Origin of the sequence: Bdellovibrio sp. HCB2-146, assembly GCF_047345725.1 — a bacterium.
Taxonomy (GTDB): Bacteria; Bdellovibrionota; Bdellovibrionia; order Bdellovibrionales; family Bdellovibrionaceae; genus Bdellovibrio.
This window is the reverse complement of record NZ_JBLEQP010000001.1, coordinates 113,806-170,197: the sequence shown is the minus strand read 5'-3', so window position 1 is coordinate 170,197 and position 56,392 is coordinate 113,806. Positions and strand designations below refer to the sequence as shown.

The following is a 56,392-nucleotide window of genomic DNA, read 5'->3' as shown; positions in this document are numbered from 1 at the left end:
GGTTAGCGACTGATGAAAAGTGGCAGGTTATTTCAATCCGAAGAGTTTTTTTGATTTGATGAGATCGCGCACTTTCGGAGGAACCAAGGTCTCCCAGCGGGGATCTTGGTTTTCTAAAAGCTTCATCACATCGGCTGAGTGCAGATAATCATCTGTTTCATCACAGCCCGATACATCCACGATTTGTTTGTTCTCTGTGAAGTAAGAATAAATATGTCTTAAATGCGGAGCAGGGAAGAAGCTCTTCGTTGTCAGACAGAGCTGCGAAGTTTTATGCGGGTAAATATAGAGCTTTGTTTTTTGCTCTAAGAGTTTACCCATACCTTCAAGCAGACCGCCTTCAAGATTTCTATAATGCTCTTCAGAGAAAAGCTTTTCCAAATGGCTGGCACCGACAACCAACGCCATGAAATTTGGATTATACCGGCGAAGGAAGCGTTTCAAACCATAGAACAAGAAGAAATTCGAAATCAAAACGTGGAAACCTAAAGTCGTCAAAGTTTCAACACGGTCGAGGAAGTCTTTCTCATTCACGTGTCCATCTGTTTGCAGATTGTGCATCGTGAGTTCCATGATCGGAAGGACCTGAAGATTTTTGCCCTCACAGTGCATAATATCGGCTTTGATTTGATCCAGACCTTTTGTCAAAACATCAAGGTGTGTGATCGTCACCGGACGGAAAGTCCCGCGTTGAATTAGCAACGATTTGCCATAAACAGCGTCGGAGATATTCAAGATCTCATTGTTCGGAGAGAAGAGAATCGCTTCAGCCAGTCCTCTGCGAACCAACTCCAAATTCATCAAACGCACATCGAAATGTTTGACAGCGGGACCGTCAAATTTGATCACGTCGATGACGATTTGGCCGTCTTTCAAATTTTCTACCAGTTTTGAGATAAAATTCTCATCATCGTGCAATTCATAAAATGCACATGACAAAAGATTGACCCCCAACATGCCAAGAGCTTCTTGCTGTTGCAGGCGATGACGATCGAGCATACGCACATGCAGGATAATGTCATTGGAAGGCCCACCGGGTTCTGTTTGGAAGCGAACTCCCATCCAGCCATGGGATTGTTTATTGCTGCCACTGGAAGCTGTCGCGACGGTGTTTGCAAATGCAAAGAAGCGAGACTGTGCTCCACGGTGTTTGCCGAGGCGATCAATTAAAAGTTCATACTCGTGACCGAGCATTTTTTTAAGTCGAGATTCACAAACATAACGACCGTGCTCTTCTTTGCCATAGATGTCGTCACTTACGATCATGTCGTACGCAGAGATAGTTTTTGCAATCGTTTGCGAAGCTTTCCCAGCTTGGAAAAAATGACGAGCGACTTCTTGGCCTGCGCCGATTTCAGCGAAAGCGCCATAACGTGAAAGATCTTTGTTAATACGAAGAGCTTTTCCGAGAGTGTTTTCCACGAGATCAGCCATGGTGGTTTCCTCCCGCTTTATCAGCTTTTACCCAGCCAGTGATGGCAAGGCTCATTGCTTTTTCAATTGGAATATCCACAGGTGTGATGCGATTGCGTGGCACTAGCAATGTAAACCCACCCAGGCCGTAACTCATTGGAATATACACAGACACGCTATCAGTGGCATGCGCATGAGTTTCAATACCTGGAACATCACTAAAACTTTCACGAGTCACCAGTCCCATGGCGCGAACACCAGTTTCGCCCATATCGACGAGAACCACTTTTTGCAAACCACTTGGACCGCCGCCCTTAGAGAACAAATTCATCAGGTCGCGAAGAGGACTGTAAACGGCTTTGATCAGAGGAATTTGTGTGATCTTTTGTTCCAGCTTTTGAAAGATACCGACCGTGATCAAGTTGTTCAGCAAAAGACCTAGCAAGAAGATCAAAAGGACTGTGAGAAGGAAGCCTAAACCGGGAATGTAAATCGGCAAAATCTCGCGCAGGGTATCACCGAGGAAGCTGTCCACGATCGCAATGCCGGCATAAACGATATAGATCGTCAGAGCAACGGGAAGGAAGGTCACTAAACCTTGCAAGAAAATTTTCTGTAGCTGTTTCATACTGGCTGTCCTATCTCAGGATTCTTATCGGATTTAATAAATACCAGGCGAGGCCTGCTTCATCAAGAGATGACACTCTCCCAAAATGAGACACTTTTTACCCTCAACCTCGCTAGACTTCTGACCGAAAAGAAGAAGGTCTAATTTAAAGGAGAGCAAGTGAGAAGCATTCAAAGCCTTCTGATCATTTCATTATTGGTAATGATGAGCTCCGCTCATGCGCAAACTCCGAATGCCGTTCCCGGCGAATACATCGTAAAATTCAAAATGTCGTCTGCTGCTCCTGGTATTGCTCAACAAAAGCTATCTGGAAAGGTCAATTTAAAGGCTTCCTTTGCGGCTCTGGGGATGTACCACGTTTCAATGAAGGCGGGGGCCGATGCTCAAGCGGGTTATGAAAGCCTTAAGAATGACCCTGAAGTTGAGTATATGGAGCCCAACTATATCTTTTATAAAGAAGAAATTGATCCGGACTCAGTTACGGTTGAGTCTTTGAACGACATGGTGGCTTCCGGGACTGTGAACGCAGCTGCTGGAACTTACACTCAATCTTCAGCGCCGACTCAGGTGGCTGCAGCTTGGTCTGAGCAAAGTTCAATTGCTCAAGCGGGTAAAGTTGTCGTCGCAGTAATCGACACAGGTCTTTATAAAAGTCATCGCGTATTTTTGCCAACTGCTTCCGGAGGCACGGGCGCTCTTTGGATCAATACCAGAGAAGCAGGTGGTCAACCGGGCGTTGATGATGATGGCAACGGTTATGTCGACGACATCAATGGTTGGAATTTCATCAATAATACAGCCGACTTTAATGACGACGATAAAAACGGTCACGGAACTCACGTGGCGGGTATCGTGGTCGGCACAAGTTTGAATATTTACGCGAACCCATTAGATGAATCCAAAATCCAAATCATGCCTTTGAAATTCCTGGGCGCGAACGGTTCGGGTTCGACTTCGAATGCGATCAAGGCGATCTACTATGCCGTTTACAACGGTGCACGCGTGATCAACAACTCTTGGGGTGGCCCTACTTACAGCCGTGCTCTGCATGATGCGATGACATTTGCCTACAACTATCGAGTGTTTGTAGCATCGGCGGCAGGTAACTACGCAAGCGACAATGACGACACGCCGATGTATCCATCGAACTACGATGTCCCAAGCAATATCTCGATTGCATCGAGTTCAAGTTCAGATCGCCTATCAGGATTTTCAAACTACGGATTTAACACAGTTCACTTAGCGGCTCCGGGCGAGTGGATTAATAGTACATTGCCAGGTGGTGCGAGCACATATGGAAGTATGTCAGGGACATCGATGGCCACTCCATTTGTGTCGGGTATGGCGGCCTTAGCTATCCGTGAAGAGCCGACACTTTCAGGTTATCAAGTTAAAGAATTAATCATGAGTTCTGCGAATCAAGTTTCAGCTCTGTCGCCGTATATGGTGTCAGGCGCTCGTATTAATTCGCTGACTCTGATTCAAGCAGCTAAAAATGCGCAGCCTGGTTCTTATCAACCAGCGTATAAGCCTGATTACACTCGTTCGGTTGCGAGTGCCGAGAGCGCTCCAGCGGGCGGCGGCTGCGGTTTAGTATCAACAGCTGTATTAACTGGCCCTGGTTCGGGTGGTATTCCACCAACAGCTGGGGTGGTTGCGGGATTGTTGTTAATTCCACTGGTGATGTGGCGAGTATTAAGACCTCGCGATCCAAAACAACGTCGTAAGTTCGAACGCTTTAAAATGAGTTCAGAAATCCGCGTCATGGTCGGTGACCGTGAACTGGTGGGTTCTGTGAATACAATCTCGTTGGGCGGTTTGAGCTTCAACGCAGACGCGGCCTTGGACAAAGGTGGTATCGTCACAATGCAAATCCAAAGCCCGGACGGCAAAGAAGTCGTGCAGGTGCAGGGTCATGTCGTCTGGAACGAGAAGAACGCATGCTATGGTGTTCAGTTCGACAATGCCCGCGAGGGAGTCCTGGCTATGATCCAAGATTGGACGGCTGGGTTGATGAAGACTTAGTTGTTTGAAGTTTATAAGTTAGATTTCTTGAGCGGGAAGGGAGACCTTCCCGTTTTTAATTTGTGAGCATGGGATTTATTGAGCTTGCCATTGCAGTTGCTATTGCTGTGCGCAAGCGGGGCGCCGGTTTGTTCGTATGGGATTGGTGTTTTTCTTGTACTCAGCTGTTCTCTGGTTTGAGGAGCAAGGTCCGTCCATGAGAGGGCCTTTCTGCCTGCCATCGTGGCAGTCAGAAGTGAGTAGAGGAGAAAGATTTATATTTTTTTTCGATCTATTCCAAATTTCTTAAACCGTACTTCGCTCTGCTGCTCATGGATAAGCAGCAGAAAGGCCACTCACGGACGGTAAGCCGCCGAACACAGAGAACAGCTGTACATAAAAAATCTTCGCAAACATTTGCACCGTACTCCCAATTCAGATGTCATAATCCATTAATCCATTAATCCATTAATCCATTAATCCATTAATCCATTAATCCATTAATCCATTAATCCATTAATCCATTAATCCATTAATCCATTAATCCATTTGATCGATTGATTGATTGATTGATTGATTGATTGATTGATGCACATTCAGCAAGTACAAAACACCGGCGCTCCGCTTGCGCTAAGTATCATGAAAAAAATTGTAACGATAATTTCTTTGACGAGTTTTTTCACTCTCTCACTTGACCGGTGTTCAATGAATTCCATTCTAGCTTTTTGAAAATCGATTTTCTTTTTGATCGTCGAATGGCGACCGCTTTAGAGAGTAAATAAGCATTTTAAAATGCAGCAGGACCGACTGTGAAAATCTCCTCCAAAAACCCATGCTATAAGAATCTCATTCGGAAGAACTATGAAAAATCTCTTTAAGCTTCGTGATGATGAACTCGAAATGAGTCTGGATACGTATGTGAAACAAGAGCGCGAGATTTTGCATATTATTCTTGAGCATATCAAAGAAGTGTCTCGGCGTGATCTTCATCTGGCTCGCGGGTACGGTTCTCTGAAGGATTATTTGGTTAAAAAGTTTGGATACTCTGAACGAGCAACCTATCGACGTATTGAAGGCGCGAATCTTTTAAATCAGGTTCCGACACTTGCTGAGAATATAAAAAATGGATCGATGGATATCACTAAGATTTCTGAAATCACTCGTGCGGTAAAGGAAAAGGAACGGGTAACTGGCGAGAAGGTCTCCGCACTGGTTAAATCCGACCTTGTTGCGCGTGTTTCTGGGAAATCCAGTATGGAAAGCCAAAAGGAACTCGCGCAAGTATTGGATATCGAAATTAAAGAGTTCGACAAGAAGAGAATGCAGCAGGATGAATCTGTTCGTTTAGAATTCACGGTCACTAAGGAACAATACGAAAAACTAATGAAATGTCAGGATCTAGCAGCTCAGAAAATTCAGCAAGATCATAAGGATCTTTCATTGGCTTCTGTGATTGAGGTTCTTGCAGATAAATATATTGCTGAGAAGACGGAGGTTAAAACCGCGCCTAGTGAAAAAGTAAATCAGACACTTACACCTAAAACTAAGATTGAAATCTTAAAGCGTGACCTATGTTGCCAGTTCGAAGATGAAAAAACGGGGAAAGTCTGCGGCAGCACTTTTGCTATTCAGGTTGATCATCGTATGGCTCGCTGGGCGGGCGGAGATCATCGTAAAAGCAACCTTCAGATTTTATGTGCACAACACAACCGCTATAAGTATAGAAAGGAAAAAATAGAAAGTCTTGCCTTGTTCTGACGGCCACGATGGCCGACAGAAATGCCTCACATGGACGGATATAGAATCCTCTCACAGAGAGCAGCTGGAGAAAAATAACAAGCGGCGCAAGCGGAGCGCCGATCAGTCAGAACCTTAGAATTAATCGGCGAAAAGATTTGAATCTAGGATTGACGAATCAACCCTACAACAAAACCCCATGCAAGATCGCGCTCGCCATTGTGAAGTAAATCACAAGACCTGTTACGTCCACGAGTGTTGCAACCGCAGGAGCAGATGCAGAGGCCGGGTCAAATCCAATTTTTTTCAGAATGAATGGCAACATAGAACCAGAGATTGTTCCCCACAACACGACACCAACTACGCTACACGCGACAGTCGCTGCCACGAGCATGTAGTGAGCCGTGTAAAGGCTCTCGCGATTCGGCCACAACATGATACGAATAAAACCAATACAACCCAAACCGATACCCAAGCACAGACCGGTCATCACTTCACGGCCCAGGACACGCCACCAGTCACGCAAACGAACTTCGCGCAGGGCGATCGCACGAATAATCAATGTCGAAGCTTGAGATCCCGAGTTACCACCCGAACTGATGATCAACGGAATAAACATCGAAAGAACAACGGCCTTTGCCAATTCATCTTCGAAGTACGCCATTGCAGTTGCAGTGAACATTTCCCCTAAGAAGAGGATCAACAACCAACCACCGCGTTTTTTTAACATCTCTCCGAAACCGATTTTCATGTACGGAGCATCCAGAGTTTCAACGGCACCGATTTTATGGATATCTTCTGTGGCTTCTTCTTGAATCGCCGTCGCCACGTCGTCGAACGTGACGATACCTTTCATCACGCCTTGATCATCCACAACCGGGATCGCCATTAATTCCAATTGAGAAAACAGAGTACCAATTTGCTCTTGGTCCATCTCAACCGGAACTTGGATCACGTCTTTGTGCATGATCTCGTTAATTTTTTTACCAGGGGCCGTCGAGAACAATTCACGGAAAGAGATCACGCCTAATAGGCGTTGTTCATTATCCAAAACGTAAGCGTAATAAATTGTTTCAACATGAGTTTTAGCTTGAATGCGGATGTAACTGATCGCTTCATCCACCGTCATATCAGGGCGCAGACGTACGAAGCGGGAGCTCATCAAGCCCCCGGCCGCGTCCTCTGAATAAGCCAATAGCACCGTTACTTCACGACGAGTTTGTGGATCAAGAAGAGACAAAAGTTCTTCTTTTGAGTCTAAGCCAATTTCTTGAATCAAATCGGCCACGTCATCGGGTGCAAGCAAGCGAATCCAAGAACGCTTCTCAAGGGGAGCGGCCTCCGAAATCAATTCAGCTTGGTCATGGGTTTTAAGACTGAGGAAAAGCTCTTCGGCATCCGTACGCGGAAGTTCTTTGAACTTCTCACGACGTTCGTCAGATGTAAGCGCCGACCAGGTTTCGGAAAGTTTCAGAACCGTTTGTTCGTCTTGGTTTTGGTCGAGGTTCTGTTCGTTGCTATCCATCCCAGCCACCCAGTTGAAAAATATAAATGCGTGCCGAAGCAATACCCCTTTTCATCGGCAGCCGCAAACTTATTTTTTAGACCAGTTCTGTATTTTTAAAGCGAGGAAGCACCTCTGAAGTCGGACCCAAATCGACAACTTCGCCCTTTTGCAACCATAATATGCGATCGCATTTGGCCAAAGTGGACAGACGATGGGCAATAATGATCTGAGTTCGCTGAGAGAAAAACTCCTCTGTGGCGCGAACCATGATTTCTTCGGATTGAGGATCCACGGAACTTGTTGCCTCGTCCATGATCACAATCGGGGAATCTTGGAGGAGGCAGCGAGCCATACATAGCAGCTGACGCTCTCCCAGGGATAAATTCTTGCCGCGCTCTTCGATTCGTAAATCTAAACCATCGGGGTGAGATTGAACCCACTCCAACAAACCGACTTGTTTTAATACATTCATAAGCTTATCGGTTTCATGCTTTTGATCGATATCCAAATTAAAGCGCAAAGTCCCTTGGAATAAAATCGGCTCTTGCGAGATAAACGAAATCGATTTGCGATAAAGATTCAAATCCACACCCTTGTCATCATCATGCATGCGCGGATTGTGATTGTTGATGGAAATAGAACCCTGCGACAGAGGATAAAGGTAAAATAAAGCCTGAATCAGACTGGATTTACCAGAACCGGTACGGCCCACGATTCCCAAACGCTCTCCGGCGCGAACCTGGAAGTTCACGTTTTTTAATACCCATGGCAGGTCGTCACGATAACGGAACCACAGATTCGACACTTCCACTGAGGCATTGCGGTCGTCCGTGAGTTTGCGCGTCTCCAGGTACTTTTCAAGAGGCGCGGGATAAACCGGATGCCCCGTTGCAAAGCGAGCCGCCGACGGAAGGTAATTTCCTTTTTCAAGGTCCATGCGCAGATATTGATCTAAGCGCTCCACCCCAATCATCGCTTCTTCAAATTGGCTTAACCATTCAAAGAACATCTGAACCGTGTTTCCTGACAGCGTGATAAAGCTAAACGCCACGCCGACAGAACCCACGGTTGCCCAGCCCTTATCGACCATAAAATAGGCCGTAATACCAGTAAGCAAAAGCAACAACGCCGTTAAGCTGTTCATCTGAAATGAAAAGCTTAAAAGCTTTTTCGTCGTATCATAGCGTTGATCCAAATAATGTTCATCCAGGCGTTCAAAGCGCTCGGAGAAAGACTGTTCACGACGGAAGGAGCGAATTGTGCTCGCTCCTTGAGTGGTTTCAGCAAAATGCGCGATACTTGGAGAACGACTGGCCGATAAATCACGACGAGCACGGCGCAATGAATTCTGATTTAATTTATAAACCATAAAGTTCATCGCTCCGATAAGCAGCACAAGACCCAAGTAAGCAGGATTTGCGACGGTGATCAAAATCACCATCATCGAAAGATCAAAAATAATCGACAAGAACTCGGCCAGAGGTCCGCCGAACAAACGGAAGATATTTCCGTAGTCACTCGAAAAACGAGTGATAATACGACCTGCGGGCGTATTGTCGTAAAAACTCATCGGCAGACGAGACGTGCGCAAAGTCACTTCGTCATAGAAACTAGAAATCGCACGAGCTGATAAGCGCGAAAAACTCACGCGGAAAAACATCGTCAATGCGAAACCAACCAAAGCCATTCCCATCAACAAAAACACCATTTGCGTTGAAGTCCAGCCGGTGAGCGGGCTGTGAACACCCACCAGGTTATCAACCCAATAACCGATCACATTGGTATTCGCCAAAAGCAAACCACGCCCCAAAAATCCCAAGACCAACGCAATCAGAATTCTTAAAAAGAACGGGCGATATGCAAAATACAAAGTTTGATAGATGGTTTTGGCGTATCCACCTTCTTTTTTTGATTCACCATCAGATAGATATTTCGGCGAAGTTGATTTAGGCATGGACAGTCTCCTTCGCAACTGACAACGTGTATTCACGGAAATCCGCATTTCGCGCGAGGAGTTCTTCGTAACGACCTTGATCTAAAAGTTTTCCATCTTGAAGGAAGATAATACGATCTGCTCTTGGTAAAGTGCTGAGACGGTGAGTGACTAAAATACGAGTGCGATCTTTCCAAGCACCCATCAACAAATCATCCAACAAGCGAGTTTCTGTGTCGACATCAACGGCACTGAGGCAATCATCTAAAAGTAAAATCGGCGCGTTGTGATAGTGAACACGCGCTAACCCCACGCGCTGACGTTGACCACCAGATAAGTTCACGCCGCGCTCGCCAATCTCAGTACTCAAGCCATCTTCCACGCGCTCCGTGGAAAGATCAAATTGCGCTAAACGCAATGACTCTTCGATATGGGGATCCAGTTCGGGCTCAATGTCGTACAAAAATGCCACATTCTCACGCAAGCTCGCACTCATGATAAAACCTTCTTGCGGAACATAGGCAAACTGACTGCGCAGTTCATCCAACGTCATATCCAACGCGTTTTTGCCCTCGATATGGAATTTTTCAAAATGCGCGCCGGTTTCGCCAAGGAGAGAAAGCAGCAACAAAGATTTCCCTGCGCCCACTTCACCCACGATCGCAACAAATTCACCTCGTGCAACCTCAAGGGAAATATCTTTTAAAATTTGCTTCTTCCCGATACTTAAGCGCAGGCCGCGAACCTGCAGTCCCCATTTCTCAGAAGCAAGCATCAGCTTTTCTTTTTCTTTATCCCAATTTTCTTCTTCAGGAGTTTGGTTGTTCTTGGTCGCGAAGAATTCTTCCAAACGGCGAAGCGATGTCCAAGAGTCAAAAGCAAAAGTAAAGAACCAAGGCATTTGCCGGAATGGGCGGGTGAGGAAAATACCCACAATCCAAAGAAGAGCTAAAAGCTCGCCGCTGGTGATAGTATGTTTGGTGTGCAAAACCAAACTGCCTAAGGCAACCACGTTTAACATAAATGTGATCGAAGATGAAATCGCATTCATCACTTGACCATTTGTCACCATCAGAACGCGGTTCTTTGTTTCGATTTCACGTTTGGCAAAAATATTTTTCTCAAAATGGACAGTCCAACCCAAAATTCGAATGGTGCGAATGTTTTGAATCCATTCATTCACCAAACCAATACGTTCTGCCGCCAGTTGTTTAAAACGAAAAAAGAAGCGTGATTGGCGAAACGCCATAAAGCAATTAAAGACCGTAATCCCCAGCATCACGAGCAATGTGGGCCAAAGTGGAATATCAAATAAAACTGAAATCGCAAAAGGTGCCAGAATCAGAGGGAACAGGGTGGAGCTTCCAGCTGGAAGGGTTTGATCTAAAAAAACCGTCGCACCTTGCACGTCAGTTGCGTAAAGAGAAACAATTTCACCCAAAGGACGCCCACTCATGGTATCGACTTTTAGATTCAAGGTTTTCTGATACAGACGATGGGCAAATACTTTTTGCATATAAAGCGCTTCACGTGCGCTGAGAAAGTTTGTCAGTTGAGAAAAAGCCTGAGCAATCAAAACACAGAGAAAAGCACCAGCCACATAAGCCAGCGGTGAGTTCAAACCCAAATCCGGAAGATGTCCCTTCGAGTTTGTCAAAAGGTCGATAAATTCTTTTTGAAAGAAGGGTCCTAAAAGACCAAATACCGCCGCCACGAGTGAGCAGATCAAGATGATCACGCGCGCATGGAAACGTGTGAATACGACTTCAGAAAACAAAGATCTCATAATGCATCGTCCCTAAACCAGCCCGTCAGACTCTTGCGCGTTTCAAAGCTCTCTTCCACCTGGTGCGGAAAAAGTTCGCTACGGAAAAGAATAAAATTTCCCAAGCGCGGTTCAATCGTCTGGATTCTTTCATGAGTTTCCAGAGGATCAAACAAAGTTAAAGCCCCTCCATGGGACTTCTGCCAATTTTCATTCAGATAAAAAACAAAAGTAATGCGTCGATGACTCAAACCCGTATGATTGTCGATGTGCTTTTCGTATCCTCGACCCGGCGGATACAGAGCGAAATGGGCTTCAAATCTTTTGAGTCCTAAATACAAGGCCTGATTCATTTCATCTTGAAGCGTTTGTAAAAACTCATTCACATCGTTCTGCAAACTAGGAACGCCCGCATCCTCAACCCACAAGATCGAATCTCCACGAATTTGAGTTTGAACAGATTTCGTTTGTCGAAAGCCGACTGCGGCTGGAGCAAAGCGTCCCTGTTCATAGAGATTTTGACACTGAAGGGCGAGACTGCGCGCCCACTCGACCGAAACCAAATCATGACTTTGCGACCAGCCTTGCTCTGCCAGTTCGTCAAACATTCGCGATAAAATTGAGAGATTGATTTGATTCTGCTTCAAAGTGTTGTCATTCTAGACCTGTGAGGGATTGATGGCAAAAAGTTCTTTCTCACGAAGAAAGTTTTTAGAACTTTCCGCGTTGAGTTCATCGGCAATGTTGTTGAGTTCGTGTTCGAGTTTGGATCGCTATTTTACAGGCGACAAAAGAAACTTGAACAATGAAGTGGTCATCTTGGGCGGTGGTGCAGCAGGATTGTCAGCTGCTTTCGCTCTGAAAAAACGCAAAGTGCCTTTCCGTGTTTTTGAAGCCTCCTCGCGTATTGGTGGACGAGTTCAATCCGTGACACTTTTCCCAGAGAAGGGACCCGTTGGAGAAATGGGTGCGGAATTTTTTGAAGACTCTCATCGTGCGGTTTTTGATTTAGCGAAAGAGCTCAATTTACCAGTAAAAGAAATCAAAGGGCAGGCGGGGCTTGAAGCTCATCTTTTTGCCTTCGATCAGAACGTCTATAAGGTCAAAGATTTGGCGAGTCGGATGTCAACGTTGACTCCTGTGGTCCGCCGTATTCGTCAAGATCTCTATCGTGATCAAGATGTGATGCTCAGTTATAAGAACTCCCTGCAGTTCGAGCGTTCTGTATATTACGACTCACTTTCATTGAAAGACTTGTTGGAATCTTGGCGCTCGGAAGTTGATCCTTTGATTCTATCATTGATCGAAGCGCAAGCTGTGTCGCGCTTCGGAGTCGATGCGAAAGATCAGTCTGCTCTTCATTTCCTTTCGACACTAGATGCTGAAGGCAGTTCTCTGTTATCAGGTCGCAGTACCTACCGAATGGAGGGAGGCCTTTCCGAATTGATGAACAATTTGTACCAACGGGTGGCCGGTGTGATTTCAGACTCCATCGTGACAAAAAATTCGCCGTTGGTAGAAATTGAAGAAAGCAAAGGCGTTTTTGAAATGACCTTCTTGACTCCCAAAGGCCGTCAGACTTTCACAAGTAAAAATGTGATCTGCACATTGCCGTTCTCCTGTTTGCGTGATGTGAAGGGGATCGATAGCCTCGAGTTTTCGGATCTTAAAAAAGAAGCCATTCAAACTCAAAGTTACGCGACTCAAAGCAAAGGCACGTTGGCATTTACCGAAGCGTTCTGGAGAAAACCACGCAATGGAACTCCGGCAAATCTTGGAAACTTTACGGGCAATTTCATCACGCAAAAATTGTGGGATTCCGGTCGCTCGCAAGAAGGCACTCAAGGATTGTTAACGTATCAACGCGCAGGCGATTCAGGCCTTAAAACCGGGGCATCGGCAACTGATGAAGCTCTTCGTGATTTGCAGTTGTTCTACAAAGATTTGCCAGCTGTTGTTCCAGAAGGACAAGTCATGGCCAACTGGACACAACGAACTTGGAACAAAGGATCTATGGCCTATTTTAAACCTGGTCAGTATATGAAATTCCGTGGAGCTGCAGGTGAACCTGAATACGGTGGCCGATTCTTATTTGCAGGAGAGCACACAAGTTTGAGATTTGCAGGAACTCTTCAAGGAGCGATTGAAAGCGGCCAGTTCGCCGCTTCCAGCATTTCGATCTAAATTACTTCGTTAAGTTGATTGTCAAAACAGCTTTTTCACCGTTGGCAGCAACAAAGCTGTCAACGTTTGTTCTGTTCACAGTGTTGATCAAAGAACTCAAGTGATTATTCGTGGAAGCCATTCCTTGTGGAATCGTTCCATCCGCATTCACCCAGCTGTAGTTCGGCTGCGGCGAAACAATGAAAACGATAATGTTGTAAGAAGGACGGAAGCCTTCTTTTTCCACTTGAACCGCCGGAGTCGCCATTGCATCGTCAGTGATGTAGATCGTGCGAGATTCTTTAATCTGCGAAATATTGATCTGGCTTGCATCTGTCGAGATGAAAGGACGAGAGCCCACGGCATAAAGAATCGTGAGGTATTGTCCTCTAAAGTTACCAAGTGCTCCCACTTGCAAGGCCGGAATCGTTTCAAAGCGAGCTGCATTGGCACTACGCTGAGAAAGAGAGCCTGTTAATAAGCCCAAACCAATAATCAGCGTCAACGCGTTGATAATGATAAGTTTGAGAGATTTCATTTTTGTTCTCCAGTCGCCGCATAGGTCATGAACATGATCAAGTGACCGTTAGGATCCATGTAGAGGCGATTAATATCTAATTGTATACCCATGATTTCCGGTGGCAGAGGCAGATCACTGTCGTTGCGATCTGTTTCTGTCTTCCAGCTTTCCGTGTACTTGAGCAGCGTTGCGCGAACTTCTTTTTGCACTTTACCTTTAAAAAGGCGGCCGGCCCAAGAGATGTAGCTGTCATCCATGCTGATGCTTTTCTCGTCGATGGCGTAGAAAGCGAGCGCCATCGTTTTCTTATCATTCAGCTGACGGATTTTTGCAATGATATCGAATTCGATTACAACTTTGTCCTTTAAGAACATGGAACCCGGAGCGGCTTCCACGGCAACGCTCAATTTTAAGAAGGTTTCTTGTGGTTTCAAAACGACGCCGGATGGAGTTTTTACAAAATCCATTGTTGGAGCCTTCGTTAAACGGAGTTTTGTCCCCGATACATCCATGGCGTCAAAGTTCTTACGTTCAAAACCCAATTGAATGGCACGATTCAAAACCGCACGGTCAACAGCAAGACCCACATCATATTGTTCTGGCGCAACCAATGCAAAATTCGGAGCCCCCCGCGACGAAGCGCTTTTCGCCGGTTTGCTATTAAGGTTCGATGGATCTTCGACATAAGAATCAAGGTTGATAATCAAAGAACCTTTTTGATCCAGTGTTCTTAAGATTAAGCCTTGTTTCAGAGCTGGGCGAGGTGAAATCTCGGGATCACCCGGGGCCGACATGTCAGAAACTTGCTCGAGGGATTTCATCAAAAATTCTTTCGCTTTTTGATTGAAGAGTTCTGGCAGCTGGTCGTGAGAGAAGGTTTTCAGATAATTGCGGACCGAGCTGAGCATGATCGGAGCTTCCGAAGATAAGATGCGATCCACCTCGGAAGTGTTCAGGTTGAATTTACGTCCATTCATCTCAACTGTGAAAGTTGGAACGATCAATTTTTTGTATTGCACGCCAATTGGCAGAGCATCAATGTTTTCTTCAACATTTAAAACTTCAAACTCAAGTCCGCCTTCGGGACTCAAGCTGATATAGAACGGAATGCGAACTTTAAGAGGAGCTTCCGCAGAAGCTGCATTCACCATGAGTTCTTCGATACCGACTTGTCCCAAGAAATCATTGTTCAAGTCCGTTGCGATAATCGAAGACACGCCCGCTGTGAGTTTTTTGATTTCCATTTCGATTGCGAGAACCGCGCCACGAGGGCGTCCCAAGGTCGCAAGCAATTTTGGATCGACCATCAAACCAAAACGAGAAAATTCAGCAATATAACCTGAATCACCAATCGCGACTTGCGGAAGGTGAGGGTTTAAAGAAAATCCTGTCAGCCACTGAGTTAAAAGCGCCGCGACTTGTTTGTAAACGCGAACGGCATCAGGATTTTTTCCAGCGTAATCATCAGGATTAATCGGTTGTGGTGACGTGTATGTGAAAGCAGGAAAATAGCCTTTATCAATTTCAAATCCGACGTTGCCAAGAACTTGAGTCAGTTTGCTGCCGAAATACTCGCTTCCGCGAGGTGTGATGCGCACTTGAATAGAGTTTGGAAGAATGTGTTTTTGCGGAAGTTGTGGCGCCACTTCAACCGCGCGTGCAGGCCCTCCCACTAAAAGTGAGAACAGAAGAAGCAACGTGAGGCTCTTTCGGCAATCTGGCATCTGGATTCTTCCTTTCCAAGGTGTCAGTTTTGTGTTCACCGAAATATTGCAAGACTGATTCCATGAGATAGGGAACGTCAGAGCGAAGGAAATGGGGTTAGAGAATTACGGGTAGGTAAAAATCACCAGGGGTGACCAATTAAAAGCAACCCATGCGACGTGGCGGTTCGGCCATCGGAGCGGCACAGGCACTTTGTATTGAAGAACACTTCACACGCAAGTGGAAGTGGTCGGCATGGTCAGACGGGCGGGCTTGGAGTCTCCAAAGCGTCTCGAAAGCCAGACCTTCTTGTGTCGACGCTTGAACTTCGCCGCGTTTTTTCGCGAGATCACAGAGAGCTCTTTTTAGCTTTCTGTGAATAAAAATACGATCGACGAGTTTCGTTTCATTGAACATCTTAAAGAGTTCCCACTGCTTCTCAATCTCCCAGTCCTCGCGAATTTTACCTTTGGTAGAAAGTGCAGATTGGCCTTGGTGTTTGGGATCTGTGAAATAGTAGCTGATGTCTGCATCCAAACCATTTTTATGAGATTTATGTTTTGGAACCATTCGGCCTTTTTTACGAGTGTAGATCGTGCCACCTTTTTGTTTTGAAAGGTCGCCGACGCGCACTTCGTAGTTCTCAAAGTTTTCCAAGGTAAACTTACCCATTTTTTGGATAAGGTAAACCAACTCGTTAGAGCCATAATAAGTTTTAAGTTCTGGTCGTGAAAGATAGAACCCTGTTTTTGTTTCTTTCTTCGTCAAATCAAAAAGGCTCAATGCATTTTTCAATGATCCATTGGCAATACTGCCGATAACTTGAATGATTTTTTTAGCGACATTCAAATCGGATTCAATAGGTGAGTCCTTTTTTTCATCTGGAGCCTTGATGGTTGGAGGAATTTGTTCTGTTTCTGTTTTTTGTTCCGGTTTTTCAGGCGCAGCAGGAACTGGCTCCTTCGCAGGAGGAGTCGCTGGTTTTTCCGGAGTTTTAGGCGGCGTCTTCTCTGGAGTTTTCTCCGGAGTCTTTACAGGCTTTTGTTTTTCCGGAGTCGCAGGTTTTGCTGGCTCTGGCTTTTTAATTTCTGGTTTTGTAGGAGCCGGAGCTGGAGCGGGCTTCGCTGGCGCCGTAGGTTCCGCAGGCTTGCTCGGTTTTGTAGGTTCTGGCTTTACCGGAGCAGGCTTCAATGGCGAAGATTGTTCCGGAGTTGCAGGTGCTTCTGGTTTTGTTTCTTCTTTTGATTCCGGTTTCAGAGGAGACGGTGTCTTCTTAGGCTCAATATTAAAGAGCTCTTTTAAATCGTTTTGAACGTCACCAATATATTGTCCCGGAGCCCCGAAGTCATCATCATCTTCGATAGGTTCATTGTCATCATCAAGTTCAGGAGCAGTGGCCGCCTCTTCCTCGTGAGACTCATCAACTGCTTCAGTTTCATGGTCCGTATGCAAAGGCAAAGGAATGGTCTTTGTCGCCGCAATTTCATTCGAAACTGTTTCAACTTGGTGACGATAAACGTGGTCTTTATACTGAACGTAGATATCGATAAAAGAAGTGCCGCAGTCGCCCTCATCTCCCAAGCAAGTAGCTTTGGCCGCTATATTCATTCCCTCAGGAATTTGCACGTCTGCTTTATAAGGTTTTAGAGTGATGCGCGAATCACCCTTGGAAGTCCCAGCAAGAGCCACATCTAATGTCGCCTTGGGGCTGCCATCAAATGGCGTGATTTCCATTTGTCCATGAAGAGTCATGGATTGAGTCGTATCATCGTAAACAGCTTGAAGATTGTCACTGCGAAGACCACCTTGAACGATCTCATGCCCTTCCGTGACGACCACAGTCGGTTTGACCTGATTTTGCTGAGCCGGTCCCGTAGGTTTAACGGCCACTGGAGTATTATCAGAAGAGGGGGCACAGGCACCGACAAGTAAACTCGTCGTTACAAGAGATCCAATAATAAAGTGTTTAAAGCGTGTGGCGTTCTTCATCAAAGGACTAATAAGCAATTTAAATGCTCATTAAAAATTCCTTTATTTTGAATACAGAGAAAATTCGTGTCTAACTTCAAGATTTACGGTCGCAACTTGTCGCTGTCGAAGTTTTATACAGTCATTGAATCGGGGTATTATTAGTATTCGTATTCACTTCCAAAGACCACGCCAGCCGTCGAGGCTTCAATAGTGGTGTTGTTGCTGCTGTAGTAAAGACCAACAGCCGAGCGAAGCTGTCTTGTTTTCCAAGAATAGCCCACAGAAGAGTTAAAGTTTTGACCGACATATTTTACGTCTGATCCAAAGCTATGTCCTATGCCGCAGAGAAGCTGATGGCCACCTGCTAAACCATAGCGATAACCAAAGGTCTGAGTAAAATTGTAACTGTCTAACGAGTTGGAATTCTCGACAAAGAAAGAGTCTGTTAAGAACTCGTGGTTGCCAACTTTAAATCCGTTGCCGATGGCGAGTTTACCTTCCTCATTTGTTACTGAGGTTCGTCCAAGATCCGTTTCGGTTACGACATATTCATTTGGTAGAGGGCCGTGCCTATAGATTTTTGTTTTACCTTCGTTTTGATTGTGTAAATTCACGCCTCGTGTATTAAAGTTAATCCCCAAAGTGTAAGAGTCAAAACGGAAATGGGCCGAGATACCAAGAGCGAGATTCAAATTTTTAAACTCTGTTTTGACTTTAGAAACAGTATAGAGATTGTTCGCAGGATCTGAGAATTCAGAAACGCCGTAACTTTTGGCTTCGGAATATCTCCCTAAAACTTGCAGTGCTAATGGCAAAGACCTAAATGCCATCGAGTATCCCGTCACGACTTGATTCAAATTCAAATCCGAATCAAGTGTGTTTCCAGATTTTGTTGTGGCCCAATTATACTGTCCCTGTAAAGTTGTCGCGAGAAAGAACTCATGCACAAGGGCATCACCGACAAGAATGGTGCTTAAATAAGAGGGAGAAAATCCCAATGAAGATGAAAGTGTTGAACCTTCGCTGCGTGAGTTGGATGTTCCAATCGTATTGCCATTGATACTGAGCGCATTTTTCTGACGCTGAACCAAAAGACTTGGATTGTAATAGGAAGCGGCTGTTGAGTGCGTGGCTGCAACACCCGTATTTCCCATAAGCCCTTCGTAGACGCCAAGAGGCATCACCTGCGCCAAGGAGGGAAGTGAGAATGCCAGAATCACAAAAGAGAACAAAGATGCTAGGACTTGCAAGTGGACTCCGACTCAAGGATCAATGTGACGGGACCGTCATTTAAAAGCTGCACCTTCATATCAGCTCCAAACTTGCCTCCAAAAGTTGGAATGCCCTGGGCCGAGCTAAGGGCAAGCGCCTTTTCATAGAGTTTTTCGGCGATTTCAGGTGACTCCGCACCAATAAAGCTGGGGCGATTTCCTTTTGAAGCATCACCCAACAAGGTAAATTGCGAGACAATGAGGTGAGAGCCGCCAATATCTTTGAGTGATAAGTTCATCTTGCCGTTCTCATCGGGAAAAATTCGCAGAGCGATGATTTTAGATATCAGCTTTTGCAATTGCTCTTCGGTATCGCCTTTAGCAACACCCAATAAAGTTAGAAATCCTTTATCGATGGAAGAAATAACTTTTCCATCCACCGTAACTGACGCGTTTTGAACTCTCTGAACAACTGCTTTCATCTTGGATAAATCCCTATCACCTAAAAAGAGACGGGTCATTACGAAATAAAAAAGGCGGGGGAACCCGCCTTTTAAAGATCTACCTGATGTGCGCTGCGTCCGGAAAGAGGGGCCTCGCACCTATTCTTGCGGTTCGAAGCGATCGTGGCCTTGATCCATAAGGTCACTCATTTCGTCGAAAATCTGTTTGGCCAAGGCATTGTCGTTGTTGAGGAACGCTTGTTCCAACTGACCTGCAAGAACAATCTCTTGGTTGATCATTTCTTGATAAGTAGCCCATGCTTCTGCCTGTTGAGCAGATGGAAGTTCTGAAATCGTGCTTGGCATCACATCAACTACGGCATAAAGAAGTTGCGCAATTTGATTTGCAAGTGCGGCATTGGCTTGGTTTTGAGAAGCGTCGCGAATAGTGGCGTTAATTTTTTTAAACGCTTTACCCATATCGCGCATTTCATTTTTTGTTGGCCCCGCAAATGCAAAGCTAAAAGAAACAGTCATCAAAAGAGCAGTTAGAAAATTACGCATGTTCATTCCTTTTCAAAAAAATTAAAGACGTTTATGAGCGCGCAAAACAAGTTTGTCGATTTCTTCTGTTTTCGCCGTCAAAGCTGAGTAGTCGCGTTCCTCAACTTTTTGTGAAGCCGTTAGAGTCAGTAAATCACGGAACTCCGTCAGGCTCGTTTTGAATTCATCCATAAAGTAAACCAGGCTGTCGATGTAATCGGCGAGAGCTTCACCTTCAAGGTCCAATGCATTGTCGGGCAAGAGGCGGCCGGAAGGGTTGGCGATCACAGCATCTGCACAGCTGATCGCAACTTCAAGCTTGGCTGCGGCTTCTGTGAACTCTTTGTCTTGAACTTTTTCGTTCGGGTTATTGGCTTTCAACGTGACCATTTCAGCTGCCAAGATAAAGCGGCCAAAATTTCTCATCACTCTTTGGATTGTTAGAACATCTTCTTTTTCTCCCAACGGGCAGGCAGAGGCCAGAGTCGTTGTCAGCAAGAACGGTAGTGCGAGAGCTAATAATTTCATAAGAGATTCCCCAGGTTAGATGGGAATCAGATAACTAAAGAGCCAGACGCTGTCATGGTCTGGCTCAAAGGGATGTAAAAATGAAAACCAATTGAGGGGACAGGTTTAGAAATCCCAGCCGTAGCCGACTCTCATAATGATTTGAGTGGCAGAAGAACTCGAATTGTCGGGGAACATCGAATAAGAGAGTTGCATAGGGATGTAAGTGTTTCTGCTTAATTTATAATCAGCGCCGAGGACGCCTACAACCGTATTGTTGATCGAAATTTTAGAGGTATCGAGAATGTTTGACGACTTGTTAATCGCATAAAGGAAGCCCAAGCCGCCGCCAGCAAAGAAGTCCCAGCTGCGACCGCTATAGAACTGATACTCAACTTGGCCTGTGATTCCAAGGTAACCGATCTCAACCGTACGGTTGACGCCTGATTGATCACCGCTGGCGTTCAAAGTTTCATACCCGGCAAGGAGACGAGCGTAGATTTTACTATCCAACTGCATTTGATAGTAGCCAACCAAGTTGAAGCTGCTACCTGAGAGAGAAACAGAGCCCGACGCTGGTTTTGCTGTCATCGAGTTCATTGAATAACCAACTAAGACACCGCCGCGGCTTTTGCCAGAGCTACCACCACTTGCTGAGTCAGCAGAACTTGAAGAGCCACCCGCTTGCTCCATTTTTTCCAAAGAGAAGTTGGCTTGCAGAGTTCCTTTTTTAAGATTTGCAATAGCGCGCCCCTGTTTCACTTGAGAAACTTCCAGAATGGCTCTTTTTTTACCGGCACCATCGCGCGCAAGGAAGAGATTCCCCACTGCTGAAGCTTCACCTTCTAGGTCGATGAGGGCTTTATTATTCTTAACTGAAAGGATTTTAGCCGCCTCGGCGTGAGGAGCTAACAACATAAGCATAGAAATGAATAAAGCTGTGGTAGTTTTCATACTCAGCCTATCGACACTTTTGAGCTTTTCCTGAATTGATAATTGCGAGTCTCATACGAAAGATTGAGAGCCCTGTTTCGATCTGAGACGCTCGACAAAGAAATGCCAGATGAAGGTCAAGTTTAAGAGCGAATTCCGTGCAGAGTTACATGGGAATTTCTCTATCAATAAAACGAAGCGGTGCGATAATGAAGCTGACTCCTGATAGTGTGCTTACGATAAAAAGTAATAATCATATCAAAGAGTCAAATGAGGAACGGTATACACCAAAGTGATTTGGTTTACCACATAAGGAGGAAAACAATTAAAGATTCATTCCTAACAAGAAGCAATTCAAAGTAGGAAAGCAATCAGCTATTCAATTGGCAATTAAATGTTTTCACTTAGTCCTCGATGCCCGCGTATATCCAATACGTGGGCATTCTTTTTTCTCATAGTGTGGAGCAAATCATCGGGATCCTTATAAACAGCAACCGCGTCTTGCAAGTCGCGCTCTCTCCAGCCCCCACAGGTAAAAGCAATTGTTTTAATTCCGCATTCTTCAGCGGCGTCAACTGCATAAGGGCTTGAACCCAGCATCAGCAGTTTCGAAGCAGGCAATTGAATTTTTCGAATCGCGACCTCAATAGGGGACTCGTTGCTGTCGGTGGTGTCTTTTGCACTGACGTATCCTTCGATGTAGGAAAGCAATCCAGTTTGTTTTAAAAGCGCTTCTAAGTCTTCTTCTGTCGCAGAACTGACGACAAAAATTTTATATTCACGGTTCAACTCTTGTAAGAGCTGTTGAGCAGAAGGAAAGGGTTTGATCGATTTAAGATAACGTTGATGGAATATTTCACGGCGAATATCGCGAACTCGCTGGGCCTCTTTGGATTTGAGTTGTAGTTTGCCAATACGCGAAAGCAAGGTGTCGCTGCCAAGACCCAAATTATCTCGCACTTCTTGATAAGTGGTTTCAATGCCAGCTTCTTTTAAGGCCTCATGCCAAGACTGGGCGTGTGCCAGATTGCTGTCTACAAAAGTTCCATCTACATCAATCAAAAGACCTTCAATTTTTCTCATGCCTACCTCATTGCTCGAACTCATTAAATCTCGACGTATACAGAGAATCTAGAGCCCCTGATAGATTACATGGACTTTGTTTTCTCGCGCGACAGTGGAGGCGTCGGGACGGACTTCATTCCACCCAGGGCGGGCCCGTTAATCACTTCTCCGGTACAGGCGAAACGCGATCCGTGACAAGGACAGTCCCAGGTTTTTTCTTTATCATTCCAGTGCAGAGGACCGGCAAGATGCGGACAGACTGCAGAGAAAGAATGAATGTTGTTGTCTTCATCACAGAAGACAGCGATTTCGCGCAAGCCGTCCTTTAAAATACGACCTTCTCCTGCTTGCATGTCTGCAGGCAAACTGTCATGGCGAACGTGAAGATGTTCCTCATAGGGAAGAGTGCTTTTAAAACCTTCTTGAACAAGTTGAGGCATCGCTCGTAAACTCACGCGGCTGGGATCATAAACATCCGACCACTCGTTACGCACATTTTGAATGAGATCGCGCAAAACTGTACCTGCCAGAGTTCCGTGTGTGAGTCCCTGACCTGAATCGCCACTTGCGATATACACATTGTCTTTGTCTCCCGGATTACGACCGATAAACGCCAGGCCATCGAAGGGCTCAATGATTTGGCCTGACCACTGATAAGAAATTTTTCCTGAAACGCCCAAACGTTCACGCGCCCATCTTGCCAGCTCTTCATGCGGTGGTCCCTTGTCAAATTTTTGACCGACACGATGGTCTTCGCCGCCGACAAGGACGGTGTCTATGCCTGGTGAAGTGGATTCAATGAGGCGCACATAGTGATAAGGATCTTCTGTATCCCACATTAGAATATCGGGGAAAGTCCCGGCTGGAACATCAATGCCGATGACATAGGTGCGGTAAGCTGCTTCTTTCGCATGAATTTTGACCCGATCGTTTACGGGAACATTGGTGGCAACAACGATATGTTGTGCTGTTACTTTGTGCCCAAAATCGGTGGTGACATAGGCGTTTTCTCCACCTTGAAACTCGACAACGGAAGTTAAATTAAAAACTTTCCCTTTCATTTGCTGAATGGCTTTTAAAAGTCCGCTGAGATATTTCAGAGGATGGATGCGGGCTTGGCGAGGAAAGTGTATGCAGGGCCCCAGTGTCGCAAAGTAGCGTGGTGAAACTTCGAGTGACATATCGCGGAATCCAATTCGGCGACAGGCTTCCATTTCATCTTCTAAAAGTGAAGAGCGCGTCGAAGGGCTTAAGAATAAATACCCGTCGACGCGTTTAAAATCACAATGAATATTTTCTTCTTGCACAATTTTTTCGATAAGGTCTACAGCATCACTATGGCTTTCGTAGGCGAGGCGAGCGCCCTTAACTCCATGAATGTGAATAAGATGTGTGAAGCGGTCATCTAAGACGTAAGACAAATGTGCACTGGTATGACCTGTTTCATTTTGCCCAAAGCTGCCACGATTTAAAACTGTCACGCGGTAACCATTTTTGAGAAGAAGATAGGCCGTCGTCAAACCTGCAATACCGGCACCCACGACGCAGACATCTGTCTCGAGATTTTCGCTTAAAGCAGGAAGAGCAGGAAGATCGATTGACTGCCAAATAGATGTCGAGTTCTGTTCCGCATGAAACATAGGATCTCCTTATCATTCGATAAGACTCCCGATTCTTAACGGGGCTATCAAGTTTTCGCTCTTGTTTGTTTTATAAAACAAAGCGTGTCGTTGTGAGACAAAAGGCGTTTCGAGGATTTTTTCGGAACGCTTTTCAGTGTCTAGATTTGAGATTTGCTTATGTAGGTTTTGGTCTCTTCCGAATAAACCTTGTAGTATATTTTTTGGGGGAACGAAATGCAGAAAGTCAGATGGGCTCTAGGGGCCTTTCTCACATTTTCTATTGCTAAAGCGCAGGTGCTTTCGGAGCCCGCCCTTTACAATCGTTGTTACTCCCATCTCACTGGAAAACCAGTTCCGCTAACAAGTACGATCATGCCACAAGTCAGAGAAGGAAAGGTGAAAGCACTCACTGCTTGCGCAAGTCTTCTTGATAAATCGCAACTCTCCTCCGGCGGCCCGCTGGTGAACTACGCCGACGGCGAAGCACGCTCTGTTCTCAACAATCTCTATGCATTTCACCGCACTTGGTTTTCTGGAAATACGATGGAGCAAATTCAAGATTACAGTGCGGAGATTTCATTAGGCACGATGGATGTCTATGACACAACAGAGCCAGCGTTGGCGCTCACTCGCGCGGCATTAGCTCAAGGCGCTCGCTATGCCGATGTTTTGACTTTGGGTGTGGGAGTTGCCGCCATTCGTGAAGAGAATCAAAAAATCCGCGCGCAAATTGGTTGGAACATCACAGCTCCGGGACGCGCGATCTATGGTAATAACGGCGCATACGATTTGAATGTGGTGAATTTCCGCCATTACACCGCACCATTTAGCGGTGACTCGAATGCGGGATTTTCTTATTTTGCCCAAATGCCTAAAATTGCCGTGGGTGAACTCACGGGTATTCGTCCTCGTACAGGTGATGTTTTCACGGTGCCCAATGTTTCATTAGCGCCACTTGCAAGTGATCGCCGTGGGAACGAGCAACCAGGTCTGAACTATAGTTATAATTTCTATAGCACGATGGGTGGGGGAGTCTTAGGTTCTCCGATCTATATGCTTTTAAACTTCGGTCATGGTTTTGGTGTGAACTCAAACGGTGCATTGAAATTGCCACGTCGCTGGTCGCAGTCCAATATGTCATCATTCTTGTGTGCCGAACTCCCAGCACTCCGTGAATCAGATATCCAAGCATTTATCATTGGCAATTCCACAACGCCATTTCGAAATTCTGCAAGCTGCGTGCTTTGCCATGCCAGCCTAGATCAAATGGCCTACACGGCTCGTAATGCTGTGGTTGCGAACTCTGACTATTTCCAAATTTCTGCAGGTCCGTACAACCATGCAAAACCTGTGATGATGCTTGCGACCTATCGTCAAGAAATAGCTTCCGTGAATGGATGGCCATCAGAAACAGTTCCTGATTTCCATCGTCAAGTGGCTTCGGGGCGTTTGTACTTCCGTTCTGTCACGGGAGAACTGATCAATCGCTCGGTAACCGGAGTTGCACAACTCGGTGCTGCGATGTCCGAGACATCCGATTTTTATCAATGCGCAGCTAAAAGATATTTTGAATATCTCAGTGGAATTAAAGTCGCACTTTATGATCGCCAAGATCCAAAGAACGCGCCTTTAAATGAATCTCTAAGCGCACAAGCAGCAGCAGATCGCGTGTATATCGAAAAATTGGGACAGGAATTAAGAGCGTCACAATCAATTCCTAACTTGATTAAAACAATCATGGCTTCAGATTATTATCGCCATGCGAATTACCGACCATAGACATTGGGGGAAAAGTGTCAGGGGATAAAAAAGGCTTTAACAGACGTGATTTTATGACAGGAACGGCAGTTCTTGGCGCGTCTGTATTGACGCCGACTCCTGTTGAACGCTTGGCTGAGGTACTCACTCGTGGTTTGATATCGCGAGCTCAGGCTGAGTCTATTGGTATTGAAGGACCCCGCAATTATTTAAATATTTTGATGTTCGGCGCACCTCTTCGCTATTGCTTTGATCACTGGATGAGAACCAAAGCTTCCGATCCTGCATTGGAATTCAACCCGATGGTCGCAACTAAAATGGTGAGCTCAGGCGGGCGAGTTGTCGGAACTGAAAACGCGACATTTAACTATAACGGAACTTTAGTTCCACATATGTTCTCGCATTCAGTTTATAACGGTAAAGGTGCGCAACGTCCCCTCACAGATCTTTTAAATCACATGTTGGTGATTCGTGGATTCGGAACGGGATTTGATGGTCATGCCTTTAACGTGATTGCACAACAATCACCCGTCGGCGGTATTGCCACGCTTTCGGGTGTGGCCGCTGATATGTCGAAAAAAACTTTCGAGGCTGTGCAGTGGCCAGATCGTGGCTCGGTGAGCAGTTACACTTCGATGAACGGGAAAGCTTTAAACAAGCTTGCGGGCGCAACACCACTAAAATCATTGCTGGAAGGTTTTGGTTCTCCTCAGCAGGGACTTGTTATGGGTCGCAATGTGAAGGACCGCAATCGTGCCGCCTATGATCTCGCGCAAGCACGACTGAAAGCTTATGCTCGATCTAATTATGCTGGAGCTAAAAATTTATCCCTGAATATGACTAACGCTGTTGATTTGATGAAAAAGGGCACGAACAATATTGATTCGTTCTGGCCGGCAGCGGTGGCTCGTTATAAAAGTGTGATCGAACTTAGCATGCGCCAAAGTGGGCTTGCGGGGATCAGCGATGTTCCGATGATCTCAGCACAGAATGAACTTTGGAAAGTTCACGTAGCCGCTGGCAATCGTGGTTTGATCGTCGGTGCCAATTCAGATTTCAGAGATGCTATCAAAACAATGGCAGCCATTGATCATTTGGCGGAAGGTTTAGCGATGGCGGAGTACGTCTTCCGCGAAAATCTAGTGACGTCCTTAGAAATTTCAACAGGGGAACTGTCAGGTTTAAATATTTTAGAGCAAAATGTGGCGCAGTTTGTTTCCCATGTCGGAATCAAAGACATGCATGAAACCGGTGCGATCACAGGCCTTCTGATCACAGCTGCGTACTTCCGCGGTTTATCAGCTGGCATCTTAGAATTAATGGATCAGCTAAAAGGCATTCAAACGTCGACGGGTACAGCTTGGTCCGATACTGTGGTGCAAGTTATTTCAGATTTCAATCGCAGTGCGCGCATCAGTGGTGGCGGCAGCGATCACGGCTACAATCAAATGGTCACAAGCGTTTACACAGGAGCTTTCGATAAAGGACCTTACGTTGTCGGGAATATTCATCTCTCCGGTCACGGTGGTGGATACGCGGGAACTCAAGGTATTGCGGCTCCGATTTCTGGTTACACACAAAAGCGCATGCCAAATCCAACAATGGCGGCTTCAACAGTCACTGCATTGTTGAGAGTGAATAAGAATCCTTTCGAAAACTTGGCGGCCCCTTTGGTGCGCCTTGAAAACGGCCGCTTGGTACTTGCCAGCGAAGCGAGCATAGTGAGGGGATGATGAGAAAACTGGGGGGGACATTCCAATTTCTTATCGTGTTTGCGGCACTCACTGTGTTGACTCAGTTGTATCAAAACTGTGGTCAGGTGGGTTTGTTAAGCTCGAATGAATTTGCGAGTCTCTCTATGGGAGACGCTGGTATGAACGATCAAAATCACCCTGCGCAAAGCAAAGTGTCTTCGGGGCAACGAGTTTTGGCGATGAATAAAACTTATGTGGCAGAACTTGTTCGTGAAGTTTTCACCTCAGCAAATTATCCTGTGCCGGCATTAGATGCTTTGATCAATCAATGGATTTTATATCGAGGTGCTCAGTACGGTGTGGGATGTAATCCCTATGACACTTACTCCACCCGCGATTGCGGCGGTGGAATGTCGGGAGCAAATCTGCCTTATCATGTGGATGATAATACAGTTCGCGAGTCCTTTCGCATTCAATTTTGTGAACACGCGTTGGGGACGGATAATGGTGTGAATGCGGTCTTAGAAAAAGTTTCGAATCGCTCGGTGGCACCAACGGCGGCCGCCATCGCGCAAATTTATTTGTTCTTCTATCGGGGCGATGAAGCTCCAAGTGATGTGATTGCATCTTTATTAGATATGGATGTGACTCTAGCGAAAAACAATGAGAGCGTTATCAATAGATGGCGCGCCGTTATTCTGCAAATCTGCGAATCGCCGGGTTGGCAGTTGCAGTAGGGCACGTAGGGGGGAGTTATGAAGAAAAAAATATTAGCGGGCATGGCCGTAGGAATTCCTCTGTTGTTGCTAGGTTTTCAGAACTGCAGCGAGTTTCAGCTGACAGATGAAGTTGTCTTTGACCAAAGTCTCACGGACTTGGCGATGTCGCTGGATAATAAACTTTTGCCGGGACTTCTGCAGAGTAGTGATATCGTTTATTGGAACCCAGACGGTCTGGGAGATTCCATCAAGAAAAATCCCATTCTCGCAAAAGAAATGGGTTACGTGATCGCCATTGGTCGCAATGCTGCTGGAAAAATTATCTCTGTTGATTCCGGATCAATGTCGGAAGAAGGCAGCATCTTAGTACAAAATGGAAAAATCCGCGCCACACGCTATACCAGTTCAACAAGTTATGATTATTTGGAAGTGAATGTACCAAGTGCCGGTGACAAGATGGTCCTGGCCGCATCTTTCGGTGAAAAAGCGGGAAGCTTCACCTTGATGGTGAATGGTGTGATTCAAACAGGGACTGTCACCAAAGTAGGAACGCCTTTGGATTTTTCATACCTTGCGAAAGGTGTTTCTCTTTCTGGTACAGCAGGCGTGGTTGATGAAGTCATGGTTTATGGAAAAGCTTTGACCAATGCGGAGCTAAATGTTCTTTCGAGATATGTTGCGAGCAATAATGGCATTAAGAATGTTATTGTTGATCCAGCACTGCTGTCGGATCCATCAGTCATTGGTGGTAACGGTGGCGGCGGTGGAACCACTCAGCCAAGTGCTGCATTTACTGCTGCAAAAGCCGTTATCGATGCTCGCTGTTTAAGTTGTCACAGTTCGGGATCTAGTTATGGAGATTTCTCAAACTTGACTGAAGCTCGTGCAAAACAATTGTCTTTGGTGATTCCAGGTTCACCGGAATCGTCAAAAATATATTACAGATTGACTGGATCTAGTGGATCAAATGGACCCAAAAATATGCCAAGCGGAGCCTCAATCTCAACTTCAGACGTGAAGATTGTCAGCGACTGGATTTCTGGAATTAAGTAGCCTAAACTATTTTTTAAATGGATCTATAAGGAGAACCACTATGAAGTTTGCAGCAGCAACGCTAGTTTTGTTTTTTTCACTCACATCTATGGCACAAGAGGCTACCGTCGACGTGACGTTGAATCCGATGGGGGATTTCAAAGGTAAAACGTCTGATGTTAAAGGGAATGCAACAGTAAAAGGAGATGAAGTATCAGCGACTAATATCGTTGTTAACTTGAAAAATCTAAAAACGGGTGTTGAGCTTCGCGATAAACACACGCAAAAATATTTAGACACAGGTAAGTTCCCAGAAGCTGTTCTTTTGAGCGCAAAAGGTAAAGGCGGAAAAGGCACGGGTCGTATCCGTATCAGAGGCGTAGAAAAAGATATTTCTGGTACCTACAAAGTAGAAGGTAAAACTTTGAAAGCGCAATTTGATTTGAACATCGCTGATTTTGGTATCAAAGATATCAACTACATGGGCGTAGGCGTTGAAGACAAAATTACTTTGAACGTAAGCGTTCCAGTAAAATAGTTCGATTCGAATCAAAAATAAAAAAATGGCAAGAGGGTCTCTCTTGCCATTTTTATTTTGTTTCAGATGAGAATCTTTTAGAAGCGGTAGTTCAGGCCGATTCTCCACAGGGTCCCGCCTTCACCGACGTGCCCCAAACCTTGATAGAGCTCCCAATCTTTCGCCAAGCGAAGATTAAGGTCACCCATCGCCATCACATTTGGATTTTTACCGCTTTCAGCTGTGACATTTGTCGTTGTATCGTCTGGCCATTCCAAGACGCGATTAAAAATCATCAAAGTTGTTCCGAAATTAATTCGGCCGCTCAGACGGTAAAACGCGCGAGCGGAAGCTCCGAGCATCGTGAAGGCGATTTTATTTTGCTCATAAAATCCAGGGCTTCCACCATTGGCTTTTCCCGCACCGATGTGAGCACCCATCGACCAGCCCCAACGCACATACGTATAATCTTTTTGTACCGAAATAATAAAGCCACTGAGATTGGCAATCGAATTTGTCGTCACACCAAATTGGCGCAGACGAAGTTCTTCACTCCACTGAACCAAGGAAATACCGACATTCCAATTTTCCAAGCGCTGCACACGGCCTCGCGTTGCTGATGCAGCAGGAGCCGGAGTTGCGGTTTCACCTTCTTCTTGAGCCCACAGTGGAAGAGCAAGGAAAACCAAAAGACTTGTTAGTAAAAGTTGTTTCATATGCTTCCTCACGTCCTAGTAAGACAAATGGTATTGTGCTTGGAATGCCCAGGCGTCCTGAATGGCCATAGTTTCGTCGTAAGCTTTACCGTTGATAAACATCAAACGAAATTCGGAGCGTGGAAGAGGGAAGAGTAAAGCACCAAAGCTCCATCTCATCAGTTCTGCAGAGCTGTTTTCGATATCAGCACGAGTTTGTTCGATCGTAGATAATAGGTTGTATCCGCGACGCAGGTTGATCAGTGTTTGCACATAAGCATAGGATCCAAGCTGTTTGGTTCCTGTTGCTTTTGTTGTGACTTCTTTCAGTCCCGCCTCGGCAATCAAAGAAGACCCCTTCGTCAGACCCATACGAGTTTGAACACCCGCAAGATTGTATTTTCGAACGTCACTCTCAGAGCTTAAGATAGAGCCACCGACTTTGAATTTTTCATAGACTTGATATTCGCCGGTTGCGGAATAACCTTTTTGCTTATTTGCGTCGTCTTCTTCAGCGGCATTTCCAACAAAACCGTTCAGAGCCAAATCCCAGTCGGAATAAGTGATGTGGAGGATAGCTCCTTGCGATTGACTGTATTTATCAAGCCCGATTCCCGAACGACTGTATGCTGTATGGTCAATTTGACGAACACCATAAGCAATATCCATCTGCCCCAGGTACAGCCAGTAGTTGTTCGTGATTTTCGCGCGCAAATAATACTCTTTCATGAACCATGTATTTTGTTTTCCATAATACGGTTCAAGAGCGGTGTAAGACGGAGTGGTCACTAACACGTAATCTTGCTTTTTGTTCAAGATGAAATTGAGATTCACGTCCGCTTGCATGTTGATGAAGCGTTCCATTCTCTGATCTGTGCCCAATCCGTTTTGCAACCATAAACCGCGGTATTTAATCCCCGGGCGAATCCACCATGGGAGTGGCTTGCTGCCTAAAAAACCCGACATCGCCGCGATCTCTTCGTCTTCCATAGATTTAGGGAAGACGTCGCGTGCAGTGATCTCCTGAGCGAAGAGCGCTCGACCGTAGTCATTCAGAGCACCGCTGCCAAGACCGTTAAAATGGCAGGTAATACAAGATGAGTAACCGTAGCCGATAAAATCGGGATACGCGTGACTTACTTGTGTGTAAGAGAAAATGGACACCAACGAAAATAGGGATGTAATAAGTATTGAGTGTTTCACAGTGAGACAATTCTAACCCGCCAAATGCGAGAAGCAATTAAAAAAAGCTCGAATGGGAATGTGTTTGCGCCGATAATATAGGCATGAAGCATTCGAACCGCGTGATCGCTCTTATCATCGCTATTTTACCAATCTACGATCTGTATTTGGGCCATGAATATGGTCAGTCAATTTTCACTCCACTCGAGTGGACATTGATTGTCGGAAGTGCATTGAGTTTGCAAATACGTCACAAGTCAGCATGGATGATGGGTCTTCTGCTGATGAGTATATTTGTACTCAAAATGGCAAAAGAGCGCTTTTTCCCTGTTATCCAAGATGAAGCAGAGCCCATGGTTCGTGCTGCAAAATTCCTCGGTGCGATGATAGGGCTGTTTGTTATTGGCACGGTCGGGCTGTTGTTCCGATATCCTTATTTGGATCGCCGTCAAAAGTGGTTAGGTCCTACGGCAGATCGCTATATGGTACAGCTACCGGTTACGATCAATGGTTCCATTAGCGCGGAAACGGTGGACCTTTCGTATACGGGAGCCCACATTCGTTTGAAAAATGAGAGTGAAAATATCCAGGGAGGCGATCGTATTTCGCTGCAAATCCCCGAAATTTCAGATCTGGTCTGCCAGGCTCAGGTCATTGCCCGTGAAAAGGATTCATTACGAGTTAATTTCGACAACGTCGAGGGCTCTAATAAGGATATCCTGCGCCAATGGCTGCTCAGCCAAGATGTTCCCAAGAAAGCGTAAAACACCTGTAGCCCTCAGACTTATTTTGCGCTAAAAGAGTGCAAAATAAGTTGAGGCGTCATGGCAAAGAAAACTACTAAAACTTCCAAAAAATCTTCTCCAAAAGTTGTTAAAAAAGCATCAGATGAAATCGTTCTCAGCACAAAATCGATTCTGGACAATGTGCGTCCAACGCCGATGAAACACAACGGTCTTAGCAACGAAGATAAAATCCAAATCATCTCTGAAAAGTTCACTGAGATTATGGAAACGCTGGGCTTGGATTTGGAAGATGACAGCTTAAGCGATACGCCTCGTCGCGTGGCAAAGATGTATGTGAACGAAGTTTTCGGTGGCTTGGATCCACATAAGTTTCCGAAAATGACGGTCATTGATAACAAAATGAACTATGATCAGATGATCGTGGTGCAAAAAATCAGCAGTTTATCTTTCTGCGAGCATCACTTTTTGCCAATCGACGGTTATGCCACAGTTGCTTATATCCCGAACAAAAAAGTGATCGGTCTTTCTAAGATCAATCGCATCGTGCAATTTTTCTCGCGTCGTCCCCAGGTTCAAGAGCGTCTGACGAAACAGATCGCTGATTGTTTGCAATACGTTTTGGGCACGGAGCACGTGGCTGTTCATATCAGTGCAAAACACTATTGCGTGATCATGCGTGGAATTGAAGACACAGACAGTGTGACTTCCACAGCAGATCTTCGTGGTCACTTCAAAAGCAAGATGGACACTCGCGAAGAGTTCCTTCAACACTGTAAAACAAAGGTCTAAGTCTTGAGTATGGATTCTGAACTCGAAAAACGTTTCGTTGATGTTGAGACGAAGGTCACTCACCAGGAATTCCTGGTCGAGCAGCTCAACGAAATCGTCTATCAGCAGCAAATCAAGATCGACCAATTGGAAGCTGCTCTCACGAAACTTGCCAAGCGTATGGCACAGATGGCGGCAGGGGAAGCCGAAATTGGTCCTGCTAACGAGAAGCCACCGCATTATTGATCTTGGCCCTATTTGGGGCTATGCTCTCTGAATGCAAAATAAAATCGTAAAAATTGGAAATATTGAAGTCGCAAACAACAAACAATTCGTTTTGTTTGCGGGTATGAACGTTTTGGAATCTCGTGACCTTGCGATGCAAGTGTGCGAGCACTTCGTAAAAGTCACAGACAAACTTAAAATTCCGTATGTGTTTAAATCTTCTTTCGACAAAGCCAACCGTTCATCGATTCACTCCTATCGCGGCCCGGGCATGGAAGAAGGCCTTAAGATTTTCCAAGAATTGAAAAAAACTTTCGGCGTAAAAGTCATCACAGACATTCACGAGATTCATCAGGCCAAACCTGTGGCTGAAGTGGTCGACGTGATTCAATTGCCAGCCTTTTTGGCTCGTCAAACAGATCTTGTGGAGGCAATGGCACGAACAGGTGCTGTGATTAACGTGAAGAAGCCGCAGTTCTTGGCTCCAAGCCAAATGGGGAATATCGTCGAAAAGATCGAAGAGTGTGGTAATGACAAAATCATTCTTTGTGACCGTGGCACATGCTTTGGTTACGATAACTTGGTTGTCGACATGCTGGGCTTTACTGTGATGAAGAAAGTTTCTAAAGGCAGCCCGGTTATCTTGGATGCCACTCATGCCTTGCAAATGCGTGAGTCGGGTGGAGCCGCTTCCGGTGGTCGTCGCGCGCAAGTGGCAGAGCTTTCTCGTGCTGGTCTTGCTGTCGGTATCGCCGGACTTTTTATCGAAAGCCACCCAGATCCAGATAAAGCAAAGTGCGATGGACCGTCAGCTCTAGCGCTGGCCAAGGTCGAGCCGTTCTTGCAGCAAATGAAAGCTATCGACGATCTTGTGAAATCTTTCCCAGAACTCAATACCGAAAAATAAGGGAGCGAAAGCTCCCTTTTTTATTTCTTCTTTCGACTCGCACTCGACCTTGGTGCGTGTGGAAGGTGCTGCATTTTTCCGATACCTCTTTAATGAAGTGCTTGTTTTTCCTTTTCTCAATTTTAGTCAGTCACACCGCTTGGTCGCAGGGGGAACCTCAACCCATGCCGGGAATTGGAATCATGATGTCTGGTGTGATAGTCGCCCCACCTGAATGCTCCAAGGAAGCATTGAGAGGGAGAGCCGCCCGTATTGCCAGAAGTTATGCCGACGAAGACATGACAAAGTCGTATCAGTCCATTGAAGCTTATTTGGCTCGATGTAAAAAGACCGGCAGTCAGTTTGGTTTGGACATGCCACATCTGCAAAATCTTGTGAAAGTCTCACAACAAAAGGCATTCGAGCGAACGCGAGACGAGATTGAGTATGCAGCCAAATTCGGAAAAGTAGACGAGTTGGCAAAACGTTATCGCGAGCAGGCTGCCGCTTTAGGAATGTCGAGTGCTGAGATCGAGGCATTTTTAACACCGCTGGAAAAATTAGGAATTCAATCTTTTCAAAAAGAGCAAGCTTCTTGCAAACCTGTCGACATGAGTGCCGAGTTAGGTCCGGTTCGCGATCAAGATTCGCTGGGTTGGTGTTACGCTTTCGCCGCTTCGGATCTTCTTTCTTATAAAACGAAGCAACGTATTTCCGCGGCCGATATAGCTCTCACCTATAATAAAAACTTTGAGAACGACATTTCGCGTGTCATGGGCGCAAAAGAATCTTCATTTGAGGGTGGCGTCTTTAGATCCGCTATTGCAGCGGCAACGGAAAAGGGACTCTGTTTAGAAAAAGATCTACCGAGTGAAGACAATGCCAACGCCAACTTGGAAACCAACCTGAATTTGATCGATAAACTCCGAAGAGGCAGTGATCGCAAGAACGCACTTGCCTGTGCTGAAGTTCGTACTGCCGCAAAAGCTTTGTTTCCGAATTTGGACTTTGATGATGTAAGAAAGATCGCACTGACGACGGTCGATAAAGATATCGTTCAAAAAATGGCAGATAAATCGTGTCAGAAAAGAATTAAAGTGGACGCCCAAGTAGAAAGTGTTGCGAGTTGGGATAAGCAGGAAATTGCTGAGGGTATTGATAAAAACTTGGATCAAACAAATCCGGTCGCTATTGCCTATGATGCGGAAGTTCTCTCTTTTCCAAAGTCGAAATACGGAGTGCCAAATCATGGAAGCGTTATTGCTGGACGTCGATTCAATGAGAAAACCGGGCAGTGTGAATATCTTTTGAGAAACTCATGGGGACGAGGCTGTTTCTCTTACCATAGCGGATATGAATGTAAAGACGGGCAGATTTGGATTCCGAAACCTTCACTGATAAAGGCGACAATGAATGTTATATCTATTAAGTAAAATCATTCTTATCGTGGGTTTATTTGCGCATGCGGAAGAGCCCCTTCGTTGTGAAAAAGGCCAAATTCGCTCTGTGACTTCAGGTAAAACAACAATCACCGATGTGACTTATTGCTATGACAAAGAGACGAAATCGCAATTATTCTCTCCCAATTGTCGATCGAAAAAATGCGTGGCGTTTGATTACCCAGAAGAGCTGCAATTCAAAGATTTTATTGGTCCTACCGGAAGCCCTGGTTTTAAAGTGTGCCGTAAAGTCGGCGGAATTCCTCAGATCGTGGAATTTAAAGTCTCTGAAAAGTGGTACAAACTCGATCAGTGCATTTTTCAGGATGGGTCCTTTGTGAATTCAGATTTTTTGGCTCACTATTATTTCCATCTCAAGAAGCTAGAGCCCCTCCAGTAAGTCACATTGATGTGTCATCTTAAAGGCTTTTCTATAAAATCTTCAGGGGTGGACTGGATAAGATCGCTTTTATAAGGGGCTCGTCGTGGCATGCTCCTCGCAATTGAGGCTGCCATCAATTAAGGAGTTCCCTATGAAAATGATGATTATGGCATTGGCCTCACTTTTGTCCTTGAACGCTTTTGCTGGCTCTTCCATTGAAAACGCTGCTCGCAAACAAGCTTTTGATTTTGCTTCAAAAGTATTTTCAAACATGGCTGACTATGATGCTGATTTTTCTGTTCAATTGGACTCACAAAACAAAAACTTTTTTATCTACAATGCCGTTGCAACGTTTGATGAAGCATCATGTTCTTTGCAAGTTTTCGTGAATAAAAAAACCGGAGAAACTTTCAAAGTTAACGATCCAATCTGCAATTAATCCGACCTAAAGGTGTGAGCTGACTTTGCCAAGGCTCACACCATCTGCTTCTCTTCATTTATTTTGCCACCAGTCTTTTGCAGTCTCCATACACACTTTTTTCTGAACTAAAATACTCCTGAGAGCACAACGCTTTCGAAACTTGTGAAAACAGGAGGGTCTATGAAAACTATCACTTCACTTCTTGCATCTCTCACGCTTTGTTTTATGGCGAGTACGGCTTCGGCTGATGGCGAGCAAACTCCAATGGGTGGCTCGGGAACGGCTGATAATCTCTTTTCGAACACGGAAGAGAAAATGTCTCTGCCAGATTTTGCCGAAAGACTTGCAACACCTACAACAGAATCAGATGCAGATACGCAAACATATACTTGTCGTGCTTGGACAACATGTCCTGGTGGCTATCGAATTTCTTGTTGGTCGCGCGGTTACAGATGTTACTCCGAAGCGACTCCTGGATATCGAGTCTACTGTAGTGCAACTTCAAGATCTGGTTACACAAAATACTGGGTTTATTATTGCTACTAAGATCTGGAAGCATTAGCTAAGCGATATCACGCAGCCACTGATTGAGGCGCGTGATATCGCTGGAACTTGCATTGGTGTACTTGAAAAGATACTGGCCGTTTTTGGAATCCGTCAGGCGTGCTTTTAAGAGCAATCCATTATTCAATTTGAATTCGACCTCGCGAGATTCGATTCCCGACGGTGGTTGCGGTAGTAAGCACTTCACTTGAAATCCCAAGCTTGAAATTCCAGTGACCTGAGCCCAAGGATCTGCCGCACCGAACGAAAGCAAAATACGGCGCTTGCTTTTATAAGATTTCACTTTGCGTAGGGGAGTGACCGTTGGCTTTTCAGATGGCAATGGAACGACCGCCAACGGAGTTTTTTGTTGTGGCTCACGGACTGGAATTGCTTTTTCCGGAGCGCGAACAGCTACTACCGTTGGAACGGGTTGAGGCTGCGCTTTCTGAGGTCTTTTCGGGGCTTCAACTTTCCAAACGAGTTGGTCCACGATGAATGCAAAAGCCAAAATATTGATACCAAGATAAAGAGCCGCCACCCAACTTTCGCGAAAATTCGGAGCGAAATTCAAAACTTGGTGAACGATATAAGCACCCAATACAAACAGCGTAAAGCGCCACGCCGATTTTTGACCTCGCAACATCAAAACACCATTAGCAATTGTGAGCAGGGCCAATATCAAAAGAAATGCGGGCTTATTCGTGAGATAACGCCAATAAAGTGAAAATGTGCGTTCGCTCGCAGCGTGACTCACAAACAGGCGTGTCAACGAATTGATAAAGGGTGCCAGAATCATGGCGACGCCGAAAGTTTGAATGACGCCTTTTTTTTCTAGGATTTTGGTGACGAACATGGGACTACCCAGTGGCCTTATTGCCAGCAGAGTCCTCATCCGTAAAGCGCATTTGAATCAGCTCGTCATTGCCATTCGGAGGCGTGCTGCCACCTGCTGCTGGAGTTTCAAATGTTTCGGGTGTGTTTTCTTTTTTACGACGAGATTCCAAAGACTCACTAGAGGCAATAACCAAACAGATGGCGAGTGGGTCAAAGATACACACGAAAAGCATGATCAAGTATTTAACCACGGCATCGATCTCAACTTTGAAGACTTTTGAGATATAGATAAGAGGACCAACTTTTTGTTGAACAGCTAGGATCGATAATTTTGAATCCGCGATCTTTTTGTCGACTTCGGCATTCTTTTTATTGATCTCAGCAACTGCGGGCTCTAGATCGGAACGAAGTTTCAAGCGGGCGGTGATACGATTCGCAGGAATCTCGTCAATGGAGCGATTCAAGCGCTGGATTTCAAGATTGTTGCGTTCTTTCTCCACATGCAATGACTGCATTTTGATTTCTTCTGCAGCCAACGCACTGGTTGCGGATTGATAAGCGTTGGAGAGGAAACCAAAAATACCCATGCTCGTAATCGCACTCAATGCCACAACTGAAGCGACAAGGTAAGTACGAAGGAGCAAATTCAATTTTGTCCAACGTTGGTGCAAATAAGCGGCGAGGACGAATTTCGAAAACTCAAGAGAGCCGGCCATAACAGCCACGGCAAGGGTCGCACCTGAGAAAAGGGCTGCAAGTCCATCAATAGAAAAAAGCGCGCCCAGGATAGAAACGCACACAGCTGAAATGATGAGACCTATTGTCACCCAAAGTGAAACCATGATTTTTTATCGGACTATTTCGGAGAGGCCTTTATAAGACTCTGCGGGGATTCTCGAATGAAGCCTCGGCTTTGGATTTTAGTCGAGGGTGGCTACCAAGATGAAGGGCTGGTTTGTGAGGTGTCTGTAACGGACGTGCGAACAATGATCGAAATAAAAAAGGGAGCCAAAGGCTCCCTTTTGAGGCTATTGCTCTAGCATCGGCTGCAGAAGCTCGCGCGAGTTCTTCGAAAGCGAAGGGGCTGCGACCATGCGGCGGATTTCTACAAGCGCACGTTCTTGCATTTGGGGATCCAGCTTTTTCACGAACGTGAAAGCGGCACAAAGGCGAGCAGCGACTTGCGGATTTTTTGGATCAATTTCCAAAATCATGTCTGAATAAAATTTGTAAGCATCTGTGCTTGGATCATTGAAACGAACCAAGTTCGCGCCAAACGCACGCAATAATGAATACACATTATTTGGATTTGTTAGGCTAAACGAAGGATGTTTCGTCAAACGTTTCACATCTTCAAGTGTTTCTGGGCGGCTCGTTGTCGCTTGAACCATCAACCACTTGTTGATCACGACCGAGTCATCTTTCCATGTCTCATAGAAGTCATGTAAAACTTGATCACGGTTCGCCACATTGGAGTCAGCCAAAATCGACAAACTTGTCATACGGTCCGTCATGTTTTCCGCATTCCAATATTGTTTTGTGACCAGCTCCATGATCTCCGGTTTTTCCAGCATCGATAAATAAACTAACGCCTGGTTTTTCAACTGGCGATGTCCTGAGGACTTCGTGCTCTTGGCGTCCACACCATGATATTTTTTATAGATCGCCAGAAGGGCTGCTTCGTTTTGTTGCGCAATCGTCTTCTTCAAAGCTTTGCGAGCTTCGTAGAACGCCATTGCATCCAAGACAGATTCTTCTTGAGCCAAAACAGCGTTACTTGGCAACGTCAACATTTTCGCCATAAACAGCGGATCCATCGAACTGTCATTGATAACTTTCGTCATCGTTGAAACAAAGCGAGGGTCCACTTCCAGAGGTTGTTTGTTGCGAGCCTGACTGATCAGTTTATGGAAAACACGGAGGCTTAATTTTTGACCTGCTTCGCGACGATTGAAAGAATCCGTATCGTTTTCAAACAAGAAATACAAATCTTCTTCGGCTGCATTCCATTTCAAGTGAACGGGTGCAGAGAATTCACGCAAGATGGAAAGAACAGGACGCTCCGAAATATTTTTGAACGTGTGTCTTTCTTTTTGCTCGCGCAGTTCGATCAAGTGTTTGCCATCGGTATTTTTTTGAATTCTCTCGCTGTGTAGAGTGAGTTCTTTTCCGTTTTTGTCCAAAAGACCCAACATCAAAGGAATATGAAAACTTTCTTTGCTAGGTTGGTTTGGAGTTGGAGCACATGTTTGCTCTAACGTCAGGTGATACTCTTGGTTTTTTGCATCGTACTCTTCGTGGACGTGAACAGTCGGTGTTCCCGCTTGTGAATACCAACGACGGAATTGAGTGAAGTCTTTTCCGTTCGGTTCAGAAATCGCAGCGGCGAAATCTTCAGTCGTCACAGCTTGACCGTCATGACGAGCAAAATACTCATCCATACCTTTGCGGAAACCCTTACGGCCCACAATGGTTTGCATCATGCGGATCAACTCCGCACCTTTTTCGTAAATCGTCATCGTAAAGAAGTTATCAACCGCCATGCAAGATTCAGGACGGACTGGGTGGGCGTTAGGGCCGCCGTCTTCAGCAAACTGTCCTGCGCGCAAAGCATCGACGTCCTCAATACGTTGCACACCACGATCTGTCATATCAGCAGAGAATTCTTGGTCGCGGAAAACCGTCAAACCTTCTTTCAATGAAAGTTGGAACCAGTTTGCCAAAGTCACACGATTACCTGTCCAGTTATGGAAGTACTCGTGAGCAACAACGGATTCAATGCTGTGGAAGTCTGTATCTGTCGCCGAATTTGCGTCAGCCAAGACCAAGCGAGAGTTAAAGATATTCAAACCTTTGTTCTCCATGGCACCGGCATTGAAGTCATCAATAGCGACGATCATATAATCATTTAAATCGTACTCACGGCCATATGCTTCTTCATCCCACTTCATGGATTTTTTCAAAGACTCCATGGCATGCCAGCAGCGATCTTGTTTCCCGTGAGCCGCATAAACTTCAAGATTTACTTCGCGGCCGGAAGCGGTCGTAAACGTATCACGAATCACTCCAAGATCACCCGCAACCAGGGCAAAGAGATAACAAGGTTTTTTGTGTGGATCGCGCCAGTAAGCTTTATGACGGCCATTGCCGAGGTCTTCGACTTTCAAGCGGTCGCCGTTTGAAAGTAGCACTGGGTATTTCGTTTTATCAGCTTCAATCGTCACAGAGTAAGAGGTCATGACGTCAGGACGATCCAGGAAGTAAGTGATTTTGCGGAAGCCTTCTGCCTCACATTGAGTACAGAAAATACCGTTGGATTTATACAGTCCCTCAAGGCTGGTATTATTTTGTGGCTCGAGCTGAGTTTCGATTTCCAACGTGAATTTTTCCGGTGTTGTTGGAATCGTCAAATGTTCTTTGGTCAGCGTGTATTGACCTTCTTGAAGCGTTTCTCCGTTGATTTTAACGGAGATCAATTTCATGTCTTCGCCATTTAAAACTAAGGACGCAGAAGGTGATTTTTTTTCAATTTCTGATTTTGCGACAACTCGACAAAAGTCTTCGTTCAAATTGAAGTCGAGATTCACAGACTTAACTGTAAAGTCCGGAGTTTTGTAGTCACGTAGATAAATTTTCTCTTGTTTCATATCGCCTCGCTCTAGATAATGGACGCATGAGTTTGCTGATCACTTCTATCACAATAACGACCCCGCATCTACAGGACATGCTGGGTTTTTATCGAATTATTGGCTTTCAGTTCAGAGCGGCCAAAGTCGAAAAGGGGAGTGAAATCTATAAAGCCCATCATAATGGGGTCGAATTTTCGCTTTATAAGACGGCAAACCCGCTAAAATCCCAGATTCCAAGCCTTCAGTTAGGCTTTTTAGTTACAAATTTGGATGCTACCGTCGAACAACTCAAAAATGTGCCAGGTGCCACATGCATCCTTGATCCGACAGAGATGCCGGATGGGAAGAAGGCCATCATTTTAGATCCTGATGGCCATTCAATCGAACTCGCAGAAAAAGTCTAAAATTTAGAGAGTCAGAGCTTTCTTAAGGCTCGTAAGACCCTTTGCTGTTGCAGCTAAGCGCGCCAAGTCATGGACTTTGTCAGCTGAAACATCTTGAGAGCGAACTGTTTTTTCATGGCTTGCCACGCAAACCGGGCAGGCATTGATGATCGAAACAGAAAGCGCCATCATTTCGAAATCTTTTTTGCTGTTGATGTGTTTCGCAAGTGAGTTCATGCGAAGACCTGCGCGTGGATAATCCGGCGCTACCTCAGCAGGCAAGAAAGATTTGAATTTGTAGTAAACGTTATTCATGCCCATGATACCTGCGATTTCCGCAGCTTCTTGGACTTGTTCTTCAGGCAATTGCAAATCACTTAAAAGATTTTTCGCCAATTGAACCATCGCTTTGTTTTCAAGAGCGACAGAAATCGAAAGCAAATTCAAAAAACGCTCAGAAGGTTCAAGTGGGCTGTCTTCTAAAACTTTTTTAAAGTTCAAAGACAAATCACGGTAGATCGCCGTTTGTGCATTCGGATATTCAGCTTCTAAATAAGCATCTACTTTTTCAGAAATAGACATGTACAACTCCTTAATGATTTCCAGAACTGGAACTAAGATAATTTAATAGCAATCGAAAACGCGAACGGTGTCGCTCGCGTTTTCTGTTGCGATTAAGCGTTCAAAGTCGCTTGACCTTTTTCCCAGTTACATGGGCAAAGTTCGTCAGTTTGAAGAGCATCTAGTGTTCTCAAAACTTCTTTCACGTTACGGCCTACAGAAAGGTCGTTAACTGCAACCCAACGTACGATACCATCTGGATCTACGATGTAAGTTGCACGCAAAGGAACTTGGTCTTGCTTATGAAGAACGCCCAAAGTACCAGCTAGTTCTTTTTTGTAGTCAGCAAGCATTGGGAAAGAAAGATTTTTCAAATCGTCATGGTTGTTTCTCCATGCCAAGTGAACGAAGTGAGAGTCAGCAGAAACGCCGAACAATTTCGCTTCACGAGCTTGGAAATTTTTGTGTTCTTTGTTGAACTCAGCAATTTCAGTAGGGCATACGAAAGTGAAATCCAAAGGCCAGAAGAAGAAAACAGACCAGCTGCCTTTCATGTCTTTAGAAGAAACTTCAGCAAACTCTTTGCCTTTTTCGCGAGAAACGCAAGCTTGCAATTTGAATTCTGGGAATTTTTCGCCGATACCTAACATCTTATATCTCCTTTGTGTTTGGTAAATTTGAATTAGTAGTTATTTAATTTCGCCCTTAAGGACGAGTTTAATGTCTTTCACTTTAAATTTTTTCGGGATCGCGATGTCGATTTTCACATCCGCTGGATCGATATCGTAAATCTTGCCCGTGCTCTCATCGACAAAGTGGAAATGATCATGCGTATTGCAGTCATAAACCACTTTCCCTGAATGCGGGAATTTGAACTCTTTCAAAATGCCAGCATCCACCAATGTGTTGAGCGTATTGTACACAGTTGCTTGGCTGATTTTTCCTAAGTTCACATCAGCCCATTCTTTCACGTCATCAGCAGTCGGGTGGTCCGCTTCGTTCAGCACGAATTTGCAGATTGCCAGACGTTGAAGCGTCGGTTGCACTCCTGCATTTTGCAGGCGCTCTTGGATGTCGTTTGCAGATAAGCACGGCTTATTCATGTACGAACCTTCTCCCTTTAAACCCTCAATAGTCTGACGTAATACAACCACCCTCGGAAGTGTTAACGCCGAGTTCTAAATAAATTCTAAATTTAGAATAATTCTAAAAGTGGAACGTGTCAACCCTCAGAAGGTGCGCCGTACCTTTTTGGAGTACGGCGCATAAATTCCTGTATTTTCATATATTTAGGATTTGAGATGAGGGCGGGGCGGGCCGGGTTGTCCGACCAAAGGATTTAGAAGTGGGGCTAGTTTCCAGAGATCTTGAGAGGGTTGGAGTCGGCTTTCGAGCTCGTCGTTTGGACGAAATCGCGGATATATTTGGCCGATAATTCTGGATACTGATGTTGAGGAGCATGGCCTGTTTGCGGGTAAACCACAAGGTGGGTGTTCGCCATTTTTCCGCTGAACTGATACCAATCCTCAGGCTTGCAAGCATTGTCATGATCTCCAGCGATCACCAAGATCGGTGTTTTACCTTTCATGTGCATATCCATCACGCCCGTTTTGTTTTCGCGATATCCGGCGACAGCTTTTTGTTGGTCCATAAAAAATTCCGGCGGCATCATAACGCTGGTATCTTTGGTTCGCTGAGCAATGCGCTCGTGCGAGGCTTGTGCCGCTTTCATGCTTTCCTTGGACGGGGGATAAAAGAAAAGAATTTCTTCATCTTTTAAATCATTCACAGTTTTTCCGGCCGCCGCTAAAAATTCTTTTGTTGGCACTCCACAAGTAGCACAAGCTGGTGTGGTGCCGATTAAAATTCCGTGAGTGAAAAGGCCCGGGTGAGCTGCGAGTGTTTCTTGTGCGACCATTCCACCCATGGACCATCCACCAATAACGGGGTTTTTCAATTTCAAGCCTTCTGCGAGATCCGTGAAGTCTTTGACCATCTCTTTCATCGTCGTGGCACGTTTGCCAGTGGATCGGCCAATGCCACTCCAATCAAAAGTGATAACGCGAAAATCTTTTGCTAAGGCATCCAGGAATGCTGGATCCCAAGAGTCCATGATGCCCCGAAAGCGTAATCCCAAAATAAGTGGCGGTCCTTGGCCGATGGAACGATACGCAATTTTACGACCGTCTTTTTCTAGGAATTGAGTTTTTGCATCAACAGCGAGCGAAGCTGCCTCCGCTAGATTTGTAAGAAAAAGAAATAGAACAATGGCACGAAGACATTTCATCGTAGACTCCCTTTGTGATTGCTCAACAGTTTAGCGGGCATGTCGCAGAAAGAAATAAGTCATTTAACAAGTGTTCAGTCAGAGTTTCGGAACACTTAGTCCCTTACTCGGTTTGTTTTGTGATGAATAGCTCTCCATTTCGGTCTATTCGAAAAATACGATTCTGATGAGTTGAAAATTTAAAAGTATCGTCAGTTCCATTTGGTAAGTTGAAATGAGTCCGATTTTATTAACAGAAAGGTGGGGATTTCCCTATGAAAAATACAGTTTTCTTTAAAGCAGCTTTCGCAGTTCTTTCTTTTGTGATGAGTAACGCCGCCTTTGCGGTGTCAACAGATCTTTCCCAGTTTGAAAGGAACTCGGGCCGTTACGTGAATGCGGAATCAAATCCAAGAAATATGTGCACGAATCGCTATAGCAATTTAGATCTTGAAGTGATTCCAAGTGCAAATACTGTGAACGTGACTTTGAGTGGTCCAGGACTTGCGAATGGCCTTCCAACTGCGGGGGAGTACTCTGCGGAATTGAGTCTCGACACACAACGTGTGAGAACGATCTTAGTAGGCCGTGAAGAATACCGCACAGTTCTTCAAGGCGACACAGTTCTTGAACAAGTAAGGACTGAAACAATCGCAAGCAAAACAGATTGGGAAGAAGCAGATTATAAATTTGTTCAATTCTTGGATAACGACTCTTTGATCTTTTTTGGTAGAGATGGAATGCGTTGCAAATTCAATAGAAAATAACACTTAGGTTGTATGTAAGGCAGCTCCGTCGAAAGGCGAGCTGCTGATTGTATTCTTGCAAGTCCATGGGGCTCTGCTTCTTGTTAGACGGCGAGTCTCATAAAATAGTGCGGGGAGGTCCTATGAAAATCACAGTGACTTTCAACGCCAACGAACGCTTGTTAGAAGCGGCTCTGTATTTGCCAGATATCGACACCAAAGATCCCATGGCGGGACTTTTGTTCGAAGGAAGTATGACGGGCGCTACGACACAAATAACCGAATACATGGCTCGCCAGATCAGTCAGCAAGGTTTTGCCTGCTTGGTCTTAGATCACAGCTTCTATGGTGATGATGAACTTTCACCACAGCCTTGGGAATCTCCCGCAAAACGAATTCAAGATATCAAAGCCGGGTTTAAATTTTTGCAGGCACAACCCCTTGTTGATCCCGAAAAAATCATTGGTGTTGGAGTCAGCGTGGGCGCTGAGTTTATCGCGCATGCCATTCGCGAAACGGAATTTTGCAAAGGCTTGGTGATGATAGAAGGCCCCTATGACGACTCTCAAAATTATGTTGGCGAACTGGATGTTCCAACTGTGGTTGTCGATGAGGACCATATGGATTCAGCCATTGATCAAACCGTTTTGTGGGTTCGCACCATGTGGGATACAAATCGCCAATGGCCTTCTCGTGATAACTCTATCGACTGGAGTTTGATGGACGAATAGTCTTATTCTGAGACACGGCACAGCCCTTGAACTACAAAGTCAGTAAGTGAGGGCTGTATGCTAAAAATGAATTTGAAAAATCTAATCCTGATCATCTTCTCTGTTTTAGTGGTCGCTGGAGGCGTAGAAGCCAAAAGCCCTAAAAAAAGTCCCACAGTGAGACACTCGAAGCACCATAAAAAGGCGCCGAAGAGTCCAAAAATGGCAGTGAACCGTCAGGTTTCAGAACTACTATTAAGTGCGGAAGCACGAGCTGAACGCTTAGATGGTTATGTGCAGGAACTTCTTCAGCTCTCTTCGATGACGACATGGCAGCGTTGGTCGCAAAATAAAGATATCGATAAAGTAAAAAAAGAATTTTCGTTTGAGATGCAAAACCACCTCGCTCTGATGGCGGAGATCTTTAAAGCCCGTCGTACGAATGGCCGTTTGCCACAATACCAAGAATTTGAATTTCAAAATTTGTTGCGCAAAAGTGATTATCTTTTGTCTCTTGAATTTTCCCGCGACTCTCTTGAAGTCGCGAGAAAAAATAAAGAATTCTCAACGAGCTTTGGTAAAACTCTTATTTCCTACAACGAACAACGCTATCAGCTTGATGGTAAAACTATCGAGATGAAGCTGTAGGTTGAGTCGGTCGTCGTTTTCCAGTATACAAAGCGCCTGCAATGAAAATCGCTGCAATCAAAAGATGAATAATATGATCGGCCGTTCCGAACTCTAAAACTTCGGGACGGATGCGCCATAAGAAACGATCTTCTGCTATACGGCCCACTGTCGGCATACCGGGTTGACCCACAACAAATCCAATAATACCTAACAAGCCATAGATAGCTCCAAAGGTGTAAGAGTAATTTTTGGCGGCTAAATGGCTGTAGTAGCCAAAGCCAATGGCGAGAATTCCGGATACGACGTGTATGATGTTATGAGCATAGCTTAAATGGGCGCCCAAAAAATTATCCATCACAAAACCGATAAGACCCACACCAAAAAGGATAACACCCATAAAGAGACAAACTTGTCGCGTGTAACTAACGGCGGGTTCGCCTTTTGTGGTGGTCACAGCCGTGGGACGCAAGGAAGGTGGACGGCCAGGGGATTGTTGCGGAGTTGGTGGTGGAGTTCGAAGGTTTTCTGGTCGGCGTCTTGGTTCTATATTCGGTTCCATTGCTGACTCCTTTTTTATACCTAAAGTATGAAGACTTTTTGCGGAAATTAGTTACAATTGATTGATAAAGTTGTCGTAATAAAGGTCTTGCATGCGTTGGCCGTTGAGTTTGATTTTAGTTCTAAGTGTCTTCTTACAGAGAGCAGTCGCCAATGCTGTGTCGGTTGGAATTTATGAATTGCCGCCGCATATGATGCGGGCGGGGGAGCAACCGCCACAAGGGCTGGTGCCCGAATTTTTATTCAATCGAGTTTTCAAGCCGAATAAAATTGAAGTGCGTTGGAGCCAAGCTCACTTTGCGCGGATTTTAGTCGACCTCCAGGCGGGTCGTTTGGACATGGCTGTCTTGGTTGCGAAAAATAAAGAGCGAGAAAAGAAATATGTCTATTCCGACGTGCCTTTATTGAAGAATCAGTCGGGAATTGTCGTTGATAAAAATTCCAAGTTAAAAAAAATCAAATCCATCAAAGATCTGAAAGGTCTGCGCCTAGGACACGATTGGGGCTCGATTGTTCCTGACTATTTTGAGAAGAGTGGCGCTAATTTTTTATTTATTTCGGGTGAGGATTATTTCCACCGTGGTTTGTATTTACTGAAATCAAAACGTGTCGATGGATTTTTCGTGCCGACTTGGTCGCACGGCTTTTATGTGTTGGGGCAAGAACATCTCAAGGATAAATTCCTTATTTTGCCAATTCCAGATTCCGCTTTGGACCTGTATATTATCTTTAACAAAAACTTGGATAAGAATATCATACGTATAGTGAATGAAGCTTTAAAAGCCCATGCTTCTGAGTATCAAAAACTCCTGGCGGAAAAGGTGGGATCGTAGTGAAAAAGTCTCGTCGTCATGCGCTGGAAGATCTTGGAGTTGTGACCGCAGCGCGCGGGGACATTCGAGTTGAAGTGCTAAATGATCGCCTAGAACCAAAAGTGCCGTTCCCGCATCGTCATGATTTCTACCACCTGCATTTCATAGAAAAAGGCAAGGGAACGCATCGAATCGATTTTAAAACCTATTCTTTGGATAGAAATCAAATCTATGTGATGAAGCCAGGCCAAGTTCATGCTTGGGATATTTCACCCGGGGTAAAGGGCATTGTCTTGGAATTTACCTCGGAGTCTTTGCCTCAGGATTTGCGAAAAAATTTAGACCTGATGTCAGGAGTGAACTCTCTTCCTGATATGATGACCTTGAAAAACCAGCAAGACATCAGACGCATTCAATCTGTTTGTGAATCAATGCTGCAAGAATTTCAGAATCAAAAATCAGCGTATCAAATCGTGCTGCAACATCAGCTCTCAGAATTGCTGATTTTACTTTTGCGTTTGAGTGGCGCTGAAGTTTCCGTGCAAAAGCCACTGGAAAATTTGATGGATCAATTTCAGTCGTTGTTAGATGAGTCGTTCTCTCAGGAGCACTCTGTGGAATTTTACGCGAAAAAATTAGGAATGACCCCAAAGGCGCTCACTATGCGGGCTTCACGGGCCTTTGGTAAGTCAGCTCGCGAGATGATTCAAGAGCGAGTGCTCGTTGAAGCAAAGCGTCTCTTAGTCTATTCCAAGTTGTCGATTTCGGAGGTGGGCTATCAGCTAGGGTACCAAGATCCTAACTACTTCATTCGATTTTTCCGCGAAAACGTCGGGGTCACTCCGCTTGCTTTCCGCTCCAGGAGCGGGATCTGAGGATTCTCTAAAGTCTCAATCGCATTTGCACTAATCTAGATCATTGTCGCCTGTGTTGTTACGAAATGCTGCCGAAAAAGCAGGCAATGAAAAATCTAACATACCCAATCACAGCTTTATTCGTCGTATTATCAACTCAAACCTTCTCTCAAGAAGTGAAAGCAGCCTCTACCTCGAATCAATACACTCAACAAATTGTCGACCTTTCAAGTCAGTCGACATGTGCAAAATACTCTTGGAAAAAACGCGGTCGTGCACCTGCAGGTTATGTGAAAGGTGTCGCTCTGACATTTGCGCGTAGTCTGTGTCGCACTCGCAACGATCAAAATCCGGCAGCTGCAAAAATTCTGTCTGCTGCGAGCTCGGGAAGTACCAGCCGTGATGCTTTGGCTCATTACAAAAGCATCTTTAGCAATCTTGGTATCAACGTGAAATCTTCAGGTGATGAAGCCGTTCGTGCGATTTACACTTTGGGCTTTGGCTTAGGGATGAGAGAGAGCTCTGGAAAATATTGTGAAGGGTGGGACAAATCAGCAGGGTCGCGTCGTTCTTCTGCAGAAGCGGAAGCTGGTATTTTTCAAGTCAGTTACGACTCTATGGGGGCCTCGACAGAACTGCGTCGTCTTTACAATGAATACAAAGCCAGCCCACAACGTTGTGGTTTGACGATCTTTAAAGAAGGCGTGACTTGTAAGAGTCAAAGCATCTTGGGTTCGGGAGCAGGGGCAGAATATCAGAAGTTCAACAAAGCTTGCCCGGCGTTTGCTACGGAGTATGCAATGACAATGTTAAGACTGCGTCGTTCGCACTTTGGCCCGATTAATCGCAAAGAAGCAGAAGCAATTCCTGCATGTAATTCATTATTGAAGAAAGTTGAGCAAATTGTAGATGCAAATCCTGAAGCGGTTTGCGCCGAGATTTACTAAACGGATCTCACAATCCGTTTAGTTTAAGATTTTGCCGATTATTTTTGATCTTCAATCCAGCTTGTTGTCTGAGGAGTCGAGCCCGCTTGGTGGCTCTGCTCCGCGTTTAGAGCAACTTTGCCTGTGATGCCGACCCACTCAGGAAAGAAAACGGCGATGGTAGCATAAACCAGCACAGATGCGACTGCGACGATTGTTGCGGAGATAATAAACCAGAATTCCATAAAAGCCCCTTTCCTTGGCTTTCAGTATAGCCGAAAGCCAGTTTGCGGGAAAGGGCGCGATTTCTCTATCTATAGCACAAACTTCCCGTGCAGGTCCTTTAGGCGAGCCCTAGAAAGTCGCGTAAAGATTCAAATTGTAGCTGAGACCATCATAGGCAAAAGCACGTGAGTCATCCGACATCACAGAGCCCGAGGAATCATTTAAATTCGTCTCACTGACAATTGCAGGATTAATCAAGAAGGGACCATAGCTGATGTTCACACCAATTTCTTGGGCACTGCCGTTGACCATATCTGGATCCCAAGAGCCGCGTTGCGCTTGAGTGGAGGCGCCTACATAAGTGTAGGCATAGTATGCTTGCACGATATCGTTAAAGTTGTAGTACACGTAAGGAGCGGCTTTGATCATGTAGTACTGAGCATCGCTGCCCACTTGTCCGTTTGGATTGGCCGGACTATTTAGCAAAACGCGCGGAGAAAGCAAAGCTCCCACAGTCCACTGCGGGTTGTACACCCACTCTGTGTAAGCATCTAAGCGAAGGCGGCCCAGCTCTTGATTGAACTGAGAGGTGTGATCAGTCGGTGCATAGTAACGGAAGTCAAACATGGTGTTTTTAGATCCGACAAGACTCCAACCCGGTTTTGCAATAACACGCAAAACAGTTTCGGCAAGTTCAAGCGTATTACGATGTAATGTGCGATCACGTCCACCCAAATGTTCAATGTTCGAAACGTATTGGAATTGTTGGCGCAACTCCACATCCCATTTTGCATTGATGTTGTAGCGTGCTCCCACAAAGTTATAAGAAATAATCGGAGCGTCGGAACCATGTGCACGTTGCTCGTTTTCGTAAGTGTAGTTCTCAGAGCCCAGCACCAAGTGCCAAGGCGATTTCACAACCGGGGCAGAAGTGGCAAGAGACAACTCTGTTGAAGCCGAAGCGACTTCTGCAGGTGTGATTGTAGTTGAACTCTGCTGAGCAACAGCGTGAGTTGAAATCAAGAGAGTGGAAGCAAGCATCCAGCGCAACATAAAATTCCTCCGTGGTCCTAAGATGATTTCAACGAACTAGATGAAGGTCAAATGAGAAAGCCGAGAGGATTTTATATTTTTTCGAAATGTCCGCAGTGATCGCAGCAAGACAAATAAAAAAGGCCCGGTTTACACCGAGCCTTTCTGCGAACCAATTTCGAAGCGAAATTATTTTCTTTCAGAAATTGGAGTCACTTTACGTTGAGCGTGACCAATGTACTCGCTCAATGGACGGATGATACGGTTGTTCGCCGCTTGTTCCATGATGTGAGCTGACCAGCCAGTTGTACGTGCCATTACGAAGATCGGAGTAAAGAAGTCGATTTCAAAACCCATCATGTAGTAAGCAGGACCCGCTGGGAAATCCAAGTTTGGATAGATTTTCTTTTTCTCAACCATCACTTTTTCAAGTGAGTTGTACATTTTCATCCATTTTTGTTCGCCAGTGACATCTGCCATCACTTGCGCGTATTTTTTCATTGTTGGTACGCGAGAGTCGCCAGATTTATATACACGATGACCGAAGCCCATTACTTTTTTCTTCTGCGCCAAAGCATCGATCATCCATTGTTCAGCTTTGTTTGGATCTGCGATTTCCATCATCATGTGCATGACTTGTTCATTCGCGCCACCGTGCAAAGGACCTTTCAATGCGCCGATACCTGCAACAGTTGCAGAGTAAAGGTCAGATTGAGTTGAAGTCACAACACGCGCTGTGAAAGTAGAAGCATTGAAGCTGTGTTCAGCGTAAAGGATCAAAGAAACGTCAAAAGCTTTTACGACTTCCTTTTGTGGAACTTTACCGAAGCACATGTGGAAGAAGTTTTCAGAAATGCTCAAATCAGCTTTTGGTGGAATGAAATCCAAACCTTTTTTGAAGCGGTAGTCAGCAGCCACACACGTTGGAATTTTCGCCAACAATTGGATTGCTTTATCCATGTCAGTCGCTGGAGAAGAATCCCAGATACGAGAGTCTTCACAACCCAAGAATGAAACCGCAGTACGGATAGAATCCATTGGGTGACATTTTTGTGGAAGAGCTTTGATCACATTCAACAACGTCGTCGAGATTTCGCGGTAGCCGCGCTCTTTTTTCGTGAAGTCAGCAAGTTGAGCTGCGTTTGGCAACTCGCTGTTGTACATCAAGTAAGCTACTTCTTCGAAAGAGCAGTTTTCAGCCAAGTCTTGAACTGGGTAACCACGGTAGATCAATGAGTTCGTGTCTGGATTTACTTTTGATACAGAAGATGTATCAATAACAGCGCCTTCAAGACCTTTTTTAACGTTCATTTTCTCTGGTTCTGGTACGTAATCTGGATTGATATATTCAGCCATGGTTCCTCCCGAAAGGTACGCCGTACCTTTTTGGAGTACGCCGCGTCATTGTTTTTCTAAAGTAATGGCTCGACCCTAGTACTTGCCAGTGAAGCGGTCAAGATTCCGTCACTGAGTTCTTATCGGCGAAGCTTTGCGTTAGGCGTTCTTTGCATGAAACGAAAACGAGGGACTTGGCAGCTCCTCGTTTTAGGTCGAGAAATGCGATGATCGGGATTAGTTTCTATCGTAATAGCGATAGTCAGTGGCACGAATATCGAACTCGGTTGGATTGATTTCACGAACATCGAAACCTTTTGCATCGCCACGAGTCCAGCGATTCAGCGCGTATTCGGCGGCTTTGTATCCGGCAGCAGCAGCGGCCGCTTCGGCCACAACAAGTGCAGCAGGTGTTAATGCTTGCGGGTTACCGCCGAAATCATCGCGCTTTTTCACGAGAGTTTGAAGCTTGCTGACCTCAAGATCGAAATAATCATCTTTCGTGAGAATAACGGAGTCTTTTCCTCCGTTACCGACATATTTATTCCAAGTGTATTCGACGACTTTAGCAACAGCTCCACCAACCGCGGCAGAAGCGACAGCGGCGGCGATGTTATTTTGCGACCCCGGAACAACACGTTCAGAATAATTCTGCAAAATTTCAAGCGTTGGTTTGCCCAACGTTTCAGAGAGACGCTGTCTCCCTAAGCTGGCTTCTGCATCCTCCAGAATTTTTCTGACGGCTTCAGGTTTTAGTAAACGGACCACTTCTGGTCGGGCCGTCGCCGGCTGACAAATCGGAATCTGAAATTTCGATCCCTCGGTGGCGAAACCTGCAAATGCAGATGAAGTTGTTAATAAAACGGCGACTGTGATTGCAACTGTATTTTTCATATTTTTCTCCTAATAAAAATAGTTTTGAAATTGAGTTACTTGTTTGTTCCAAAATTCTTCGAATTTAAAATTATCTGTTAAAATCACGATCTGAAGATCGTGCTCGGGCAGAACCGCCATCAACGAGTAAAGCCCGACGTACGCTCCATTGTGCCAATACGCTCGGTAGCTTTGCTCTTTGGATTGAATCCAGCCATAGTCCTTGCGATCAGATGTTTGGTAGATTTTTAGCCATTGAATCAAATCGCGAGCTGATGTTTGCACAGCACCGGCACCATATGAATAGGCAACTCCGGAAACCATTTTCAACGACATTCCATCACCGATAAAAGGAACGAGAAGCTGACGAGAAATCAAAGAGCTTGCATTTATCACAGACGCGTCTTGAAGCCCTGCAATTTGCGCAATCCCCGCAATTTGATTCGCATATGAGCGGCTATCGACGATCTCCAAGATGCGACTCAATAAAATAAACCCGTAGTTCGAGTACAAAAACTTTGTTCCAGGCGCTGATCTAAGGACCGACTCATCAACAGGTTCAGAAGCGATGTCAGACAAGGTGCTTTGATTCCAAGACCGACTTACGCCAGACCAAATGTGCAGATCTCGTGGCAATCCCGAGCGATGAGTGAGCATTTGTTCGAGCGTAATCTGCGCCAGCATGCCGTGACAGAATGACGGAATCCATTGGCAAACTCTGTCGCTTGGCTTGAGTTGACCTTGCTGAAACTTCTGTTCAAAAAGTTTGCCGGTAAAAGATTTGGACATGCTGCCGATGGGATATGCCTTATCGAGTTCACCATCAGAAAAGATAATTTTTCCTTTCTGAGAAATCGCAATCACACCGTGAACCAAGTTTTTCGAGCGTAGGTTTTTCCAATCCGCTTGAATTCTCAGAACCAGTTGTTCGGGTGTCGTCTGAATAGCTTCATCTTTGTGAGGCCAAAAGACGGATGCAATCCAAAGCAGCGCAAGAAGCGAAATACCTAATTCGTAAGCTTTTTTTAGTTTCATACGCGCAACCTTTTAAAAAGTTTCACAGTGATGGAAGCCATGCTGTTTTCGTCGTCTTCAAAAAAGAAGTAATAAGAAACACACATCGCCAAACCGAAGGTGAAAAGACCCATCACAAATGAAATGGAAAGATGGAGTCCAGTCCCCGCAAGGACCACTAAAGGTCTCCAAGTTTTCGTCCAGATAAGGTAAGGAAGCGAAATCTGGAAAAGCACAGTTCCCAATGTCAGAGCTGCAAGAACAAGCGGGAAATGAGCGAGAAATTGAAAAAGCTGTTCGTTTCCGTACTCAGGAACACCCATCGTGTAATAAAGGGCCACACCTTTATTCCAAAGTGGTCCCATGACCTTCAGCAATCCTGCCGTCGCATAGACAAAGACCACCTGAAATTGAATCATCAATCGAGCCAGGTTCGTGATCGTATTTGAGAATGCGGAGGTGCTGGCTTTTGGATTGACCAAAATCAAATAGAACAACAGCAAGTGCATCAGATTGTTTCCTCCGTCGAGAATGACGTAAGCTTTGTTGTCCAAATTCATTGCCAAGAAATAAGTCACCAGAGCCATCGTGCGGGGTGCGATTTCAAAAAATGCCAGGGCAGAACTTGCGATCACGCCGATCAAAAACAGCGGGTAGAAAGCCGTGATACTGCCATTGTGAAGAAGGTTCAGAGATTGCTCCAGAGTGCTGAGGTTGAAAAAATCTTTTTTGGGAATCAACGAAGATTCTGAGAAAAAGAAAGCGGCATTGGTCCCAAGGATCAGATAATTTACGAAAACCCAAAGATAAGTGAGGCGACGTGCCAGACGAAGAGCCTCAAGGGACGTCACCGTTTTATCAAGGTTGCGATAGAAATTAAGAAAGCGGTTTACTATTTCCATGCGACATCTCCTGTTTGAAAGTGAAATACGTATTGTTCCGGATTGGTTTCATATTTTCGTTGAAAGCGGCGAGAGTAGTCTTGTGTGTAAAGACGACGGACGCGCAGCTCAGCTTGATGACCTTGTGAACAGCGCCGTTGCAGAAGCTCTTTTGCTGAGTTCAATTCTGGAACATCCATCTCGGCTGCGTTTTTTACTTTGGCATTGAAAAGTTCTCTGGCGATGTTTCCGTAGACATAGGTTTGCTTACCTTTGGATGTGAAAGGGAAAGCTTTGTGTTCCTTGTAAAGATTTGCCAAAGAATCATTCCAAGGTTCTTCGGGAGAACATCTATATTCCAGACTCAACGCTGCAACTGCCGGCTCTGGAGCGAAGAGATGCCAGTTCTGAGAGAAGAACGATGTCATATAGACATTCACTGATTGCGCGTAAATATTTGTCGCGGGATTTATTGGCGCTAGATAAAGGGCATGAATCCCTACATGCACGGCCAATATGGCTAATAGAAAGATTTTGATGAAGTGTCGATATAGAGCCACGCGGCCTCCTATGTTGGGAGGTCATTGCATGGGCAAGGCCGACGGATTGAATCTTGAAATGCCGTTGTATTCGATTTCAGGCGGACATTTTCTGAATCTCAGGATCGAGTATTGGATTTTGGAATGTGGATGGTCCGGTGAAGGAGCCTAAGACCCCTTTATTTTCGAATCCACACGCGGTTTTCGAACCGCTCGGATGTTTTATTATATTTCGATATTTTTGATAAGCCAGTGACCCAGCTCACTCAGTCCATCGTGGATCGATGGATGGCGGGACTGAAGTTCCGTCATTAAGGGCGCCACTGAAGAACTGCGGTAAGGCTTTAAACGTAAACCCTCGGTAAGTTCATCAATCAGTTGCGGATACAAGCAGTCGGTAAAGATTTTAAGGTCTTTGATCAAGCCATCTTCGACTTGGAATTGGAAATCAAAAAAGCCCAGCGACAAATAATCGTCCATCTTGTGATTGAATTCCAAAGTACTACCGTACAACCACTCCCAAGAACTCAACTGATCGTATTGCGCTTTCAATTCCGGAATCTGTTGAAGGCTGGCCATCGTCAAAGACTCCACATCAGCACTGCCATGATAGAACTTTTCAAATGCATCTACCATTGTTTCGACGATTTGATCGTGACGAAGAGTTGGCGCGACTTCCGTCAAATTCGCAACACGCGCACGAACAGACTCTTTGCCTTTTGCCTGAAGCTTTTTAGGGTTGGGAGTGAGGTAATTTCCAAGACGAGTTAAATCCGTATGCAATAACAAAGTGCCATGATGAAAAGCGCGATCTTTTTTCTCGCGATAGGCACTGCCGCTAAATTTGCGAGGCCCATCGTGATAGGGAATCAACAAGTCATTGCGCCCTGAAGCTTCGCCTTTGA

59 protein-coding genes (2 of these 59 running past the window's edge) are annotated in these 56,392 nt (G+C 45.3%); 25 read left to right on the top strand and 34 right to left on the bottom strand.

The genetic code is table 11. From position 1 onward, the window contains the following. Positions 1-6, top strand: the final stretch of a protein-coding gene (locus tag ACLWOR_RS00805) for a leucyl aminopeptidase family protein (protein WP_413938757.1). The gene continues 1,536 nt to the left of window position 1, outside the view; only the last 6 of its 1,542 coding nucleotides appear in the window; its start codon lies beyond the left edge, outside the window; the stop codon is at positions 4-6. Between the two features lie 21 nt (positions 7-27). Here ACLWOR_RS00805 and ACLWOR_RS00800 read toward each other — a convergent pair whose 3' ends face one another. Together ACLWOR_RS00800 and ACLWOR_RS00795 are read right to left on the bottom strand one after the other, a co-directional pair. Beyond that, the gene (locus tag ACLWOR_RS00800) at positions 28-1,434 is read right to left on the bottom strand and encodes a hypothetical protein (protein ID WP_413938756.1); all 1,407 of its coding nucleotides are present in this window, start codon (positions 1,432-1,434) and stop codon (positions 28-30) included. Then, positions 1,427-2,041, bottom strand: a complete 615-nt coding sequence (locus tag ACLWOR_RS00795; protein ID WP_413938755.1) for a DUF502 domain-containing protein — start codon at positions 2,039-2,041, stop codon at positions 1,427-1,429. Before ACLWOR_RS00795 ends, ACLWOR_RS00800 begins: the two co-directional genes overlap by 8 nt. 159 nt (positions 2,042-2,200) lie before the next feature. On the opposite strand from ACLWOR_RS00795, the gene ACLWOR_RS00790 reads away from it, so the two are divergent. Then, complete coding sequence (locus ACLWOR_RS00790; RefSeq protein ID WP_413938754.1) at positions 2,201-4,066, top strand: S8 family serine peptidase; 1,866 nt, start codon at positions 2,201-2,203, stop codon at positions 4,064-4,066. A gap of 840 nt (positions 4,067-4,906) precedes the next feature. After that, positions 4,907-5,803 carry an HNH endonuclease gene (locus ACLWOR_RS00785; protein WP_413938753.1) on the top strand — a complete coding sequence of 299 codons (897 nt, stop codon included), beginning with the start codon at positions 4,907-4,909 and terminating at the stop codon, positions 5,801-5,803. Between the two features lie 163 nt (positions 5,804-5,966). Here the strand turns inward: ACLWOR_RS00785 and mgtE are convergent, their stop codons facing one another. The 4 genes from mgtE to ACLWOR_RS00765 all read right to left on the bottom strand — a co-directional run bounded on the left by mgtE (position 5,967) and on the right by ACLWOR_RS00765 (position 11,634). Next, entirely contained in the window at positions 5,967-7,307 is a 1,341-nt protein-coding gene (mgtE, locus tag ACLWOR_RS00780; RefSeq protein WP_413938752.1) for a magnesium transporter, read from the bottom strand. Between the two features lie 76 nt (positions 7,308-7,383). Then, positions 7,384-9,243, bottom strand: a complete 1,860-nt coding sequence (locus ACLWOR_RS00775) for an ABC transporter ATP-binding protein (RefSeq protein WP_413938751.1) — start codon at positions 9,241-9,243, stop codon at positions 7,384-7,386. Further along, positions 9,236-11,008: an ABC transporter ATP-binding protein gene (locus ACLWOR_RS00770; RefSeq protein ID WP_413938750.1), complete on the bottom strand. Its 1,773-nt coding sequence runs from the start codon at positions 11,006-11,008 to the stop codon at positions 9,236-9,238. Before ACLWOR_RS00770 ends, ACLWOR_RS00775 begins: the two co-directional genes overlap by 8 nt. After that, positions 11,005-11,634 (bottom strand): 2OG-Fe(II) oxygenase, encoded by a 630-nt coding sequence (locus tag ACLWOR_RS00765; protein WP_413938749.1) that lies wholly within the window; start codon positions 11,632-11,634, stop codon positions 11,005-11,007. The genes ACLWOR_RS00770 and ACLWOR_RS00765 overlap by 4 nt, the downstream gene beginning before the upstream one ends. Before the next feature lie 31 nt (positions 11,635-11,665). Here ACLWOR_RS00765 and ACLWOR_RS00760 point away from each other — a divergent pair, with 31 nt between their 5' ends. Continuing rightward, positions 11,666-13,171 (top strand): flavin monoamine oxidase family protein, encoded by a 1,506-nt coding sequence (locus ACLWOR_RS00760; protein WP_413938748.1) that lies wholly within the window; start codon positions 11,666-11,668, stop codon positions 13,169-13,171. A 1-nt stretch (position 13,172) separates the two neighbouring features. Here ACLWOR_RS00760 and ACLWOR_RS00755 read toward each other — a convergent pair whose 3' ends face one another. The 10 genes from ACLWOR_RS00755 to ACLWOR_RS00710 all read right to left on the bottom strand — a co-directional run bounded on the left by ACLWOR_RS00755 (position 13,173) and on the right by ACLWOR_RS00710 (position 23,687). Then, positions 13,173-13,688 (bottom strand): hypothetical protein, encoded by a 516-nt coding sequence (locus ACLWOR_RS00755; RefSeq protein ID WP_413938747.1) that lies wholly within the window; start codon positions 13,686-13,688, stop codon positions 13,173-13,175. Next, positions 13,685-15,394 (bottom strand): hypothetical protein, encoded by a 1,710-nt coding sequence (locus ACLWOR_RS00750; RefSeq protein ID WP_413938746.1) that lies wholly within the window; start codon positions 15,392-15,394, stop codon positions 13,685-13,687. Before ACLWOR_RS00750 ends, ACLWOR_RS00755 begins: the two co-directional genes overlap by 4 nt. 139 nt (positions 15,395-15,533) lie before the next feature. Further along, positions 15,534-17,363 carry a penicillin-insensitive murein endopeptidase gene (locus ACLWOR_RS00745; protein ID WP_413938745.1) on the bottom strand — a complete coding sequence of 610 codons (1,830 nt, stop codon included), beginning with the start codon at positions 17,361-17,363 and terminating at the stop codon, positions 15,534-15,536. Between the two features lie 140 nt (positions 17,364-17,503). After that, complete coding sequence (locus ACLWOR_RS00740; protein ID WP_413938744.1) at positions 17,504-18,595, bottom strand: hypothetical protein; 1,092 nt, start codon at positions 18,593-18,595, stop codon at positions 17,504-17,506. Next, complete coding sequence (gene dtd, locus ACLWOR_RS00735; RefSeq protein WP_413938743.1) at positions 18,583-19,038, bottom strand: D-aminoacyl-tRNA deacylase; 456 nt, start codon at positions 19,036-19,038, stop codon at positions 18,583-18,585. Before dtd ends, ACLWOR_RS00740 begins: the two co-directional genes overlap by 13 nt. A gap of 120 nt (positions 19,039-19,158) precedes the next feature. Beyond that, on the bottom strand, positions 19,159-19,563 hold the full coding sequence (locus tag ACLWOR_RS00730) for a cytochrome b562 (RefSeq protein WP_413938742.1): 405 nt from the start codon (positions 19,561-19,563) through the stop codon (positions 19,159-19,161). A 21-nt stretch (positions 19,564-19,584) separates the two neighbouring features. After that, positions 19,585-20,070, bottom strand: coding sequence for a hypothetical protein (locus ACLWOR_RS00725; protein WP_413938741.1), 486 nt, complete (start codon positions 20,068-20,070; stop codon positions 19,585-19,587). Positions 20,071-20,175: 105 nt separating this feature from the next. Next, complete coding sequence (locus ACLWOR_RS00720; protein WP_413938740.1) at positions 20,176-20,973, bottom strand: hypothetical protein; 798 nt, start codon at positions 20,971-20,973, stop codon at positions 20,176-20,178. Positions 20,974-21,372: 399 nt separating this feature from the next. Further along, on the bottom strand, positions 21,373-22,065 hold the full coding sequence (locus ACLWOR_RS00715) for an HAD family hydrolase (RefSeq protein ID WP_413938739.1): 693 nt from the start codon (positions 22,063-22,065) through the stop codon (positions 21,373-21,375). Positions 22,066-22,130: 65 nt separating this feature from the next. After that, positions 22,131-23,687: an FAD-dependent oxidoreductase gene (locus ACLWOR_RS00710; protein ID WP_413938738.1), complete on the bottom strand. Its 1,557-nt coding sequence runs from the start codon at positions 23,685-23,687 to the stop codon at positions 22,131-22,133. A 216-nt stretch (positions 23,688-23,903) separates the two neighbouring features. Here ACLWOR_RS00710 and ACLWOR_RS00705 point away from each other — a divergent pair, with 216 nt between their 5' ends. Genes ACLWOR_RS00705 through ACLWOR_RS00685 form a run of 5 tightly spaced genes read left to right on the top strand, consistent with a single transcriptional unit; the run spans position 23,904 to position 29,410 of the window. Further along, complete coding sequence (locus tag ACLWOR_RS00705; protein ID WP_413938737.1) at positions 23,904-25,448, top strand: hypothetical protein; 1,545 nt, start codon at positions 23,904-23,906, stop codon at positions 25,446-25,448. A gap of 14 nt (positions 25,449-25,462) precedes the next feature. After that, positions 25,463-27,160 carry a hypothetical protein gene (locus ACLWOR_RS00700; RefSeq protein ID WP_413938736.1) on the top strand — a complete coding sequence of 566 codons (1,698 nt, stop codon included), beginning with the start codon at positions 25,463-25,465 and terminating at the stop codon, positions 27,158-27,160. Further along, positions 27,157-27,858, top strand: coding sequence for a hypothetical protein (locus tag ACLWOR_RS00695; RefSeq protein ID WP_413938735.1), 702 nt, complete (start codon positions 27,157-27,159; stop codon positions 27,856-27,858). Before ACLWOR_RS00700 ends, ACLWOR_RS00695 begins: the two co-directional genes overlap by 4 nt. Before the next feature lie 18 nt (positions 27,859-27,876). Continuing rightward, positions 27,877-28,893 (top strand): hypothetical protein, encoded by a 1,017-nt coding sequence (locus ACLWOR_RS00690; protein WP_413938734.1) that lies wholly within the window; start codon positions 27,877-27,879, stop codon positions 28,891-28,893. Positions 28,894-28,933: 40 nt separating this feature from the next. Then, on the top strand, positions 28,934-29,410 hold the full coding sequence (locus ACLWOR_RS00685; protein ID WP_413938733.1) for a YceI family protein: 477 nt from the start codon (positions 28,934-28,936) through the stop codon (positions 29,408-29,410). 77 nt (positions 29,411-29,487) lie between these two features. On the opposite strand, the gene ACLWOR_RS00680 is transcribed toward ACLWOR_RS00685, so the two are convergent. Both ACLWOR_RS00680 and ACLWOR_RS00675 read right to left on the bottom strand, forming a co-directional pair. Next, a complete protein-coding gene (locus ACLWOR_RS00680; RefSeq protein WP_413938732.1) occupies positions 29,488-30,105 on the bottom strand; it encodes a hypothetical protein in 618 nt (205 codons plus the stop codon). A gap of 15 nt (positions 30,106-30,120) precedes the next feature. Continuing rightward, complete coding sequence (locus ACLWOR_RS00675; protein ID WP_413938731.1) at positions 30,121-31,287, bottom strand: hypothetical protein; 1,167 nt, start codon at positions 31,285-31,287, stop codon at positions 30,121-30,123. A gap of 83 nt (positions 31,288-31,370) precedes the next feature. Here ACLWOR_RS00675 and ACLWOR_RS00670 point away from each other — a divergent pair, with 83 nt between their 5' ends. The 8 genes from ACLWOR_RS00670 (at position 31,371) to ACLWOR_RS00635 (ending at position 36,679) form a co-directional block, all read left to right on the top strand. Next, a complete protein-coding gene (locus ACLWOR_RS00670; protein WP_413938730.1) occupies positions 31,371-32,030 on the top strand; it encodes a PilZ domain-containing protein in 660 nt (219 codons plus the stop codon). A 60-nt stretch (positions 32,031-32,090) separates the two neighbouring features. Further along, positions 32,091-32,801: a GTP cyclohydrolase I FolE gene (folE, locus tag ACLWOR_RS00665; RefSeq protein ID WP_413938729.1), complete on the top strand. Its 711-nt coding sequence runs from the start codon at positions 32,091-32,093 to the stop codon at positions 32,799-32,801. Between the two features lie 9 nt (positions 32,802-32,810). Then, a complete protein-coding gene (locus ACLWOR_RS00660; protein ID WP_413938728.1) occupies positions 32,811-33,026 on the top strand; it encodes a SlyX family protein in 216 nt (71 codons plus the stop codon). A gap of 31 nt (positions 33,027-33,057) precedes the next feature. Further along, a complete protein-coding gene (gene kdsA, locus ACLWOR_RS00655) occupies positions 33,058-33,912 on the top strand; it encodes a 3-deoxy-8-phosphooctulonate synthase (RefSeq protein ID WP_413938727.1) in 855 nt (284 codons plus the stop codon). Positions 33,913-34,004: 92 nt separating this feature from the next. Then, positions 34,005-35,324, top strand: a complete 1,320-nt coding sequence (locus tag ACLWOR_RS00650; protein WP_413938726.1) for a C1 family peptidase — start codon at positions 34,005-34,007, stop codon at positions 35,322-35,324. Continuing rightward, complete coding sequence (locus ACLWOR_RS00645) at positions 35,305-35,730, top strand: hypothetical protein (protein ID WP_413938725.1); 426 nt, start codon at positions 35,305-35,307, stop codon at positions 35,728-35,730. Before ACLWOR_RS00650 ends, ACLWOR_RS00645 begins: the two co-directional genes overlap by 20 nt. A gap of 133 nt (positions 35,731-35,863) precedes the next feature. Then, positions 35,864-36,151 (top strand): hypothetical protein, encoded by a 288-nt coding sequence (locus ACLWOR_RS00640; protein ID WP_413938724.1) that lies wholly within the window; start codon positions 35,864-35,866, stop codon positions 36,149-36,151. Between the two features lie 162 nt (positions 36,152-36,313). Beyond that, positions 36,314-36,679, top strand: coding sequence for a hypothetical protein (locus ACLWOR_RS00635; protein ID WP_413938723.1), 366 nt, complete (start codon positions 36,314-36,316; stop codon positions 36,677-36,679). A gap of 16 nt (positions 36,680-36,695) precedes the next feature. On the opposite strand, the gene ACLWOR_RS00630 is transcribed toward ACLWOR_RS00635, so the two are convergent. From ACLWOR_RS00630 to pepN, 3 genes are all read right to left on the bottom strand, one after another. Further along, positions 36,696-37,532, bottom strand: a complete 837-nt coding sequence (locus ACLWOR_RS00630) for a hypothetical protein (protein ID WP_413938722.1) — start codon at positions 37,530-37,532, stop codon at positions 36,696-36,698. Between the two features lie 4 nt (positions 37,533-37,536). Then, positions 37,537-38,355 carry a hypothetical protein gene (locus tag ACLWOR_RS00625; RefSeq protein WP_413938721.1) on the bottom strand — a complete coding sequence of 273 codons (819 nt, stop codon included), beginning with the start codon at positions 38,353-38,355 and terminating at the stop codon, positions 37,537-37,539. A 186-nt stretch (positions 38,356-38,541) separates the two neighbouring features. After that, positions 38,542-41,160, bottom strand: coding sequence for an aminopeptidase N (gene pepN / locus ACLWOR_RS00620; protein WP_413938720.1), 2,619 nt, complete (start codon positions 41,158-41,160; stop codon positions 38,542-38,544). 26 nt (positions 41,161-41,186) lie between these two features. Here pepN and ACLWOR_RS00615 point away from each other — a divergent pair, with 26 nt between their 5' ends. Further along, positions 41,187-41,546, top strand: coding sequence for a VOC family protein (locus ACLWOR_RS00615; protein ID WP_413938719.1), 360 nt, complete (start codon positions 41,187-41,189; stop codon positions 41,544-41,546). Positions 41,547-41,549: 3 nt separating this feature from the next. On the opposite strand, the gene ACLWOR_RS00610 is transcribed toward ACLWOR_RS00615, so the two are convergent. The 4 genes from ACLWOR_RS00610 to ACLWOR_RS00595 all read right to left on the bottom strand — a co-directional run bounded on the left by ACLWOR_RS00610 (position 41,550) and on the right by ACLWOR_RS00595 (position 44,373). Then, complete coding sequence (locus ACLWOR_RS00610; RefSeq protein WP_413938718.1) at positions 41,550-42,107, bottom strand: carboxymuconolactone decarboxylase family protein; 558 nt, start codon at positions 42,105-42,107, stop codon at positions 41,550-41,552. 92 nt (positions 42,108-42,199) lie between these two features. Next, positions 42,200-42,736 carry a peroxiredoxin gene (locus ACLWOR_RS00605; protein ID WP_413938717.1) on the bottom strand — a complete coding sequence of 179 codons (537 nt, stop codon included), beginning with the start codon at positions 42,734-42,736 and terminating at the stop codon, positions 42,200-42,202. Between the two features lie 39 nt (positions 42,737-42,775). Then, entirely contained in the window at positions 42,776-43,189 is a 414-nt protein-coding gene (locus tag ACLWOR_RS00600) for a Fur family transcriptional regulator (protein ID WP_413938716.1), read from the bottom strand. 248 nt (positions 43,190-43,437) lie between these two features. After that, a complete protein-coding gene (locus ACLWOR_RS00595; RefSeq protein ID WP_413938715.1) occupies positions 43,438-44,373 on the bottom strand; it encodes an alpha/beta fold hydrolase in 936 nt (311 codons plus the stop codon). Positions 44,374-44,627: 254 nt separating this feature from the next. Here ACLWOR_RS00595 and ACLWOR_RS00590 point away from each other — a divergent pair, with 254 nt between their 5' ends. From ACLWOR_RS00590 to ACLWOR_RS00580, 3 genes are all read left to right on the top strand, one after another. Continuing rightward, positions 44,628-45,119, top strand: coding sequence for a hypothetical protein (locus tag ACLWOR_RS00590; RefSeq protein ID WP_413938714.1), 492 nt, complete (start codon positions 44,628-44,630; stop codon positions 45,117-45,119). A 122-nt stretch (positions 45,120-45,241) separates the two neighbouring features. After that, a complete protein-coding gene (locus ACLWOR_RS00585; protein WP_413938713.1) occupies positions 45,242-45,829 on the top strand; it encodes an alpha/beta hydrolase in 588 nt (195 codons plus the stop codon). 201 nt (positions 45,830-46,030) lie between these two features. Further along, positions 46,031-46,456: a hypothetical protein gene (locus ACLWOR_RS00580; protein WP_413938712.1), complete on the top strand. Its 426-nt coding sequence runs from the start codon at positions 46,031-46,033 to the stop codon at positions 46,454-46,456. Here ACLWOR_RS00580 and ACLWOR_RS00575 read toward each other — a convergent pair. Next, positions 46,437-46,997 carry a DUF4383 domain-containing protein gene (locus tag ACLWOR_RS00575; RefSeq protein WP_413938711.1) on the bottom strand — a complete coding sequence of 187 codons (561 nt, stop codon included), beginning with the start codon at positions 46,995-46,997 and terminating at the stop codon, positions 46,437-46,439. The two genes, ACLWOR_RS00580 and ACLWOR_RS00575, sit on opposite strands and share 20 nt — an antisense overlap. Before the next feature lie 91 nt (positions 46,998-47,088). Here ACLWOR_RS00575 and ACLWOR_RS00570 point away from each other — a divergent pair, with 91 nt between their 5' ends. From ACLWOR_RS00570 to ACLWOR_RS00560, 3 genes are all read left to right on the top strand, one after another. Next, on the top strand, positions 47,089-47,829 hold the full coding sequence (locus ACLWOR_RS00570; protein WP_413938710.1) for a substrate-binding periplasmic protein: 741 nt from the start codon (positions 47,089-47,091) through the stop codon (positions 47,827-47,829). Continuing rightward, the gene (locus tag ACLWOR_RS00565) at positions 47,829-48,683 is read left to right on the top strand and encodes an AraC family transcriptional regulator (protein WP_413938709.1); all 855 of its coding nucleotides are present in this window, start codon (positions 47,829-47,831) and stop codon (positions 48,681-48,683) included. Before ACLWOR_RS00570 ends, ACLWOR_RS00565 begins: the two co-directional genes overlap by 1 nt. Before the next feature lie 86 nt (positions 48,684-48,769). Next, positions 48,770-49,609 (top strand): hypothetical protein, encoded by an 840-nt coding sequence (locus ACLWOR_RS00560; protein ID WP_413938708.1) that lies wholly within the window; start codon positions 48,770-48,772, stop codon positions 49,607-49,609. Positions 49,610-49,647: 38 nt separating this feature from the next. Here ACLWOR_RS00560 and ACLWOR_RS00555 read toward each other — a convergent pair whose 3' ends face one another. The 7 genes from ACLWOR_RS00555 to ACLWOR_RS00525 form a co-directional block, all read right to left on the bottom strand. After that, positions 49,648-49,833, bottom strand: a complete 186-nt coding sequence (locus tag ACLWOR_RS00555; protein WP_413938707.1) for a hypothetical protein — start codon at positions 49,831-49,833, stop codon at positions 49,648-49,650. Positions 49,834-49,942: 109 nt separating this feature from the next. Continuing rightward, positions 49,943-50,866, bottom strand: coding sequence for a hypothetical protein (locus tag ACLWOR_RS00550; protein WP_413938706.1), 924 nt, complete (start codon positions 50,864-50,866; stop codon positions 49,943-49,945). 168 nt (positions 50,867-51,034) lie between these two features. After that, the gene (locus ACLWOR_RS00545; protein WP_413938705.1) at positions 51,035-52,201 is read right to left on the bottom strand and encodes a bifunctional 2-methylcitrate synthase/citrate synthase; all 1,167 of its coding nucleotides are present in this window, start codon (positions 52,199-52,201) and stop codon (positions 51,035-51,037) included. 216 nt (positions 52,202-52,417) lie between these two features. After that, complete coding sequence (locus ACLWOR_RS00540; RefSeq protein ID WP_413938704.1) at positions 52,418-53,074, bottom strand: hypothetical protein; 657 nt, start codon at positions 53,072-53,074, stop codon at positions 52,418-52,420. A gap of 9 nt (positions 53,075-53,083) precedes the next feature. Then, positions 53,084-54,088 (bottom strand): serine hydrolase domain-containing protein, encoded by a 1,005-nt coding sequence (locus tag ACLWOR_RS00535; protein ID WP_413938703.1) that lies wholly within the window; start codon positions 54,086-54,088, stop codon positions 53,084-53,086. Next, positions 54,085-54,969, bottom strand: coding sequence for a hypothetical protein (locus ACLWOR_RS00530; protein ID WP_413938702.1), 885 nt, complete (start codon positions 54,967-54,969; stop codon positions 54,085-54,087). Before ACLWOR_RS00530 ends, ACLWOR_RS00535 begins: the two co-directional genes overlap by 4 nt. Continuing rightward, complete coding sequence (locus ACLWOR_RS00525; RefSeq protein ID WP_413938701.1) at positions 54,960-55,508, bottom strand: DUF5819 family protein; 549 nt, start codon at positions 55,506-55,508, stop codon at positions 54,960-54,962. Before ACLWOR_RS00525 ends, ACLWOR_RS00530 begins: the two co-directional genes overlap by 10 nt. Positions 55,509-55,536: 28 nt before the next feature. Between ACLWOR_RS00525 and ACLWOR_RS00520 the strand changes: the two genes are divergently transcribed. Continuing rightward, positions 55,537-55,659 (top strand): hypothetical protein, encoded by a 123-nt coding sequence (locus ACLWOR_RS00520; protein ID WP_413938700.1) that lies wholly within the window; start codon positions 55,537-55,539, stop codon positions 55,657-55,659. A gap of 53 nt (positions 55,660-55,712) precedes the next feature. Here ACLWOR_RS00520 and ACLWOR_RS00515 read toward each other — a convergent pair whose 3' ends face one another. Next, on the bottom strand, positions 55,713-56,392 hold the 3' portion of the coding sequence (locus tag ACLWOR_RS00515) for a lipoate--protein ligase (RefSeq protein WP_413938699.1). The gene runs 340 nt beyond the window's last position; the window shows 680 of its 1,020 coding nt (coding positions 341-1,020); its start codon lies off the right edge, out of view; it ends in the stop codon at positions 55,713-55,715.

Excerpts from the sequence above, each read along its gene's own strand:
- ACLWOR_RS00720 (WP_413938740.1), bottom strand. The coding sequence starts at position 20,973 with ATGCTTATGTTGTTAGCTCCTCACGCCGAGGCGGCTAAAATCCTTTCA.
- ACLWOR_RS00625 (WP_413938721.1), bottom strand. The coding sequence starts at position 38,355 with ATGGTTTCACTTTGGGTGACAATAGGTCTCATCATTTCAGCTGTGTGC.
- ACLWOR_RS00615 (WP_413938719.1), top strand. The coding sequence starts at position 41,187 with ATGAGTTTGCTGATCACTTCTATCACAATAACGACCCCGCATCTACAG.
- ACLWOR_RS00555 (WP_413938707.1), bottom strand. The coding sequence starts at position 49,833 with ATGGAATTCTGGTTTATTATCTCCGCAACAATCGTCGCAGTCGCATCT.
- ACLWOR_RS00670 (WP_413938730.1), top strand. The coding sequence starts at position 31,371 with ATGAAGCATTCGAACCGCGTGATCGCTCTTATCATCGCTATTTTACCA.
- ACLWOR_RS00725 (WP_413938741.1), bottom strand. The coding sequence starts at position 20,070 with ATGAAATTATTAGCTCTCGCACTACCGTTCTTGCTGACAACGACTCTG.
- ACLWOR_RS00590 (WP_413938714.1), top strand. The coding sequence starts at position 44,628 with ATGAAAAATACAGTTTTCTTTAAAGCAGCTTTCGCAGTTCTTTCTTTT.
- folE (WP_413938729.1), top strand. The coding sequence starts at position 32,091 with ATGGCAAAGAAAACTACTAAAACTTCCAAAAAATCTTCTCCAAAAGTT.
- ACLWOR_RS00690 (WP_413938734.1), top strand. The coding sequence starts at position 27,877 with ATGAAGAAAAAAATATTAGCGGGCATGGCCGTAGGAATTCCTCTGTTG.
- pepN (WP_413938720.1), bottom strand. The coding sequence starts at position 41,160 with ATGAAACAAGAGAAAATTTATCTACGTGACTACAAAACTCCGGACTTT.
- ACLWOR_RS00545 (WP_413938705.1), bottom strand. The coding sequence starts at position 52,201 with ATGGCTGAATATATCAATCCAGATTACGTACCAGAACCAGAGAAAATG.
- dtd (WP_413938743.1), bottom strand. The coding sequence starts at position 19,038 with ATGAAAGCAGTTGTTCAGAGAGTTCAAAACGCGTCAGTTACGGTGGAT.
- ACLWOR_RS00755 (WP_413938747.1), bottom strand. The coding sequence starts at position 13,688 with ATGAAATCTCTCAAACTTATCATTATCAACGCGTTGACGCTGATTATT.
- ACLWOR_RS00710 (WP_413938738.1), bottom strand. The coding sequence starts at position 23,687 with ATGTTTCATGCGGAACAGAACTCGACATCTATTTGGCAGTCAATCGAT.
- ACLWOR_RS00795 (WP_413938755.1), bottom strand. The coding sequence starts at position 2,041 with ATGAAACAGCTACAGAAAATTTTCTTGCAAGGTTTAGTGACCTTCCTT.
- ACLWOR_RS00535 (WP_413938703.1), bottom strand. The coding sequence starts at position 54,088 with ATGAAACTAAAAAAAGCTTACGAATTAGGTATTTCGCTTCTTGCGCTG.
- ACLWOR_RS00750 (WP_413938746.1), bottom strand. The coding sequence starts at position 15,394 with ATGCCAGATTGCCGAAAGAGCCTCACGTTGCTTCTTCTGTTCTCACTT.
- ACLWOR_RS00645 (WP_413938725.1), top strand. The coding sequence starts at position 35,305 with ATGTTATATCTATTAAGTAAAATCATTCTTATCGTGGGTTTATTTGCG.
- ACLWOR_RS00705 (WP_413938737.1), top strand. The coding sequence starts at position 23,904 with ATGCAGAAAGTCAGATGGGCTCTAGGGGCCTTTCTCACATTTTCTATT.
- ACLWOR_RS00575 (WP_413938711.1), bottom strand. The coding sequence starts at position 46,997 with ATGGAACCGAATATAGAACCAAGACGCCGACCAGAAAACCTTCGAACT.
- ACLWOR_RS00770 (WP_413938750.1), bottom strand. The coding sequence starts at position 11,008 with ATGAGATCTTTGTTTTCTGAAGTCGTATTCACACGTTTCCATGCGCGC.
- ACLWOR_RS00550 (WP_413938706.1), bottom strand. The coding sequence starts at position 50,866 with ATGTTGCGCTGGATGCTTGCTTCCACTCTCTTGATTTCAACTCACGCT.
- ACLWOR_RS00745 (WP_413938745.1), bottom strand. The coding sequence starts at position 17,363 with ATGAAGAACGCCACACGCTTTAAACACTTTATTATTGGATCTCTTGTA.
- ACLWOR_RS00640 (WP_413938724.1), top strand. The coding sequence starts at position 35,864 with ATGAAAATGATGATTATGGCATTGGCCTCACTTTTGTCCTTGAACGCT.
- ACLWOR_RS00650 (WP_413938726.1), top strand. The coding sequence starts at position 34,005 with ATGAAGTGCTTGTTTTTCCTTTTCTCAATTTTAGTCAGTCACACCGCT.
- ACLWOR_RS00760 (WP_413938748.1), top strand. The coding sequence starts at position 11,666 with ATGGCAAAAAGTTCTTTCTCACGAAGAAAGTTTTTAGAACTTTCCGCG.
- ACLWOR_RS00685 (WP_413938733.1), top strand. The coding sequence starts at position 28,934 with ATGAAGTTTGCAGCAGCAACGCTAGTTTTGTTTTTTTCACTCACATCT.
- ACLWOR_RS00540 (WP_413938704.1), bottom strand. The coding sequence starts at position 53,074 with ATGAAAAATACAGTTGCAATCACAGTCGCCGTTTTATTAACAACTTCA.
- ACLWOR_RS00695 (WP_413938735.1), top strand. The coding sequence starts at position 27,157 with ATGATGAGAAAACTGGGGGGGACATTCCAATTTCTTATCGTGTTTGCG.
- ACLWOR_RS00585 (WP_413938713.1), top strand. The coding sequence starts at position 45,242 with ATGAAAATCACAGTGACTTTCAACGCCAACGAACGCTTGTTAGAAGCG.
- kdsA (WP_413938727.1), top strand. The coding sequence starts at position 33,058 with ATGCAAAATAAAATCGTAAAAATTGGAAATATTGAAGTCGCAAACAAC.
- ACLWOR_RS00610 (WP_413938718.1), bottom strand. The coding sequence starts at position 42,107 with ATGTCTATTTCTGAAAAAGTAGATGCTTATTTAGAAGCTGAATATCCG.
- ACLWOR_RS00635 (WP_413938723.1), top strand. The coding sequence starts at position 36,314 with ATGAAAACTATCACTTCACTTCTTGCATCTCTCACGCTTTGTTTTATG.
- ACLWOR_RS00595 (WP_413938715.1), bottom strand. The coding sequence starts at position 44,373 with ATGAAATGTCTTCGTGCCATTGTTCTATTTCTTTTTCTTACAAATCTA.
- ACLWOR_RS00660 (WP_413938728.1), top strand. The coding sequence starts at position 32,811 with ATGGATTCTGAACTCGAAAAACGTTTCGTTGATGTTGAGACGAAGGTC.
- ACLWOR_RS00570 (WP_413938710.1), top strand. The coding sequence starts at position 47,089 with ATGCGTTGGCCGTTGAGTTTGATTTTAGTTCTAAGTGTCTTCTTACAG.
- ACLWOR_RS00530 (WP_413938702.1), bottom strand. The coding sequence starts at position 54,969 with ATGGAAATAGTAAACCGCTTTCTTAATTTCTATCGCAACCTTGATAAA.
- ACLWOR_RS00730 (WP_413938742.1), bottom strand. The coding sequence starts at position 19,563 with ATGCGTAATTTTCTAACTGCTCTTTTGATGACTGTTTCTTTTAGCTTT.
- ACLWOR_RS00605 (WP_413938717.1), bottom strand. The coding sequence starts at position 42,736 with ATGTTAGGTATCGGCGAAAAATTCCCAGAATTCAAATTGCAAGCTTGC.
- mgtE (WP_413938752.1), bottom strand. The coding sequence starts at position 7,307 with ATGGATAGCAACGAACAGAACCTCGACCAAAACCAAGACGAACAAACG.
- ACLWOR_RS00715 (WP_413938739.1), bottom strand. The coding sequence starts at position 22,065 with ATGAGAAAAATTGAAGGTCTTTTGATTGATGTAGATGGAACTTTTGTA.
- ACLWOR_RS00680 (WP_413938732.1), bottom strand. The coding sequence starts at position 30,105 with ATGAAACAACTTTTACTAACAAGTCTTTTGGTTTTCCTTGCTCTTCCA.
- ACLWOR_RS00630 (WP_413938722.1), bottom strand. The coding sequence starts at position 37,532 with ATGTTCGTCACCAAAATCCTAGAAAAAAAAGGCGTCATTCAAACTTTC.
- ACLWOR_RS00785 (WP_413938753.1), top strand. The coding sequence starts at position 4,907 with ATGAAAAATCTCTTTAAGCTTCGTGATGATGAACTCGAAATGAGTCTG.
- ACLWOR_RS00775 (WP_413938751.1), bottom strand. The coding sequence starts at position 9,243 with ATGCCTAAATCAACTTCGCCGAAATATCTATCTGATGGTGAATCAAAA.
- ACLWOR_RS00600 (WP_413938716.1), bottom strand. The coding sequence starts at position 43,189 with ATGAATAAGCCGTGCTTATCTGCAAACGACATCCAAGAGCGCCTGCAA.
- ACLWOR_RS00580 (WP_413938712.1), top strand. The coding sequence starts at position 46,031 with ATGGCAGTGAACCGTCAGGTTTCAGAACTACTATTAAGTGCGGAAGCA.
- ACLWOR_RS00800 (WP_413938756.1), bottom strand. The coding sequence starts at position 1,434 with ATGGCTGATCTCGTGGAAAACACTCTCGGAAAAGCTCTTCGTATTAAC.
- ACLWOR_RS00560 (WP_413938708.1), top strand. The coding sequence starts at position 48,770 with ATGAAAAATCTAACATACCCAATCACAGCTTTATTCGTCGTATTATCA.
- ACLWOR_RS00520 (WP_413938700.1), top strand. The coding sequence starts at position 55,537 with ATGGGCAAGGCCGACGGATTGAATCTTGAAATGCCGTTGTATTCGATT.